The sequence below is a fragment of the Mitsuaria sp. RG genome (assembly GCF_028369275.1).
GTDB lineage: Bacteria > Pseudomonadota > Gammaproteobacteria > Pseudomonadales > Pseudomonadaceae > Aquipseudomonas > Aquipseudomonas peradeniyensis.
Genome location: NZ_JAQMYQ010000012.1, coordinates 56,068 through 113,738, shown reverse-complemented (window position 1 = coordinate 113,738; position 57,671 = coordinate 56,068). Strand labels below are relative to the sequence as shown.

Sequence of the window (57,671 nt, the reverse complement as noted above, 5' to 3'; positions counted from 1 at the left end):
GCTGCGCCAGACCGCTACCCGCGGCTACCTGATCAACGCCATTGCCCGCCACCAGCTCGAACACGGCGTGCTCGCCCTGGTGCTCGACGACACCGTCGGCCTGGTCCAGGAGTACAACCACCAGCGCCTCAACTGGATCGCCCGGCGCCAGCAATGGCGCGAGGACCCGCTGCGCGCCTATCAGCTGCAGACCTCGCAGATCCTGCTGACCCTGCGCGCCATGCAATGGCCCTGGGCCGAGCAGCAGACCCCGTCCTTCGAGCCCCACAGCGGCGATGGCCCGCCGGTGTTCGTCGACCCGCAGGTCGAGCGCCAGCGCGAGGTCGAACGGCGCGCCCGGGACGGCGTCGCCCGGCTCGAGGAGCGCTACCACGAGCCCCTGCGCGCAGGCTTCCAGGCCGAGTACGAACGCCAGGAAGCCGAGTACCAGCGCTACATCGACCTGAACACCCAGGCCTATACCCAGCTCTGCGACAGCAGCCTGTTCCACGCCATCGAGGAACACGACTACGACGGTGACGACCGCGAATCCGGCATCGCCTACAGCAAGACCATGGCCCTGTGCCTGGCCGGTGGCGTCACCGAAGCCCCCGACGCGGACGGCGAAGCCCGCGCCCCTGCCCCGGGCAGCAGCGCGGCGCTGTGGCAGCGCTGGCTGCAGGATCCCAACAGCCCGCCCTACCGCGCCGTGCTCCTGCGCGACCGGGCCTTGCTCGCCGCGCTGCTGCCCAGTTTCTCCACCACCGACCCCACCGACTGGGGCGACAGCGAGAAGCTCTATGGGGCGCTGAGCAAGGTCATCGCCAGTGACGATGCCGGCTTGAACCTGCGCGACACCCTGCGCCAGGCCATCGCCGAGACGCAAGGCGCGATCAATGGCGCCAGCCTGCGCCTGAAGCCCCTGCTGCCGCCCGGCGTGCAGCGCGCCGTGATGCGCCTGAACAGCGCCAGCCAGTGGCTGTACAACGGCGTGCAACTGATCGAGCTGCAGGTGCAGATGAAGCTCAGCGAGTACTACGCCCTGCAGAGCGCCCACCTGCGCGAGCTGCAGCACAAGGCCAGCGCGCAGACCGCCAAGGCCCGCGAGCGCATGCTCCTGGGCCTGCGCGAATTTGATGCCGAGGTGAGCGCGTCCAGGCGCTGGGTGCGGCCGGTCATCCAGCACGGGCTGCTGAGCCTGGCGGTGCTCGACCCGAAGCTGGCGCACAGCGTCATCACCGTCAGCGTCTGGGTCGAGGGCACCGCCGACGTGCTGCACGAGCGCCTGGCCCAGGAAGCCGGTCTGCGCGTCAACCAGCTCAGCGACGCCGCGCAGATCAGCCTGGCCAACCTCTCGGTCGCCGCAGGAACCCTCGACGCCAACGCCCGGCAACTGCTCCACGGCATGCGCATCACCGCGAAACAGGCGGCGCAGCTGGTACGCACCAGCTTCACCGGCATGCGCGGCGTGGCGGGCAGCTGGGAGCTCCTGCTGGCCCTGGGCGGCTTGTACCTGACCCACGACAGCCTGGCGAAGAATCTGGAAAAGGCGGAAATCGAGATCGGCGAGAAGTCCGGGGAAGCGGTGATGGCGTTGCATGGGTCCAAGCTGGCGATCCTAGGCGGCGGGATCGAGGCGCTGGGCTTGATCATCAGGACCGGCGCCACGCAGATCAACACCAGGATCCCCATGACGCCTGCGGGGACGGCACGGATGGCCACAGTCATAGAAATGGGGCGGGCAACGGTCAGGGTAGGTGCCGTCATGGGGGCCGTGGCCGGGATTTACGATACGGCACAGGCAGTGTTTGCCTTGAAGCGAACATGGAAAGGCGGGGATAAAACAGCCGCATCAGCTTACACCTTTGCAGCAGCCACATCAGGTGTAGGAGTAATTTATTCAACAATAGCAGTTTTCAATGCTTCATTAATGGGCCCTTTAGGGATAGCGATTATCCTCGCTGCAGCCTCCTATGGCATGATCAAACTGGCGGAAAGCAAGGAGTCGAGCTCTATAGAGCGTTGGGCAATACGTTGTCATTTCGGCAAAGCCAATGAAAGCCCTGCCATTCACTGGGAATATCCCGAACATGCGGATATCGCCTTTGCAGAGTTTAACGCCGCTACATTAGGTGTTGAAGCTGGCGTAAAATTCGAAACCCAAAGAGCCGACCCCACGCTCACGGCTAAAATCGGATGGATTGCCCAAGCGGCCACCGAGCAAAAGCTGACATTCAAGATCCTCCTCCCCAACATTGATGCCTCCAGCTACAGCTATCACTGGTCCCTGACCGCTCACCGACATGGCGATGGGGTTCCGTCCAACTACACGAGCGGCGAGATCATCGCGACAGGGTCCCATGAGGTTTTACATCCATTGCCAACCTCGCAGAAAAAACCCTCGTCGCGCCCCTCTCGCAAAGTGAAAGACTACAGAACAGATACCCTCAGCCAAAAAACCAGCAAAAAATCTGCCGTGTTGCACTCCGGTGGATCCACTACCACCGAGTTCATAACCGGCCACATAGAACTCACTCCAAGCCTTGGCAGGCACAGCATACAGGCTGCAACTTTAAACGTGACTTACTGGCCAGACCGAAACTCTCCTGAGGCCTATGCACACTTAGAAATCCAGGCGATCAACGAATGACTAAAACCAATGAATACCTACCTCGCCATCCTCTGGGCTGGAAATGCGACCTGCCTCTCCCCAATGAAAAGCCCATACAAAAGACTAACGCAGCCTTACTACCACCCACACCAAACAAAATAAATGACACCTACATAGAAATCCCTAGATCCACTCACAAAATAAGAGGAGTATTTATCATTGGAGGCACACTATGCTTCCTAATTACGCTATTACCAATCGCAGTTCTTGCAGCAACGATAATAGCCGGAAGCATAAAAGCCGCAGCAGACATAATCACAATAGCAATTGTCACACTAGCAGGCATATATTGGGCAACTATATTCTTTGTCCGCATGGATATCGAACTTCCACGCGACGAACCAATCCGCTTCAACCGACTCAGGCAAAAAGTCTATTTTTATGAATTTCGATTTGATCGCATCCACATATTCAGCAGAAAGAAATGGGGGGTGCGACCCGTAGCCTACGACTGGCAAGACCTCATCGCCGAAGCCTGTAGTGTCTACGCCCCCATGGGCAATGGTGGAGTCGTCGAGAAAGTCCTTATCGCAGTCCGCAAGCCAGGTACCGATGAAATCATCGACCGTCTTTTCTTCACCCATAACATCGAGGATGGAAAGCGATACTGGGAGATCATCAGACTGTTCATGCAACAGGGCCCCGACGCCCTTCCCACCTTTGTCCGCCCGCCCCGCGATTGGGACAATGACTTCGAACTCACCCCCATTCGCCGATTGGCCCCCAGGGTGCAATGGCCGGAAGCGATAGACCGTGAGTCCCGTACCGGTCCAACTCCTGAAGAACCAACATGAAGCCGGTCGCAGACCGCACAGTGCAGGATCGACAAGAAACTGAACGCACGCGATACCTGCCTGCTGGGGCATGGATGGCGCGACAACTTCTGCAAGCTAACTGTTAGGCTCTGAGCGGCTTACCATCAAATTCACTGCGATGCGTCCGCAAGTAGGCTCGCGCTTTACGCCCCATCAATACGCTCAGTAAGCCCAGGTTTGCAGATGCAAAAGGGCATCCCGTCGCCGACAGATGGCAAAAGGCCGCGCATTTTCCAACCCCCGCTACACTCCTCATTGACCTGCTCGCGATTTATCCCCACGACCCGTTCAGCCATCGCAAGGAGGCTCGATGAACGATGAATTGCAGCATCTGAAAAACCTTGGCAAGACCTCCGCGCAATGGCTGCACGCCGTCGGTATCCACAGTGCTTCGGACCTGCGCCGGCTTGGCGCGGTGGGTGCCTATCAAGCCGTGAGAACGCGAGGATTCCGGGCTTCGAAGGTGTTGTTGTACGCCATCGAGGGGGCCCTGCTGGACATGCACTGGAACGACCTGCCGGCCGAACGCAAGCAGGCGCTGAACCAACAGCTCGACGCGAAGTGCCCAGCGCAGAAAAACGAAAAATAAATCGCAAAAGGCATTGACGCCGAAATGAGAATCGTTATGATTATCACAACTGGTCGCGAGACCGGTTGGGTAACCTGAATGCTCCCTGGTTCGGACGCTCAGATTATCTCCTCATCAGGCTAATCACGGTTATTGACCCGGCACTTTGCCGGGTCTTTTTTTGCCCGCGATTCAGTGCGCCTTGCGCAGTTGGGCGCAGTAGTCCTGCTCCGGCGTCGCCGGGGTGTACCAGACGAAGTCGGCCATGCCCGGCTCGACCGCCTCCCCCACTTCCGTCAGCAACAGCACCTTGCCCTCGGCCTTGGCGTCGAGGTCGGCCAGATGCAGGGGCACGCCCAGGTCCTTGCGCGCATGGTAGCTGCCGGTGAGCAGCAGTGCCGGTTGCGGCGCGGCCAGCAGCCGCTCGGCGATGCGTCGGTCGCGCTGCTGCTGCACCGCCAGCATCGCCGGCAGTTGGTTTTCCGGCAGCAGGTTGCAGTGGCCGGCGCGCACCTGTGCCAGCAGCGCCTGCACCACGGCCGGCGCATTGGAGCGCTCGCCCGAGGGTGTCGCTGGCTGGCGATAGGCTTGGCGGACCTCCTCCGGCGACAGGTTAGCGGCCAGCAGCGGGTAAGGTTGGCCCAGGGCCTCGCGGACGATCGGCCCGTACAGCGCCCAGTCCCAGCCGGATTGCCAGTCGAGGGCCTTGGGCAGGTCGGCTGGCGGAGACGCCTTGCCCTTCTGCGCATCGACCAGGGCCTGCTGCCGCGGCTCGAGCATTTCCAGCAGCAGGCTGCCCTGCGGCCGGCGGCTTTCCAGGGCGCGCAGCAACCAGAGCTGCAGGCGATGGTGGTCGGGGTTGTCGTGCTTTTCACCCACCAGCACCCGTGGCGCATCGGCCAGGCGCTGGACCAACTGCCCAGGGCTCAAGGCCTGGCCGCTGGACAATTCGATGATCCGGCCCAACTGGACGTTGTCGCGGCCCTCGGTACCTTGCCAGGCCGGCACGGGTGGCAGGCTCGCCTGGCAACCTCCCAGCGCCAGCGCCAGGCAGATGGACAGGCCGGACAGCAGGGGATGGCGCATGGTGAAAGCCTCTTAGCGAGTGATGATCAGCGGATGACCGCGCTCCGGGTGCGGCTGGACCAGGACATCGATACCGAACACTGCCCGCAGCGCCGCTGGCGTCAGCACCTGTTGCGGCGTGTCCAGGGCATGGCAGCGGCCCTGCTCCAGCAGCAGGATATGGTCACAGTAGCGCGCCGCCAGGTTCAGGTCATGCAGGATCACCAGCACCGCCGCGCCACGGTCGGCGAAGCTGCGCACCGCCTGCAGCGTGGTGTGCTGGTGCAGCGGGTCGAGCGCGGAGGTGGGCTCGTCGAGCAACAGCGTGGTACCCGGCTCGCCGGGCCACAGCTGGGCCAGCACCCGCGCCAGGTGCACGCGCTGGCGTTCGCCGCCGGACAGCGCCAGGTAGCTGCGCTCGACCAGGTGCCCCGCATCCGCCGCCGCCAGCGCCGCCTCGACGATCTCCTGGTCACGCTGGCGGCCGCTGGCGTGAGGCAGGCGACCGAGGCCGACCACCTCCTCGACACTGAACGCGAAGCCCAGGCTGGACACCTGCGGCAACACCGCCAGCCGGCGGGCCCGTTCCTGCCCCGACCAGCCCTCCAGACCGCGACCATCGAGGTGGACCTGCCCGGCGCTGGGCGCCAGTTCGCCACACAGGGCACCGAGCAGGCTGCTCTTGCCAGCGCCGTTGGGCCCGAGCACGCCGAGAACCTGCCCGGGCCGCAGCGTCAGGTTGATGTCGTGCAGCACCTGGCTACCACCGCGCTTGAGGGACAGCCCTTGGACGTCGAGCATCAGCTACGTACCTTCACCAGCAGGAACAGGAAGAATGGCGCCCCGATGAAGGCGGTGACGATGCCGATCGGCAATTCCGCCGGGGCCAGGGCCAGACGCGCAATCAGGTCGGCGAACAGCAGCAGGGTACCGCCCGCCAGCAGCGACGCCGGCAACAGCACCCGGTGATCCGGCCCCGCCACCAGGCGCACCAGGTGCGGCACCACCAGGCCGATAAAGCCGATCAGGCCGGCAGCGGCAACCGCCGCCCCCACGCCCAGCGCGGTGCAGAACACCAGTTCGCGCTTGAGCGCTTCGACCTCGATGCCCAGGTGTCGGGCTTCCGACTCGCCCAGCAGCAAGGCGTTGAGCGCCTGCGCCCGGCGCGGCAGCCACAGGGCCACGGCCGCCGCCACCAGCAGCAAGGGCCATAGCCGCTCGTAGCTGGCACCGTTTAGGCTGCCCAGGTTCCAGAACGTCAGGGTGCGCAGGGTGGCGTCGTCGGCCAGGTAGGTGAACAGCCCCACCGCCGAGCCGCCCAGCGCGGTCATGGCGATACCGGCCAGGAGCATGGTGGCCACGTTGGTCTGGCCGTCACGCCGCCCCAGGCGGTAGACCATCGCCGTCACGCCCAGGCCACCGACGAAGGCGCAGAGCGACAGCAGGTAAGGCGCGAACCAGTCGGGAATACCCCCCAGCCAACTACCGCCGACAATCGCCACCGCCGCGCCCAGAGCGGCGCCGCTGGCGACGCCGACCAGCCCCGGGTCGGCCAGCGGGTTGCGGAACAGCCCCTGCATCGCCACGCCGGACAGTGCCAGCACGGCACCGACCGCCAGCCCCAACAGAGTGCGCGGCAAGCGGATCTGGCCGAGGATCATCTCGGCCTGCTCCAGGCCCTCGCCGGATACCGGCAAGCCGATCAGGCGCAAACCGGCGCGCAGGGTGTCGAGCAGCGGCAGGCTGACCGGGCCCAGCGCCAGCGATAGCCAGACCGCGAGCAGGCACAGCAGCGCCAGGGTAATGAACAAGGTACGTGGTCGAATCCGCTGCCTCATGGGTTGAAACTGGCCTTGGCGGCAGGGTAGAAGCTGGCGGCCAGCTCATGCAGGGTGGCGGGCAGGCGCGGGCCCAGGCCGCCGACCAGCAGCGTCGGGTCGAGCGACAGCAGGCGTTTGTCGCGCACCGCGCGCGAAGTCGCCAGGGCCGGGTTTTCCTTGATCAGCGCCTGCAGGGCCTGCTCGCCGCTGAGGGCCCGGTCGGAGAACACCACCACGTCCGGATTCAGCGCGGCGAGGGCCTCCACCGAGAAGTTCTTGTAGCCCTGGTGATCGGCGAGGTTGCGCCCTCCCGCCTGGCGCAGCACCCAGTCCCCGGCGGTGCCCTGCCCGGCGATCATCGGCTTGGCGCCGGCATGGCCGACCAGCAGCAGGACACCGGGCGCCTTGTGCCCGGCCTGGGCCTGCTCGACCTGCTTGTGCAGCGCCTCCAGTTGCCGGCGATAGTCCGCCGCCAGCGCCTCGGCCTTCTGCTCGTCACCCAGCAACGCTCCCAAATGCTTGAGGTTCTCGTCCACCGCGCCGACCTCGGCCTTGCTGGAGAACAGCTCGACCCGCACCCCGGCCTTGCGGATCTGCGCCAGCACCGGCGGTGGTCCCATCTCCTCGGTACCCACCAGCACATCGGGGCGCAGGCTGAGGATGCCCTCGGCCGACAACTGGCGCTGGTAACCGATGCTGGGCAGCGCCTTGAGCGACTCGGGGTGCTGGCTGGTGGTGTCGACACCGACCAGCCGCTGCTCGCCGCCCTGGGCGCTGATCCACTCGCTCAGGGCGCCACCGGCGCTGACCCAGCGCTGCGGCAGCTCGGCGGCCATGGTTTGGGCGGACAGGGCAAGACCGGCGCACAGGGCAATCAAGGCAGCGGGACGGCGCATCATCGGATTCCTTTGCAGAGGGCGGGCAGCACACCTTGTGGCGGGCGGCACAAGTGCGCACCATAGACAGCCTGGCGCGACGAATGCGGGCAATTTGATAATTATTCGCATTGAAGCGTCAAGCCATCCCTTTGTCACACGGCTTAACCGGAAACTCCGCTGCAATGCATTTTCTCTGCGCCTCCAACGACCTCGCCGAGGGCCACAGCCGCGCCTTCAGCGTAGCCGGCGTGCCGCTGTTCGGCGTGCGCCGCCAGGGCAGGGTCCACCTCTACCGCAACCGCTGCCCGCACCGGGGCATCCCGCTGAACTGGGCAGCGGACAACTTTCTCGACGACAGCGCGAGCCTGATCCAGTGCGCCCATCACGGGGCCCAGTTCCTGATAGAAAGCGGCGAATGCATCACTGGCCCCTGCGCGGGCGAATGGCTGGAGGCCCTGGACTGCCGGGAAGACAGCCAGGGCATCTGGCTCACGGAGTGAGCAGCACCGGCAGCGGACGGTCGATGACCAGTTGCTGCGCATCCAGCCGGGTGCCGTAGGCCAGTACCTCGACCCCTTGCGCCACGGCGGCGCGCAGGGCCTGGGCATAGGCGGCGTCGATCTCCTCGGCAGGGCGAACGGCCTCGATACCGGTCAGGTTCACGCAATACAGCTGCACCGCGCGGATACCCTGGCGCGCCAGGGTGGCCAGCTCGCGCAGGTGCTTGGCGCCGCGCTGGGTGACGGCGTCGGGGAAGGCCGCCACCGGCGTGTCGGGGTAACCCAGGGTTACGCTCTTGACCTCGACATAGGCGTGGGTGCCGTCGGCATACTCCAGATAAAAGTCGATCCGGCTGCGCTCCTCGCCATAGGCCACCTCACGCTTGAGCGTGGTGAAGCCAGTCAGTTCGCTGATCACCCCGGCGCGCAGCGCCTCTTCCACCAAGGCGTTGGCACGCCCGGTATTGACGCAGGCCAGGCGGCCCTGGGGCGTTTCGCTGATCTCCCAGGTACCGGGCAACTTGCGCTTGGGGTCGTTGGAGCGGCTGAACCACACTTGTCCGCCCTCGCGCATGCAGTTGAGCATTGAGCCGGTGTTGGGGCAATGAATGGTGATCTGCTCACCACTGGCCAGCTCGATGTCGGCCAGGAAGCGTTTATAGCGGCGCAGCAGGCGCGCCTGTTCCAGGGGCGGAAACTGCATCGGTCAGCCCTGCCAGCTCTGCAGGCCACGGGCGATGCGCTGTACCGCCTCTTCCAGGCGCGGCAGGCTCTGGGTATAGGCGAAACGCACATGGTGACTGGCCTGGTGCCGGCCGAAGTCCAGACCCGGGGTGAATGCCAGGTGCTCGGTTTCCAGGAAGTGCCGGCAGAACGCGAAGGCATCGCCGCCGAACGCGCTGATATCGGCATACAGATAGAAGGCCCCCTGCGGCTCCACGGCGATGCCGAAGCCCAGCCCGCGCAATGCCGGCAGCAGATAGTCGCGGCGACGGGCGAACTCGGCGCGGCGCTCTTCGAGGATGGCCAGGGTTTGCGGCTCGAAGCACGCCAGCGCGGCGTGCTGGGCCATGCTCGGGGCACTGATGTAGAGGTTCTGCGCCAGCTTTTCCAGGTCTGCCACCGCCGACGGCGGGGCCACCAGCCAGCCCAGGCGCCAGCCGGTCATGCCGAAATATTTGGAAAAACTGTTCAGGACGAATGCCTCATCGTCCACTTCCAGCACGCTCGGCGCATCCATGCCGTAGGTGAGGCCGTGGTAGATCTCGTCCACCACCAGATGCCCGTGACGCTCGCGGGTGGCCCTGGAAAGGCTGGCCAGCTCGTCGCGGTCGAGCACGGTGCCGGTCGGGTTGGCCGGTGAGGCGACCAGGGCGCCGACAGTGTCCTTGTCCCAATGACGCTCGACCAGATCAGCGGTCAGCTGATAATTGACGTCCGGGCCCACCGGCACCAGCTGCGCGCCACCTTCGACCAGGCGCAGGAAATGCCGGTTGCACGGATACCCCGGGTCGGCCAGCAGCCAATGCTTGCCCGGATCGACCAGCAGGCTGCTGGCCAGCAGCAGGGCGCCGGAGCCGCCAGGGGTGATGAGCACGCGCTCCGGATCGAGGTCCACACCGTAACGCTGGCCATAGAACCCGGCAATCGCCTCGCGCAGTTGCGGCAGGCCACGGGCCGCCGTGTAGCGGGTGTGCCCGGCGGCCAGGGCGGCCTGGCCTGCGGCGACGATCGGCGCGGCGGTGGTGAAGTCCGGCTCGCCGATCTCGAGGTGGATCACGTCGTGGCCCGCGGCCTGCAGCTCGTTGGCACGGGCCAGCAGGGCCATGACGTGGAAGGGTTCGATGGCGCGACTGCGCGCACTGTGTGGCTGAGCCATGGGCCTTCTCTCAATTGGGTCTAAACTGGTGATTCTACCTGTGCACGCCAACGAACGCGCCGGTCAAGCCGCTGTCAAAAGCAGGCATAGGGCGGGGTAGCGCACCCCGGATCTATCTGGTAAGTTCGGCGGCTCGCAGTCGCAGGGCCGGCGGGCGCCGGAGATGGAAGCAAGCCTGCGCATTGGATCAGATGAGTGAGAGGCGGTCTATTCATGTCCACCGTAGAAAAGCAAAAAGTCCAGACCATGTACGGTGTCGAGCCCTACGTAGAGGCCAAAGGTGAAGAGTACATGGGCGAGCCCATGAAGAAGCACTTCATCAAGCTGCTCAGCGCCTGGAAAGGCGAGCTGATGGTCAGCGTGGATCGCACCGTGGACCACATGAAGGACGAAGCAGCCAACTTCCCCGACCCGGCGGACCGTGCCAGCCAGGAAGAAGAATTCGCCCTGGAGCTGCGCAACCGCGATCGCGAGCGCAAGCTGATCAAGAAGATCGACAAGACCCTCGACAAGATCAAGGCCGACGAGTACGGCTGGTGCGACTCCTGCGGCATCGAGATCGGCCTGCGCCGCCTCGAGGCCCGTCCGACCGCCGACCTGTGCTTCGACTGCAAGGAAATTGCAGAGAAGAAGGAAAAGACTGTCGGTAAAGGCTGATCCCGGACCCTCGCAGACGGGGCGTATCGGTTGTGGAAGCGGGCTTGCCCGCTTTCTACGACGGGTACGCCCCGTCTTCATTTATATAGCTGTGCAATCCATGAACGACTCCCGCTACATCGGCCGCTTCGCCCCCACCCCCAGTGGCTTCCTGCACTTCGGCTCGCTGGTCGCCGCCCTCGCCTCCTGGCTTGACGCCCGCGCCGTGAACGGCCGCTGGCTGCTGCGCATGGAAGATACCGACCCGCCCCGGGAGATGCCCGGCGCCCGTGACGCGATCCTGCAGACGCTGGAGCGCTACGGGCTGGAGTGGGACGGCGAGGTGGTGTTCCAGAGCCAGCGCCACGATGCCTATGCCGCGGTGGTCGACCGCCTGTTCAACATGGGCCTGGCCTATGCCTGCACCTGCTCGCGCAAACAGCTGGAAGGGCACAACGGCATCTACCCAGGCTTTTGCCGCAACGCCGGGCACGCCCGCGAAGGCGCGGCGATCCGCCTGCGGGTGCCGGAACTGATCTACCGCTTCAGCGATCGGGTCCAGGGCACGTTCGAGCAACACCTGGGCCGCGAGGTGGGCGACTTCGTCATCCAGCGTCGCGACGGGCTGTATGCCTACCAGCTGGCGGTGGTGCTGGACGATGCCTGGCAGGGGGTTACTGATATCGTGCGCGGCGCCGACCTGCTGGACAACACGCCGCGCCAGCTGTACCTGCAGGAGTTGCTGGGGTTCTCGCAGCCGCATTACCTGCACATTCCATTGATCGTACAGCCGGACGGGCACAAGCTGGGCAAGTCGTACCGCTCGCCACCGCTGGAGGCGGACCAGGCGACGCCGTTGCTGCTGCGTGCCCTGCGGGCATTGGGGCAGCAGGCCGATCCGGCACTGGCGGGGGCCAGCCCGGCCGAGGTGCTGGCGGTGGCGCGGCAGCAGTGGCGGCCGGAGAATATTGCCCGGCAAATGACAGTGCCCGAAGCTGAATTGCGCTGATGCCCTGGTTCGACCGGCCAACGCGATCCCTGTAGGAGCGGCCTTGTGCCGCGATGGGCTGCAAAGCAGCCCCGGCAATATCTGAGGCAACACTGAAAACCTGGGGCCGCTACGCGCCCCATCGCGGCACAAGGCCGCTCCTACAGGGACCGCGCAAGACAGCAAGCCCTGCGTTTCAGCAAAATCAAAAGCCCAACAAATTCAACCCCTTGGCGAACCGCACCGATTCCCGCTAGCATCGCCCCAGCCATTTGCGCCAATAATAAGTCCAAGCCCGCAGCGCCCAACCCATCGAGGCCAGCATGTACATCTATCGTTTGGTCCTGCTTCTGGTCGTGGGGATCTACCTGTTCTCCCCGGCCATCATGGACTGGTGGATCGAGCCGACCGGAGCCTGGTACCGCCCCTACCTGCTCTGGCTGATCCTGATCGTCGTCACCTTCATCCTGCAGAGCCAACGAGATGCCGATGAGCTTTAGCCTGACCCAGATGATCCTGATCAGCGCCGCCTACCTGCTGGTGCTGTTCGGCGTGGCCTGGATCAGCGAACGCGGGCTGATCCCGCGCGCGGTCATCCGCCACCCCCTGACCTACACCCTGTCGCTGGGCGTCTACGCCAGTGCCTGGGCCTTCTATGGCTCGGTCGGCCTGGCCTACCAATACGGCTACGGCTTCCTCGCCTGTTACCTGGGGGTGTCCGGGGCCTTCCTGCTGGCACCGGTGTTGCTCTACCCGATCCTCAAGATCACCCGCACCTACCAGCTTTCGTCGCTGGCCGACCTGCTGGCGTTTCGCTTTCGCAGCACCTGGGCCGGCGCGCTGACCACCATCTTCATGCTGATTGGCGTGCTGCCGCTGCTGGCCCTGCAGATCCAGGCGGTGGCCGACTCGATCAGCATCCTCACCGGCGAACCGGTCAAGGCGCGGGTGGCGTTCGCCTTCTGCGTGCTGATCGTGCTGTTCACCATCTTCTTCGGCTCGCGCCATATCGCCACCCGCGAGAAGCATGAAGGCCTGGTGTTCGCCATCGCCTTCGAATCGGTGATCAAGCTACTGGCCCTCGGCGGCGTCGGCCTCTACGCGCTGTACGGCGTGTTCGGTGGGCCGCACGGCCTGGAAGTCTGGCTGCTGCAGAACCAGACCGCCCTCGCCGCCCTGCACACCCCACTGCAGGAGGGGCCGTGGCGCACCCTGCTGCTGGTGTTCTTCGCCTCGGCGATCGTCATGCCGCACATGTACCACATGGCCTTCACCGAGAACCTGAGCCCGCGCTCGCTGGTCAGCGCCAGCTGGGGCCTGCCGCTGTTCCTGCTGCTGATGAGCCTGGCCGTGCCGCTGGTGCTGTGGGCCGGCCTGCGCCTGGGCGCCAGCACCAACCCCGAGTACTTCACCCTGGGCCTGGGCATTGCCGCCAACAACGAAGCGCTGGCGCTGCTGGCGTATGTCGGCGGGCTGTCTGCCGCCAGCGGGCTGATCATCGTCACCACCCTGGCGCTGTCGGGCATGGCCCTGAACCACCTGGTACTGCCGCTGTACCAGCCGCCGGCCGAAGGCAACATCTACCGCTGGCTGAAATGGACCCGCCGGGCGCTGATCGTCGCCATCATCACCGCCGGCTTCATCTTCTACCTGACCCAGAACACCCACCAGAGCCTGGCCAACCTGGGCATCGTCGCCTTCGTCGCCACCCTGCAGTTCCTGCCCGGCGTGCTTTCGGTGCTGTACTGGCCGACCGCCAACCGCCGCGGTTTCATCGCCGGGCTGCTGGCCGGCATGCTGGTGTGGATGGTGACCATGCTGCTGCCGCTGCTGGGCAACCTGCAGGGCTTCTATATCCCGCTGCTGGACATGATCTACGTGCTGGACGACACCAGCTGGCACATGGCGGCCATCGCCTCGCTGGCAGCCAACGTCCTGCTGTTCACCCTGATCTCGCTGTTCACCAACGCCAGCAGCGAAGAGGTCAGCGCCGCCGAGGCCTGCGCAGTGGATAACGTGCGTCGCCCGCAGCGCCGCGAGCTGCATGCCGCCTCGCCCCAGGAGTTCGCCACCCAACTGGCCAAGCCGCTGGGCGCCAAGGCCGCACAGAAAGAGGTGGAACAGGCCCTGCGCGACCTCTACCTGCCCTTCGACGAGCGCCGTCCCTACGCCCTGCGCCGCCTGCGCGACCGCATCGAGGCCAACCTCTCCGGCCTGATGGGCCCGAGCGTGGCCCAGGACATGGTCGAGACCTTCCTGCCCTACAAGTCCGGCAACGAGAACTACGTCACCGAGGACATCCACTTCATCGAGAGCCGACTCGAGGATTACCACTCACGCCTGACCGGCCTTGCCGCCGAGCTCGACGCCCTGCGCCGCTACCACCGCCAGACCCTGCAGGAACTGCCCATGGGCGTGTGCTCGCTGGCCAAGGACCAGGAGATCCTGATGTGGAACAAGGCCATGGAGGAGCTCACCGGGATCGCCGCCAAGCACGTGGTCGGTTCGCGCCTGGTGACCATCGGCGAACCCTGGCGCGGCCTGCTGCAAGGTTTCATCAACGTGCCCGACGAGCACCTGCACAAGCAGCGCCTGGCCCTCGATGGCCAGCCACGCTGGCTCAACTTGCACAAGGCGGCCATCGACGAACCGCTGGCCCCGGGCAACAGCGGCCTGGTGCTGCTGGTCGAGGACCTCACCGAGACCCAGGCGCTGGAAGACAAGCTGGTGCACTCCGAACGCCTGGCCAGCATCGGTCGCCTGGCGGCGGGCGTGGCCCACGAGATCGGCAATCCGATCACCGGCATCGCTTGCCTTGCGCAGAACCTGCGCGAGGAGCGCGAGGGCGACGGCGAGATCATCGAGCTGTCCAGCCAGATCCTCGAGCAGACCAAGCGCGTGTCGCGCATCGTCCAGTCGCTGATGAGCTTCGCCCATGCCGGTGGCAGCCAGCAGAACAGCGAGGAGCCGGTGTGCCTGGCCGAAGTCGCGCAGGACGCCATTGGTCTGCTGGCGTTGAACCGGCGCAATTTCGAAGTACAGTTCTTCAACCTCTGCGACCCGCAACACTGGGTCGAGGGCGACCCGCAGCGCCTGGCCCAGGTGCTGATCAACCTGCTTTCCAACGCCCGCGACGCCTCCCCGCCCGGCAGCGCCGTGCGCGTGCGCAGTGAAGTGAACGAACACACCGTCGACCTGATCGTCGAGGACGAAGGCAGCGGCATCCCGAAAAGCATCATGGACCGCCTCTTCGAACCCTTCTTCACCACCAAGGACCCGGGCGAAGGAACCGGACTGGGGCTCGCTCTGGTCTATTCCATCGTGGAAGAGCATTATGGGCAAATCACCATCGACAGCCCGGCCGACATCGAGCGCCAACGTGGTACCCGGATCCGCGTGACCCTGCCCCGGCATGTCGTAGCGACGTCCCCTGAAATTCGAGACCGTCGAGAGAATTGAATCAATGCCGCATATTCTGATCGTCGAAGACGAAACCATCATCCGTTCGGCCCTGCGTCGCCTGCTCGAACGGAACCAGTACCAGGTCAGCGAAGCCGGCTCGGTGCAGGAAGCCCAGGAACGCTTCAGCATTGCCACCTTCGACCTGATCGTCAGCGACCTGCGCCTGCCGGGCGCCCCGGGCACCGAGCTGATCAAGCTCGGCCAGGGCACCCCGGTGCTGATCATGACCAGCTACGCCAGCCTGCGCTCGGCGGTGGACTCGATGAAGATGGGCGCGGTGGACTACATCGCCAAGCCCTTCGACCACGACGAGATGCTCCAGGCCGTGGCCCGCATCCTGCGCGACCGGCAGAACGCTCCAGCCGCCGCGCCTGCCGCCGAACCACGCGCCGGTAACGGCAAGGCCGCCAGCGACAAGGCAGGTAGCGCGGCCGCCAACGGCGAGATCGGCATCATCGGCTCCTGCCCGCCCATGCAGGACATGTACGTCAAGATTCGCAAGGTCGCCCCGACCGACTCCAATGTGCTGATCCAGGGCGAGTCGGGCACCGGCAAGGAGCTGGTCGCCCGAGCCCTGCACAACCTCTCGCGCCGGGCCAAGGCACCGATGATCTCGGTGAACTGCGCGGCGATCCCCGAGACCCTGATCGAGTCGGAACTGTTCGGCCACGAGAAGGGCGCGTTCACCGGCGCCAGTGCCGGGCGCGCGGGCCTGGTCGAGGCCGCCGACGGCGGCACGCTGTTCCTCGACGAGATCGGCGAACTGCCCCTGGAAGCCCAGGCCCGCCTGCTGCGCGTGCTACAGGAAGGCGAGATCCGCCGGGTCGGCTCGGTGCAGTCGCAGAAGGTCGATGTGCGCCTGATCGCCGCGACCCACCGCGACCTGAAGAACCTGGCCAAGGCCGGGCAGTTCCGTGAAGACCTGTACTACCGCCTGCACGTGATCGCCCTGAAACTGCCAGCCCTGCGCGAGCGCGGCAGCGACGTCAACGAGATCGCCAATGCCTTCCTTGCCCGCCAGAGCGCACGCATCGGCCGCGACGACCTGCACTTCTCCCACGAGGCCGAGCAGGCCATCCGTCACTACAGCTGGCCGGGCAACGTGCGCGAACTGGAAAACGCCGTGGAGCGCGCAGTGATTCTCAGCGAGAGCGCGGAAATTTCCGCCGACCTGCTGGGCATCGATATCGAGCTGAGCGACCTGGAAGACGATGACGTGCTGGACAGCCTGCCAAGCCTGGCCAGCGCCAACAACGCCAGCCACGAGCCGACCGAGGACCTGTCGCTGGAGGACTACTTCCAGCATTTCGTCCTCGAGCACCAGGACCACATGACCGAGACCGAGCTGGCGCGCAAGCTGGGCGTCAGCCGCAAATGCCTGTGGGAACGCCGCCAGCGCCTGGGTATCCCGCGACGCAAGAGCAACGCCACCAGCGACAATTGATTCTATGTAATCCGATCGCGGGGCCAGCCCGCTCCCACGCCAGCCTTGCCTGGTCCGTGGGAGCGGGCTAGCTCCGCGATGCGTTTGTGCGGTAACACATCAGTTCCCGCAAAAATCTGTTACCCACCCTGTCAGCCGTAACATCCCCCGAGGCGTAAGGTAACGAAATTTCTACATTTGCCCCGCCCAAAAACCTGTCTGAACCGCTGAACCCCCCGATTTCATTGGGTTTTCAAAAGTTGGCACGGCACCTGCTATATGTCTGGTACAAGAACAATAACAAGCACTGCAACTCAGAATAAGAACAAGACGAAACGGCTCACGCACAATAAGAACAAGACGGCGGAGGCGCAGCTAACTGATTCTTTTGGAGAGGCGTTGTGTTTGGGGCTTGCCCCACGATCAGGCAGAGAACAACAAAAACTGCACTAAAAAGCAGCACCTGAACTGATTGGATCGACAGATCAGCATCAACTCGGCGACCAAAGCAATCCGTTTGCTCTTCACCCCCGGTTTGGGGGTCGTCCACAAGCTTCGAGATTTGTGGACAGGGCATTCAACAAAAACAAGAAGCCCGGCAAAAAAACAATAAGAGCACGCAACGACTTTGATGGGGAGCTTCGGCTCCCCATGTCGTTTCTCCCTTTCGCATCGCCCTTGCCACACCGCCTACACCATTCCCCCAGTAAATGCTAGAATCCCCGCCCATCATGCGGCCATTCTCCTATCCTTGGCCGATCATTCCTTCAAACAGTGCATCCCATGCTGAAGAAGCTGTTCCAGTCGTTCCGCCCGCCCGTCCGTGGCCAGCACCACAGGCGCACCACGCCTGAAGTGATCAACAAGAGCCAGCACTCGCTGCAGCGCAGCCAGTTCAGCCGCCATGCCGTGGGCATCGTCGAGCGTCTGCAGGCAGCCGGTTACCAGGCCTACCTGGTCGGTGGCTGCGTGCGCGACCTGCTGCTGGGCATCACGCCCAAGGACTTCGACGTCGCCACCAGCGCCACCCCCGAGCAGATCCGCGCGGAGTTCCGCAACGCCCGCATCATCGGCCGGCGTTTCAAGCTGGTGCACGTGCATTTCGGCCGTGACATCATCGAGGTCGCGACCTTCCGTGCCCCGCACTCGGATGAAGACCAGTCCGATAGCCACCGCTCGTCGCACAATGCCAGCGGCCGCATCCTGCGCGACAACGTGTACGGCACCCTGGAAGAAGACGCGCAACGCCGCGACTTCACCATTAACGCCCTGTACTACGACCCGGTCAGCGAGCGCATCCTCGACTACGCCAACGGTGTCCACGACATCCGTAACCGCCTGCTGCGCCTGATCGGCGACCCGACGCACCGCTACCAGGAAGACCCGGTACGCATGCTGCGCGCCGTGCGCTTCGCCGCCAAGCTGGACTTCGGCATCGAGAAGCACACTGTGCAACCGATCCGCGAACTGGCGCCCATGCTGCGTGACATTCCGCCGGCACGCCTGTTCGAGGAGTGCCTCAAGCTGTTCCTCAACGGCCAAGGCGCGATCACCTTCGAGATGCTGGTCGACCTGCAACTGTTCGAGCCGCTGTTCCCGGCCAGCAGCCAGGCCCTGGAAGAACGCCCGACCTACACCCACACCCTGATCAGCCAGGCCCTGAGCAACACCGACCTGCGCGTCAAGCAGGGCAAACCGGTGACCCCGGCATTCCTCTTCGCCGCCCTGCTCTGGCCGGCCCTGCCGGGCCGCGTGCTGTACCTGCAGAGCCAAGGCGTGCCGCCGATCCCTGCCATGAACGGCGCGGCCCACGACCTGATCGCCGAACAATGCGCACGCATTGCCATCCCCAAGCGATTCACCCTGCCGATCCGCGAGATCTGGGACATGCAGGAGCGCCTGCCACGACGCAGTGGCAAACGCGCCGACATGCTGCTGGACAACCCGCGCTTCCGCGCCGGCTACGACTTCCTCCTGCTGCGTGAAAGCGCCGGCGAGGAAACCGACGGCCTGGGCGAGTGGTGGACCGACTACCAGGACGCCAACGACAGCCAGCGCCGCGACATGATCCGCGAGCTCGGCAGCCGTGACGACGGCGGCACTGCCGGCCCACGCAAGCGCAAGCGCAGCGGCGGCAAACGCAAGCGTGATGACGAGCAGGCCTGGGACTGAGCATGAACACCCGTGCGTTCATCGGCCTGGGCAGCAACCTGGATGAACCCGCCGAGCAGCTGCGCAGCGCCCTGCAGGCGCTGGACCTGATCACCGACACCCGCCTGGCGGCGGCCTCGGCGCTCTACACCAGCGACTCCCTGCTGCCCGGCCAGCCGCGCTACACCAACGCAGTGGCGGCCATCGACACGGCCTTGGCGCCGCTGGACCTGCTCGACGCGCTGCAAGCCATCGAGAACGACCAGGGCCGCGTGCGCCAGGAGCGCTGGGGCCCACGCACCCTCGACCTCGACGTGCTGTTGTTCGGTGACCGGGTCATTGACGTGCCGCGCCTGCAGGTGCCGCACTACCACATGCACGCACGCCCCTTCGTGCTCTACCCGCTCGCCGAGCTGGTGCCCGCCGAATTCCGCCTCGCCGACGGCCGCGCCCTGGCGCAGTTGCTCGAAGACTGTCCGTTCGTCGGCCTGGAACGCCTGTAATTCGGGCGTTTCCGACGGCGGTAACGCCAGTAACACCGGTACCGTAACAATGCGGTAACACGGCTGGTTGACTTCCCCCACCTCGCTCACGACTATAGGCGTCCCGCGGCGCCACTCTGCCGCAATCACCCATTTAGGCCCGGACGGACCTGTGCCCGAACATCACAGACGATGATGTGCCGCTCCGGAAGATGAATACACGCGTTGTACGCAGTTGTTGTTCACAGCGCCTGAACGAGGATTCCCCTACATGCCTGAAGTAACCCTGACCACCCTGCATGGCCTGAAGGCCAAGGGCGAAAAAATCACCATGCTGACCTGCTATGACGCGACCTTCGCCAAGGCCGCCAGCCAAGCCGGCGTGGAAGTCCTGCTGGTGGGCGACTCCCTGGGGATGGTCCTGCAGGGCCATGACAGCACCCTGCCGGTCACCAACCGCGACATGGCCTACCATACCGCCTGCGTCAAGCGCGGCAACGATGGCGCGCTGATCCTCGCCGACCTGCCGTTCATGGCCCACGCCACCCCCGAACAGGCCTTCGCCAACGCCGCCGAACTGATGCGCGCCGGCGCCCACATGCTCAAGATCGAAGGCGCCGCCTGGCTGGGCGAGACCATCCGCCTGCTGGCCGAGCGCGGTGTGCCGGTGTGTGCGCACATGGGACTGACCCCGCAGACGGTCAACGTGCTGGGTGGCTACAAGGTCCAGGGCCGCCAGGAAGCCCAGGCCCGCCAGATGCGCGCCGACGCCATCGCCCTGGAGCAGGCCGGCGCGGCCATGCTGCTGCTCGAGTGCGTGCCCAGCGAGCTGGCGGCGGAGATTACCCAGGCGGTGGGCATTCCGGTGATCGGCATCGGCGCCGGCAGCGCCACCGATGGCCAGGTGCTGGTCCTGCATGACATGCTCGGACTGTCGCTCAGCGGCCGCGTGCCGAAGTTCGTGAAGAACTTCATGGCCGGCCAGCCGGACATCCAGAGTGCCCTGGCCGCCTATGTCCGTGCGGTCAAGGACGTCAGCTTCCCTGGCAGCGAGCATGGGTTCAGCGCATGAATACCGTCAAGACCGTCCGTGAACTGCGTGCCGCCGTGGCCCGCGCCCGTGGCGAAGGCAAGCGCATCGCCTTCGTGCCGACCATGGGCAACCTGCACAGCGGCCACGCCGCCCTGGTGACCAAGGCCGCCCAGCGCGCCGACTTCGTGGTCGCCAGCATCTTCGTCAACCCGCTGCAGTTCGGCGCGGGCGAGGACCTGGACAAGTATCCCCGCACCCTCGCCGCCGACCAGGAAACACTGCTGCAGGCCGGCTGCCACCTGCTGTTCGCCCCCACCGTCGAGGAGATGTACCCCGACGGCATGGCGGTGCAGACCCGGGTGAGCGTGCCGCAACTGTCCGAAGGCCTGTGCGGCGCCAGCCGCCCCGGACACTTCGAAGGCGTGGCGACGGTGGTCAGCAAGCTGTTCAACATGGTCCAGCCAGACCTTGCCGTGTTCGGCGAAAAGGACTTCCAGCAACTGGCGGTGATCCGCGCCATGGTGCGCGACCTGAACATGCCGATCCAGATCATCGGCGAGCCGACCGTGCGCGCCGAGGACGGCCTGGCGCTGTCGTCGCGCAATGGCTACCTGACGCCGGAGCAGCGAGCCACCGCCCCGGTGCTGTATCGCACCCTGAGCGGCATCGCCGACGCCCTGCGCCGTGGCCAACGCGACTACCCGGCGCTGATCGCCGAGGGCCAGGGGCAACTCGAAAGCGCCGGGTTCCGTAAGGATTACCTGGAAGTGCGCCACGCCGTCACCCTGCGCCCGGCGCAAGTCGATGACCGTGACCTGGTGGTAATCGCCGCGGCTTACCTGGGTAACACCCGGCTGATCGACAATCTCTACCTGCACCTCGAAGAGCAGAGCGCCTGATATGACCCGTGGGAGCGGGCTTGCCCCGCGATAGCGCCTGCCCAGGCAACCGCAATCGCGGGGCAAGCCCGCTCCCACGACGCTCAACCTCACGAAGTCTGCTGTCACAAAGCCAGCTCTCACGATCACCCTCGTGACAATTTTCATCCTCCTCGCTTGCCTCACCCATTCCCGGTTTCCTGCCAATGCCTATAATGTCCAGCTTGCAACCGGCAACGAATGCCGCTGTCCAAGCCTGACCATGCACCAAGGAAACCACCCGCAATGGCGTATTACCGTACCCCCCACGATGTGACGGCGCTGCCCGCCTGGCAGGCGCTTCAGCAACACCGCGACGCCATGCAGGGCTTCAGCATGCGCGAAGCCTTCGCCGCCGACGGCAAGCGCTTCGAGCAGTTCTCCTTGAGCAGCTGCGGCCTGTTCCTCGACTACTCGAAGAACCTGATCACCGAGCAGACCCGTGACCTGCTGGTGAACCTGGCCAAGGACGTCGACCTGGAAGCGGCCATCAAGTCGATGTTCAGCGGCGAGATCATCAACGCCTCCGAAGGCCGTCCGGTGCTGCACACCGCCCTGCGCCGCCCGGTCGGCGACAAGCTCAGCGTGAACGGCGTCAACGTGATGCCGGAAGTGCACAAGGTGCTGAACCAGATCACCGAACTGGTCGGCCGCATCCACGACGGCCTGTGGCGCGGCTACAGCGAAAAACCGATCACCGACGTGGTCAACATCGGCATCGGCGGCTCGTTCCTCGGCCCCGAGCTGGTCTCCGAGGCGCTGCTGCCCTACGCCCAGCGCGGCGTGCGCTGCCACTACCTGGCGAACATCGACGGCAGCGAGTTCCATGAGCTGTCGGCCAACCTGCGCGCCGAGACCACCCTGTTCATCGTCTCGTCGAAGTCGTTCAACACCCTGGAAACCCTGAAGAACGCCCAGGCCGCGCGCACCTGGTACCTGGCCCAGGGCGGTTCGGAAGCCGAGCTGTACCGCCACTTCATCGCCGTATCCAGCAACAAGGCCGCGGCCGTGGCCTTCGGCATCCGCGAAGAGAACATCTTCCCGATGTGGGACTGGGTCGGCGGGCGCTACTCGCTGTGGTCGGCCATCGGCCTGCCGATCGCCCTGGCCATCGGCACCGCCAACTTCAAGGAACTGTTGTCCGGCGCCTACACCATGGACCAGCACTTCCAGACCGCGCCGTTCGAGAAGAACATGCCGGTGCTGCTGGCCCTGCTGGGCGTGTGGTACGGCAACTTCTGGGGCGCCCAGGCCCACGCGATCCTGCCGTACGACCATTACCTGCGCAACATCACCAAGCACCTGCAGCAACTGGACATGGAGTCCAACGGCAAGAGCGTGCTGCAGGACGGCAGCCCGGTGAAGACCGACACTGGCCCGGTGATCTGGGGCGGCGTCGGCTGCAACGGCCAGCACGCCTACCACCAGTTGCTGCACCAGGGCACCCAGCTGATCCCGGCCGACTTCATCGTGCCGGTGGTGAGCTTCAACCCGGTGGCGGACCACCATCAGTGGCTGTACGCCAACTGCCTGTCGCAGAGCCAGGCGCTGATGCTCGGCAAGACCCGCGAGGAAGCCGAGGCAGAACTGCGCGCCAAGGGCCTGAACGAGGCCGATATCGCCAAGCTGGCGCCGCACAAGGTGATCCCGGGCAACCGCCCGAGCAACACCCTGGTGGTCGAGCGCATCAGCCCGCGCCGCCTCGGTGCGCTGGTGGCGATGTACGAGCACAAGGTGTTCGTGCAGAGCGTGGTCTGGGGCATCAACGCCTTCGACCAGTGGGGCGTGGAGCTGGGCAAGGAACTGGGCAAGGGCGTGTACCAGCGCCTGGTGGGCGCCCAGGAGGACAACGCCGAGGACGGCTCCACCCAGGGCCTGATCAACTACTTCCGCGGCCGTCACCGCGGCTGACGCTACACAGCCGCTCTTTGTGTAGGAGCGGCCTTGTGCCGCGAAAGGGCCGCACAGCGGCCCCGGCAATCATCATGGGGCCGCTTCGCGGCCCTTTCGCGGCGCAAGGCCGCTCCTACACGGACACCATGATCCTCAAGGAACATCACCTCTAGCTACACTGTCCATCGAATAGCCGTTGCAGTCCCTCGCCCCTAACAAGAGCAGGACCACCCGCCATGTTCGATATCCGCGACTATCCCCAGGCCCTGGCCGTGAGCCAGTCCGCCACCCTCAGCGACGACGAATACCGCCGCCTCTACCGCCAGTCGGTGGATGATCCCGACGCCTTCTGGGCCGAACAGGCCAAGCGCCTGGACTGGATCAAGCCCTGGTCAAGCGTGCAGCAATGCGACCTGAACACCGGCAGCGCCCGCTGGTTCGACGGCGCCCAGCTCAACGTCAGCCATAACTGCATCGATCGCCACCTGGCCCAGCGCGGCGAGCAAACCGCCCTGCTCTGGGAAGGCGACGATCCCGCGGACAGCAAGGCCATCAGCTACCGCGAACTGCACCGCCAGGTCTGCCGCCTGGCCAACGCCCTGAAAGCCCGTGGTGTGAACAAAGGCGACCGGGTGTGCATCTATATGCCGATGATCCCCGAGGCCGCCTACGCCATGCTCGCCTGCACGCGCATCGGCGCCATCCACTCGGTGGTGTTCGGCGGCTTCTCCCCCGACGCCCTGCGCGACCGCATCCTCGACGCCGACTGCCGCACCGTGATCACCGCTGACGAAGGCGTGCGGGGCGGCAAGCGCATCCCACTCAAGCACAACGTCGACAAGGCGCTGGCAAACTGCCCGAACGTCAGCAGCGTGCTGGTGGTCAGGCGCACCGGCAGCGATGTGATTTGGAGCGAAGACCGCGACCTCTGGTATCACGAGGTGACGGAAAAGGCCGCTGACGACTGCCCGGCCGAGCCGATGAACGCCGAGGATCCGCTGTTCATCCTCTACACCTCGGGCAGCACCGGCAAGCCCAAGGGCGTGCTGCACACCACCGCCGGCTACCTGCTGCAGGCGACCATGACCTTCAAGACCGTGTTCGACTACCGCGACGGCGAGGTGTTCTGGTGCACCGCCGACGTCGGCTGGGTCACCGGCCACAGCTATATCGTCTACGGCCCGCTGGCCAACGGCGCGATCTCGCTGATGTTCGAAGGCGTGCCCAACTACCCCGACACTTCGCGCTTCTGGCAGGTGGTCGACAAGCACCGGGTGAACATCTTCTACACCGCGCCCACCGCCCTGCGCGCGTTGATGCGCGAAGGCGACGGGCCGCTACAGACAACCCGGCGCGATAGCCTGCGCCTGCTCGGCAGCGTCGGCGAGCCGATCAACCCGGAAGCCTGGGAATGGTATTTCGAAGAGGTCGGACAGAAACGCTGCCCCATCGTCGACACCTGGTGGCAGACCGAGACCGGCGGCATCATGCTCACCCCCCTCCCCGGCACGCCACGGCTCAAGCCGGGCTGCGCCACCCAGCCGATGTTCGGCGTGCAACCGGTACTGCTGGACGACAAAGGCAAGCTGATCGAAGGCCCCGGCGCCGGGCTGCTGGCGATCAAGGCCAGCTGGCCCGGGCAGGTCCGCAGCGTCTACGGCGACCACCAGCGCATGGTCGACACCTACTTCAAGCCGATGCCCGGCTACTACTTCACCGGCGACGGCGCCCGCCGCGATGCCGATGGCGACTACTGGATCACCGGGCGCATCGACGATGTGATCAATGTTTCCGGCCACCGTATCGGCACCGCCGAGGTGGAGAGCGCCCTGGTGCTGCATGACAGCGTCGCAGAAGCCGCCGTGGTCGGTTACCCGCACGACCTCAAGGGGCAGGGTGTGTATGCCTTCGTCACCCCCATGAACGGCGTCGCGCCGGACGACGCGCTCAAGGCCGAACTGCTGGCCCTGGTCAGCAAGGAGATCGGCAGCTTCGCCAAGCCCGAACTGATCCAGTGGGCACCCGCCCTGCCCAAGACCCGCTCGGGCAAGATCATGCGGCGCATCCTGCGCAAGATCGCCTGCAATGAACTGGACAACCTGGGCGACACCTCCACCCTGGCCGACCCGAGCGTGGTCCAGGGCCTGATCGACAAACGCCTGAACCAATAGGCCGCTTCGCAGGGCGGCCGCTGCCGGCCGTCCTGCGGCGAATTGACATATCGGAAAATACCGATATTATCGCGTCATGGAACTGCTCGACGTATTCAAGGCACTCTCGAACCGCACACGCCTCGAGATCCTCAAAGGCCTGAAAGACCCGGTGAAACACTTTCCCCCACAGGACGAAGGTGACGTTCACACCGTGGGTGTCTGTGTGAGCAGTATCCAGGAAGGCGTGGGGCTGTCGCAGTCAACGGTGTCCGACTACCTGGCCACCCTGCAGCGTGCAGGCCTGGTCGAGGTCCGCCGCATTGGCCAGTGGACCTACTACAAGCGCAACGAAGCAGCCATCAGCGCGCTCGCCGAGCTGATCGGGAGCGACCTGTAGGGTTTGCTTTTACCTCACAATATCGATATTTCTCGATATCCCGTTTTAACGAAATCAAGGAGCAATCCCCGAGGTGCCTGCCAGGCGCCCAGAAACAGAAAGGCAGCTTGATCTCATTTTATATATCGATATTTCTCGATATCCCTTTTTATCGAAGCGAGGAAACACCATGAAAGCGTTGATACTGGATGCCTTCGGCGGCCCGGATGCATTCGTCTATCGTGACATCGCCAAGCCGGTGCCGAAGGCCGGGCAGGTACTGGTCAGGGTGCATGCCACCTCCGTCAATCCGCTGGATTACCAGGTGCGTCGCGGCGACTATCCCGACCTGGTGCCGCTGCCGGCCATCACCGGGCACGACGTCTCCGGCGTCGTCGAGGCCGTCGGGCCTGGGGTGACGGCAATCAGCCCCGGTGACGAGGTGTGGTACACCCCGCAGATATTCGAGGGCGCGGGCAGCTATGCCGAATACCACGTTGCCGCCGAAGGCATCGTCGGCCGGAAGCCGCCGTCGCTAAGCCATCTCGAGGCGGCAAGCCTGAGCCTGGTCGGCGGCACGGCCTGGGAGGCGCTGGTGGTCCGCGCGGCGCTCAGGGTGGGCGAGAGCATCCTGGTGCATGGCGGTGCCGGCGGCGTCGGCCATGTGGCGATCCAGCTGGCCAAGGCCATGGGCGCCAGGGTCTTCACCACGGTACGCGAAGCGAATGCCGAATTCGCGCGACGCATGGGCGCCGATGTGGTCATCGACTACGAGCGCCAGGACTATGTCGATGTCATCCTCAAGGAAACCGCAGGCCATGGCGTCGAAGTGGTATTCGACACCATTGGCGGCGATACCCTGTCTCGCAGCCCGGACGCCCTGGCCCAGTTGGGGCGCGTGGTGTCGATCGTGGACATCGCGCAACCACAGAACCTCATTCAGGCCTGGGGCAAGAACGCGAGCTATCACTTCGTCTTCACCCGGCAGCAGCGCGGCAAGCTCGATGAGCTGAGCGCGCTGGTCGAGCGCGGACAACTGCGGCCACATGTGGGCGCCATCTATCCCCTGGCCGACGTTGCGCTCGCCCATGCCCGGCTGCAAAGCCCCAACAATGGCCTGCAAGGAAAGATCGCCATTGCGGTCGTGCCTGCGGCCGAACCCAGCAACGCTTGACGCCCCCTCGCCCAACCCAATCATGAGGACCGCCATGATCTACGAAATCGCCATTCTTCCCATCCAGCAGGCGCGCATCGACAGTTTCAGGCACGCCTTCGCCGAAGTCGCCCCTCTGCTCAGCCGGGCCAAAGGGCACATCAGCCACCTGCTCGCGCAAGGGATCGAAAAAACCCATCACTTCAACCTGATCGTACAGTGGCAATCCCTCGAGGATCACACGCCTGGCTTCGAGACCAGCGAAGACCACCAGCTCTTCATGGCCCACCTCACACCGTATTTTTCCGAGGAGCCCACGGTTTATCATATCCACGGAGGCGCGCTCGAGACGCACGCCCCCGTCGGCCCGGGAGACGCCCGGCCAATGGACATACGCCTCAATTCATAGACGGCCGCCATGGCGGCCAGCGCAGGTCGCCATGGAAGTCCTACGTCGTCGCATCGAAACCCAGGTCATGAGCCTCACCGGGCTGGCCCTCGGCCAGCTCGACCTGGAATCGCCCAAGGGTGATCCCGGCCTGTTCGGCCCACAGAGCATCAGCTGGCAGGTACATGGCGACTTCCCCAGCATGCTGGTGGGCGGTATCAGCGCATTGATGCTGCAACTGCTGCACCCGCTGGCACTGGCCGGGGTGTGGGATCATTCGAACTTCCGCCAGGATCTGCTCGGACGCCTGCGCCGTACCAGCCAGTTCATCTCCGGCACCACCTTCGGCTCGACCCGCGACGCCGAGTGGCTGATCGACAAGGTTCGCACCATCCACCTCAAGGTGACCGGCACCGCGCCCGATGGCCGTCCCTATGCGGCGAGCGACCCCGACCTGCTGACCTGGGTGCATGTGGCCGAAGTCAGCAGCTTCCTCGCCGCCCACCTGCGTTATCGCAATCCCCGCCTGCCACGCGCCGAGCAGGACGCCTACTACGACGAGATCGCGCTGATCGCCGAGCGCCTCGGCGCACGTGACGTGCCACGCTCCTGCGCCGAGGTCGACGAGTACCTGCGGCGCATGCGCCCGCAACTGCAGTGCGACGCGCGCAGCCTGGAGGTGGTGGACATCCTGCTCAAGGCCCCGGCGCCCAGCCGGATGGCCGAGCCGGTGGGCAAGCTGATGCTCAAGGCCGGCATCGACCTGCTGCCCGAATGGGCCAGCGAAATGCTCGGCCTGCACCAGGGCGCGGTCGAGCGGCGCATGATCCGCCTGGGCCTTAACAACACCGCCCCGGTGCTGCGCTGGGCCATGCGCGACGGTTCGGCGCACCGCGCACGGCGGCGCATGGGCATCGAATGAGGTATTTTGCTCCGTTCATCGGAACCGATTTAACGTGCCATACTCCAAGCACTCCAGCCTGATACAGACGATGCGACACATGCCCAAAGGATTGACCCGCGCTATCGGCGCACTGCTGGCCCTCGTGGCCCTGTACGGCCTGCTCGGCTTTTTCATTCTCCCCGGTGTCGCCCTGCGCATCGCCAACCAGCAACTGGCGCAATACGCCACGGTGCCGGCGCACCTGCAGCGCATCGAGCTCAACCCGTTCAGCCTTGAACTGACCCTCTGGGGCCTGCAGATCGGCGAGCCCGGCAAGGAGCAGGTCGGCTTCGAGCGCCTGTATGCCAACCTGTCCCTCGACAGCCTGTGGACCAAGGCCCTGCGCCTGGACGCCGTGGAGCTGGACAAGCCGCGCACCGAGCTGCTGTTCGCCAAGGACGGCAGCCTCAACCTGGCCCAGTTGTTCAAGATCCCGCCCAGCGAGCCCAAGCCGGAGGAGCCGCCAAGCGACCCGTTCCCGCTGCGCATCGCCAGCATCAAGCTCAGCGAAGGCTACCTGCATTTCCAGGACCTGCGCCCGAGCGAGCCAATCGAGTTCCTTTACGACTCGATGAACCTGGAGCTGAAGAACCTCAGTACCCTGCCCGACGACAACGCCGACATGACCCTGGTGGCCAACGGCCCGGCCGGCGGGCGCATCGACTGGAGCGGCACCCTGAGCCTGACGCCGATCGCCTCCGAAGGTACCCTCAAGGTCACCGACGGCAAGATGAAGCTGTTCTGGCCTTATGTGCGCGACGCCGTGCCGCTGGTGCTGGAAGACGGCATGGTCAGCCTCGACACCCACTACAAGCTCAACCTCGCCAAGGAAACCGAGCTGCTGCTCGACAACACCTCGGTGCGGGTCGCGCCCTTCGCCATCAAGGCCCCGGACGGGCGCCCGCTGGCCCGCCTGGCCAGCCTGGAGGTGAGCGAGACCTCCATCGACCTGGCCAAACAGCTGGTCACCGTCGGCAAGATCCGCAGTGAGAAGCTGGAGACCTGGGCGGCCCTGGAAAAGGACGGCCAGCTCGATTGGCAGAAGCTGTTCGCCAGCCAGCCGGCCAAGGCCACGCCGAAGGAAAAGGCCGAACCCGCCGCCGCCGAACCGACCCCTGAAGAGCAGGCCGCCAAGGAGCCGAGCAAACCCTGGCAGGTGCTGCTCAAGGACGTGCAGGCGCGCAACTACCTCATTCACCTGGCTGACCGTAGCCAGAAAGAGCCCGTGGCCCTGGATGTCGGCCCACTCAACCTCGACCTGCAGAACTTCGACAGCCTCAACCAGTCGCCCTTCACCCTCAAGCTCGACACCGGCGTGGGCAAGCAAGGCAAGTTGCAGGCCGCAGGTCAGGTCAACCTGGCGCCAGTCAGCGCGAAACTCGACGTCGCCACCCGCGACATCGACCTGCGCGTCGCCCAGGCCTACATCAGCCCGTTCATCCGCCTGGAACTGCGCAGCGGCATGCTCTCCAGCGACCTCAAGGTCGACCTCAAGAGCACCGAGCCACTGGCCTTCAGCATCACCGGCAAGGCCCAGGCCAACCAGCTGCACACCCTGGACACCATCAAGAACCGCGATTTCGTCAAATGGCAGCAGGTCAACGTCGACGGCCTGTCCTATGTGCACGGTGATGCCCTGTCGATCGACAAGGTTACCCTGCTGCAACCCTATGCGCGCTTCATCATCAACGAAGACCGCACCACCAACGTCGACGACCTGCTGATCCCGCAACCCGCGGACAAGCCTGCCGCGGCGCCAAGCAAGCCGGCCGCGTCCAGCGGCGGCAAGGAACTGGGCATCCGTATCGGCCAGATCAGTATCAACGATGGTTCGGCCAACTTCGCGGACCTGACCCTGACCCCCAACTTCGCCACTGCCGTGCAGCAGCTCAACGGCCAGATCGGCACCATCGACAACCGCAAGCCGTTGCCGGCCAAGGTGGATATCAAGGGCAAGGTGGACCGCTACGCACCGGTCACCATCAAAGGTGCGCTCAACCCGTTCAACCCGCTGGCCAGCCTGGACATCGCCACCAGCTTCAAGCGTGTCGAGCTGACCACGCTCACCCCCTACTCCGGCAAGTTCGCGGGCATGCGCATCCGCAAGGGCCGGCTGAACCTCGACCTGCACTACCTGATCACCAACGGCCAGCTCAAGGCCGAGAACAAGGTGGTGATCGAGCAATTGCAACTGGGCGAGAAGGTCGACAGCCCGGACGCCGTGGACCTACCGATCCGCCTGGCGGTCGCCCTGCTCAAGGACACCGAAGGCAGGATCTCCATCGAGTTGCCGGTATCGGGCGACCTCAACAACCCGCAGTTCAGCGTGATGCCGATCGTCTGGCAGACCCTGCGCAACCTGGTGCTGCGCGCGGCCCAGGCGCCGTTCAAGCTGCTCGGCGGGCTGGTCGCCGGCGGCGGTTCGGAAGATTTGGGCAACGTTTCTTTCGCGGCGGGCTCCAGCGACCTTACCCCTGAAGTGCAGGCGTCCCTGGACAAGCTCGCTTCGGCCCTGAAAGAGCGCCCTGAGCTGCGCCTGGAGATCGAGGGCACCGCCGCCCAGAGCAGTGACGGCCCGCTGATCGCCCAGCAGCGCCTGGAGCGCGAGTACCAGGCCACCTGGTACAAGATCCTCCAGCGCCGCGGCGACAAGGTACCGGCCAACGCCTCGTTGCTGGTGGTCGATGACAGCGACAAGCCGGCGATGCTCGAAGGCATCTACCGTACCCGTCTCAAGCAGCAGCCACCGGCCGAGTGGGAGAAGCTGGGCCGTGACGAACGCAGCGCCAAGCTGCGCGAGGCGGTAATCAAGTCCTGGGCGGAAAGCACCGCATTGCTGCGCACCCTCGGCCAGGAACGCGCCAGCAGCATCAAGGACTACCTGGTGGACAAGGGCCAGCTGGAAGATGACCGGGTGTACTTTATCGACACCAATCTCGGCCAGGCAGAGAGCGATGGCCGAGTGGTGACACCGATGCATCTGGATGCCGAGTAACCCTTCACGACCGCGACGCCCTCATCGCCGGCTTGCCGGCGATGAGGGCAGCACAGGCAATCGATACCATCAGACCAGCCGCTGCCCCGATACCGCCGGGTGATACAACGGCTGCACCTTGTTCCCCGCAGGGTCCAGCAAATGGAAGCTGCGGGCACCATCGCCATGATTGAAGGGGCGATCCAGCAGCGTCACGCCGTGGGCCTTGAAGTACTGATACCAGGCTTCGAGTTCCTCCACGCTGTCGACGATGAATCCATAGTGATCCAGGGTCTGCAGCCCGTTGGCCGCTCCGGCGCCACGTCCCAGCGACAGGTTATCGTTACCGCAGGTGAGGTAGACCAGGTCTTCGTTGGCGCGGTTCAGCACCTCCATGCCCAGCACATCCACGTAGAAGCGCTCGCATTCCTCCAGGTTGGGGACCAGCAAGGCAATATGACGCAGGCCATTCAGGCGACCTGGGCGGGCAGGTAGTTCGGACATGAGCAAGGCTCCTTTTTTGTATACAATTCAAAACAGAATCTAAAACAAAAGGAGCTTCCTGTGTACTGCCTGTTTATCAAGACACGTGTGAAACCCGGTACTGACGAAGCTTTCCTGACGGCGATCAAGGCCAATGCCGCCGCTTCGGTGGCCACCGAGCCGGGCTGCCTGGTGTTCGATGTGGCCCAGGATCGGGAGAGTCCGGATGTGATCTACCTGTACGAGATCTACCAGGACGACGCTGCATATGAGGCCCATACCCAGACGGCGCATTTCCGGGACAGCAGGCCTTTGGTGGAGCCTTTGATCGTGGAACAGGTGTGCTTCGAGAGCGATGTGATCGCACGTAATCCGGCGCTATAACGCCTTGTGTAGGAGCGGCCTTGTGCCGCGAAAGGGCTGCACAGCAGCCCCGGCAATTCGATGGTGGCTCAGAACCTGGGGCCGCTGTGCGCCCCTTTCGCGGCACAAGGCCGCTCCTACAGGGAAGCGCAAGCAAAAGCCCCGGCAGATGCCGGGGCTTGTGCTTGAAGGGGTGGCCAAATCCTTTTGGCCGACGGGACATTCCTTACTCGGACTTCAGGCCATCAGCCGAGACGGCTTGGACGCCCTTGATCTTCTTGGCGATGGCGACTGCCATATCCTTCTGCGCGTCGGTAATGGCCACGTCCGAGGACAGGGACACTACGCCTTTGTTGGTTTCGACCTTGATGTCACTGCCTGGCACGCCTTTCTCGGTCATCAGGTCAGCCTTCACCTTGGTGGTGATCCAGGTGTCGGAAGTAGCTTCCTTGGCTTTGGTCACCTCACCGGCCGCCAGCGTCATCGGGGCCTGGGTGGACTGGGCAGCGAACGCCGCGTTAGCCATGGTCAGGGTCAGAGCGGTGGCAGTAGCGGCAGCAATGGCGAACTTCTTCATGTGGGTCACTCCTGTTTTTCGAAAGGTCTGCGCCGTAGTTCCTGGCGTCAGGTAGAAGTGATGTTGCAGGGCGTGTGCCAGCTTTCCTCATAAATATTAATTCTTATAAATCAATAACTTATCAATTCTTATCGACATCGATGATCGTGCAATTTGCAAGCCCGGGCAAAATCCTGCATGCAAGATGCAAGTCCACAAGACAAAGCCACAGGCATAAAAAAAGGACCCCGAAGGGTCCTTCCTGTCAGCCTGGTGAGGCTTAGACGCCCGATGCCTTGGCAGCGGCGACGTCCTTGATCGACAGCTTGATACGGCCGCGGTTGTCCACGTCCAGTACCAGCACTTCGACTTCCTGGCCTTCCTTCAGCACGTCGGTGACCTTCTCGACGCGAGCATCGCTCAGCATGGAGATGTGCACCAGGCCGTCCTTGCCCGGCAGGATGTTGACGAAGGCGCCGAAGTCGACGATGCGCTCGACCTTGCCGACGTAGATCTTGCCGATCTCGGCCTCGGCGGTGATGCCCAGGATGCGCTGCTTGGCAGCGTCCGCGGCTTCCTTGGTCTCGCCGAAGATCTTGATCGAGCCGTCGTCTTCGATATCGATCGAAGCCTTGGTCTCTTCGCAGATGGCGCGGATGGTGGCGCCACCCTTGCCGATGACGTCACGGATCTTGTCGGTGTCGATCTTCATCGCGATCATGGTCGGGGCGTTGGCCGACAGCTCGGTACGCGACTCGCCGATGATCTGGTTCATCTGGCCGAGGATGTTCAGGCGCGCTTCCAGGGCCTGGCCCAGGGCGATCTCCATGATCTCTTCGGTGATGCCGTTGATCTTGATGTCCATCTGCAGCGCGGTGACGCCCTTGGCGGTACCGGCTACCTTGAAGTCCATGTCGCCCAGGTGGTCTTCGTCACCGAGGATGTCGGTCAGGACGGCAAACTTGTCACCTTCCTTGACCAGACCCATGGCAATACCGGCAACCGGAGCTTTCATCGGCACGCCGGCATCCATCAGGGCCAGCGAGGCGCCGCAGACCGAAGCCATGGAGCTGGAACCGTTGGACTCGGTGATTTCCGACACCACGCGGATGGTGTACGGGAACACGTCGGCGGCCGGCAGCATGGCCTGGACCGAACGACGGGCCAGACGGCCGTGGCCGATTTCGCGACGGCCGGCACCGCCCATGCGGCCACACTCGCCCACCGAGAACGGCGGGAAGTTGTAGTGCAGCATGAAGGGGTCTTTCTTCTCGCCTTCGAGGGTGTCCAGCAGCTGGGCGTCACGGGCAGTACCCAGGGTCGCGACGACCAGGGCCTGGGTTTCGCCGCGGGTGAACAGCGCCGAACCGTGGGTCTTCGGCAGAACGCCGACTTCGATGTTCAGCGGACGCACGGTCTTGGTGTCGCGACCGTCGATACGCGGCTTGCCGTTGACGATGTTTTCGCGAACGGTGCGGTATTCGATTTCGCCGAAGATGTCTTTGACTTCACCAGCCGAAGGCTGGCCTTCTTCACCGGAGAACTTGGCGATCGCCTGATCGCGCAGCTCGCCCAGGCGGGCGTAACGGTCAGCCTTGACGGTGATGGTGTAGCCCTGGGAAACGGCTTCGCCGAACTCGGCACGGATGGCGTTGAACAGCTCGGTGTTGGCCGCAGCAGGTTTCCAGTCCCAGGTCGGCTTGGCCGCTTCGGCAGCCAGCTCTTTGACAGCCTGGATGACAGCCTGGAATTCGTCGTGGGCGAACAGTACGGCACCCAGCATCTGGTCTTCGGTCAGCTCTTTGGCTTCCGACTCAACCATCAGTACCGCATCGGAGGTACCGGCAACGACCATGTCCAGGCTCGAGGCAGCCAGTTGCTCGTAGGTCGGGTTCAGCAGGTAGCCGGTGCTTTCATGGAAGGCCACGCGGGCGGCACCGATCGGGCCTTCGAACGGAATGCCGGAGATAGCCAGGGCAGCCGAGGTACCGATCATCGCGGCGATGTCCGGATCGGTCTTCTTGCTGGTGGAAACCACGGTGCAGACGACCTGGACTTCGTTCATGAAGCCTTCAGGGAACAGCGGGCGGATCGGACGGTCGATCAGGCGCGAGGTCAGGGTTTCCTTCTCGGAAGGACGGCCTTCACGCTTGAAGAAACCGCCTGGGATCTTGCCGGCGGCGTAGGTCTTTTCCTGGTAGTGCACGGACAGCGGGAAGAAGCCCTTGCCCGGATCAGCCTGCTTGGCGCCAACCACGGTCACCAGCACGGTGACATCGTTGTCGACGGTGACCAGCACGGCGCCGGTGGCCTGACGGGCGATGCGGCCCGTTTCGAGGGTTACGGTCGATTGACCGAACTGGAATTTCTTGATTACCGGGTTCACGGTTTCCTACCTTCTTCAGTGGCTCTTGGGGGAACTGGTTCTTGCGAATTCTTGGGCAGAACGGGGAATCGGCCCCATTGACCGTCCAGATACAACACGAGGCTGGGAGCCTGGCGCCGGGCGGATAAACCGCACGACGGACCAGGCTGCCAACCTCGCTGATCGCGTGGCGTGTCCAACGCCAGGGTTGCCGGGCAACCCTGCCGATGCATGCGACACGCCATGCAACACCACTGGCCAGACCGCTATTAGCGACGCAGGCCCAGGCGACCGATCAGGGCGCTGTAACGAGTGGTGTCTTTGCCCTTCAGGTAATCCAGCAGCTTACGACGCTGGTTGACCATACGGATCAGACCACGACGGGAGTGGTGGTCTTTATCGTTGGCCTTGAAGTGGCCTTGCAGCTTGTTGATGTTGAAGGTCAGCAGAGCAACCTGCACTTCCGGGCTACCGGTATCGCCGGCGGCTTGCTGGTAATCGGCAACAATTTGAGCTTTTTCTTCGACGCTGAGGGCCATTTGGCTTCTCCTGATAAACGGATCCCGCGAGCGGGGTCCAATAGGCCAGGGACAAGTCCCCGTATTAAAAAGAAGAGGTGTGACCGTGCCTAATAACAGCCAACCTCGTATCCACCGGTTTCAGCATAAGCCTCTACCCGTGGTTCCGGTCATTCCGACCGAATCAGTCGACGCGGCGCAACGCGCCCGTCTTCGCTCACTTCACCGATACCGATGAAGCGACCATTGTGATCCTGTACCCGGACCATGCCGAACTGCGGCGCGTCCGGCGCACGTACTGCCTGACCATGCAGCCAGTAGAACGCGCTGTGCTCGGACAGCAGCACCAGTGGCCAGTCCTGCAGCCCGCTGTCAGAAGGCATCAGGAAGCGATCGAGCGCTTCGTTGCCGCCTTCGGCGTGGGCTTGTTCGAGTTCCTCGAGCGTCACGGTCTGTGCCAGCTCGAAGGGGCCCGCCTGGGTACGACGCAGTTCGGCGACGTAGGCACCACAGCCCAGCGCCTCACCGATATCCTCCACCAGGGTGCGGATATAGGTGCCTTTGCTGCATCCAACCGAAAGGCGCGCACGGGTGCCTTCGCACTCGAGCAACTCCAAGCGGCTAATAGTAACAGAACGCGCCTCGCGCTCCACTACCTCTCCTGCACGAGCGAGCTTGTACAGCGGCTGGCCATCACGCTTGAGGGCCGAGTACATCGGCGGCACCTGGAGGATTCCACCCTTGAAACGCGGGATCACGGCCTCGATGTCGGCGCGACCAACGGTCACTTCGCGGGTCTGCAAGACTTCGCCTTCGGCATCTGCGGTGCTGGTAGTCTGCCCCATCTGCATGACCGTCTCGTAGCCCTTGTCGGAATCGAGCAGGTACTGCGAGAACTTGGTCGCCTCGCCGAAGCACAGCGGCAGCACGCCGGTGGCCAGCGGGTCGAGGCTGCCGGTGTGGCCGGCCTTTTCCGCGTTGAGCAACCAGCGAACCTTCTGCAGCGCGGCGTTGGAGGTGAACCCCAGCGGCTTGTCGAGCAGGATGATGCCGCTGACGTTGCGGCGGATACGTTTGACCTGGGCCACCGCTTACTCCTTGGCGTCCAGCTCGTCGGCATCCTTGTGCAGGCGGTCTTCGGCCACCGCACGTTCGATCAGTGCCGACAGGTGGACACCACGGCTGACGCTCTCATCGAAGTGGAAGTGCAACTGCGGCACGCTGCGCAGCTGCATCGAGCGACCCAAGTGCAGGCGCAGGAAGCTGGCGGCACTGTTCAGCGCCTTGAGCGACTGCTTCACGGCGTCGGGCGTTTCTTCGCCCATGACGGTGATGAAAACCTTGGCATGGCCCAGGTCGCGGCTGACGTCCACGGCGGTGATGGTCACCAGGCCGACACGCGGGTCTTTGACTTCACGGCGGATCAGCTCTGCCAGCTCACGCTGCATCTGATCGCCGATACGTTGGGTACGGCTGTATTCTTTTGCCATTCTTGCTACCTGTAACGTAAAGCGGCAAACGCCCGGTCAGGCTGAAGCCTGACCGGGCGCTACCTTGTGAGGCGCCGCCAGCCGCCTTACGACGGGGCCTGCGCCACGCTCGCCCCTTACAGGGTACGAGCCACCTGGACTTTCTCGAAGACTTCGATCTTGTCGCCGACCTTGACGTCGTTGTAGCTCTTGACGCCAATACCACACTCCATGCCGTTACGCACTTCGGAGGCATCGTCCTTGAAGCGACGCAGCGATTCCAGCTCGCCTTCGAAGATCACCACGTCATCGCGCAGTACGCGGATCGGACGGTTGCGGTACACGGTACCCTCGATGACCATACAGCCAGCGATGGCGCCGAACTTCGGCGAACGGAACACGTCGCGCACTTCGGCCACACCCAGGATGTTCTCGCGAACATCGCTGCCGAGCATGCCGGTCAGGGCCTTCTTGACGTCTTCGATGATGTCGTAGATCACGTTGTAGTAACGCATATCCAGACCTTCCTGCTCGACGATCTTGCGCGCGCCGGCATCGGCACGCACGTTGAAGCCGAACAGCACCGCGTTCGAGGCCAGTGCCAGGTTGGCGTCGCTCTCGGTGATACCACCGACGCCGCCACCAATGACGCGTACCTGAACTTCGTCGTTGCCCAGGCTGCCGAGCGAACCCTGCAGCGCTTCGAGGGAACCACGCACATCGGTCTTGAGGACGATGTTGAGGGTCTTCTTCTCTTCCTGACCCATGGTCTCGAAGATGTTTTCCAGCTTGCCGGCGTGCGCACGGGCCAGCTTGACCTCGCGGAACTTGCCTTGACGGAACAGCGCAACTTCACGCGCTTTCTTCTCGTCGGCAACCACCGACATCTCTTCGCCGGCGTCGGGCGTGCCGTCCAGGCCAAGGATCTCGACCGGGATCGACGGGCCGGCTTCCTTCACAGGCTTGCCGTTCTCGTCGAGCATGGCACGTACGCGGCCATAGTTCGAGCCGACCAGGACCATGTCGCCCTGACGCAGGGTACCGTCCTGAACCAGGATGGTGGCCACCGGGCCGCGACCCTTGTCCAAACGCGACTCGACCACGACACCGCGACCAGGAGCGGTCGGAGTGGCCTTGAGTTCGAGGATCTCGGCCTGCAGCAGGACAGCTTCGAGCAGTTCGTCGACGCCGGTACCCATCTTCGCCGAAACCTTGACGAACGGCGTGTCACCACCCCAGTCCTCGGAGGTCACGCCTTCGACCGACAGCTCGTTACGGATGCGATCGAGGTCGGCACCCGGCTTGTCGATCTTGTTCACGGCAACTACCAGCGGAACGCCAGCAGCTTTCGCGTGCTGAACGGCTTCGCGGGTCTGTGGCATCACACCGTCGTCCGCCGCCACCACCAGGATGACGATGTCGGTCGCCTTGGCACCACGGGCACGCATCTGGGTAAACGCAGCGTGGCCGGGGGTGTCGAGGAAGGTGACCATGCCGCGGTCGGTTTCGACGTGGTAGGCACCGATGTGCTGGGTGATACCACCGGCTTCGCCAGCGGCCACCTTGGCACGACGGATGTAGTCGAGCAGCGAGGTCTTGCCGTGGTCGACGTGGCCCATGACGGTCACGACCGGAGCACGCGAGGTGGTCTCACCTTCGAACTTCAGCGATTCGGCCAGGGAGTCTTCCAGGGCAGTGTCGCTGACCAGGGTGACCTTGTGGCCCAGCTCTTCGGCGACCAGCTGAGCGGTTTCCTGGTCGAGCACCTGGTTGATGGTGACCGGGGTGCCCAGCTTGAACATGAACTTGACGACTTCAGCGGCCTTGACCGACATCTGTTGCGCCAGTTCCGAGACGGTGATGGTCTCGCCGATGGTCACGTCACGAATGACCGGACCGGTCGGGCTCTGGAAGCCGTGCGCATTGCGCTTCTTGCCCTTGCCCTTGCCACCGCGGCCACGACGGAAGCCATCGCTTTCTTCGTCGGTGGTGCGAGGTGCGGCGCGCGGAGTCGGAGCCTTTTCCTTCTCCTTGACCTTGACCTTGACCGACATGCGCGGCGCTTCGCCACGACCGGCCGCAGCCGGGCCACCACCGCGACGATCATCATCACGGGTACGGCTTTCGTTGCGACGGGTCTCGTCTTTCTTGCGCTCGGCGGCACGGGCGGCGGCGTCTTCGGACACCGGCGCGTTGGCCACTACCGGGGCAGCAGCCGGGGCAGGCTCGGCCTTGGGCGCTGGCGCCGCGGCCGGGGCCTCGGCAGCCTGACGGCGTGCCTGCTCCTCGTTGCGCTGGCGAACTTCGGCGTCAACCTTCTCGCGCGCTGCATTTTCGGCGGCGCGGCGCTCTTCCTGCTCGCGTTTCTGCTCAGCCTGGATCTCTTCCGGGCTGCGCTGCACGAATACTTTCTTCTTGCGTACTTCTACGCTGATGCTCTTGCTACCGGCGACACGCAGAGTGCTGGTGGTCTTGCGCTGCAAGGTGATCTTGCGCGGCTCTTCCGCCTTGCTCTTGTGGCTGCTCTTCAAATGAGTCAGCAGGGTCTGCTTCTCATTGTCGGTCACTACCTGACCGGCGTCGGTGTGCGGCAGACCTGCCTCACGCATCTGCTGCAGCAGGCGCTCTACCGGTGCCTCGACCTCTTGGGCCAGTTCTTTCACCGTGACTTGCGTCATGCACTTCTCTCCTCAGGCCGCGCCTAATTACTCGAACCAGTGGGCTCGGGCGGCCATGATCAACTTGCCGGCACGCTCTTCGTCGATGCCGTCGATGTCGAGCAGGTCGTCAATCGACTGCTCGGCCAGGTCTTCGCGGTTAACCACGCCGCGCACCGCCAGTTCCGCCGCCAGGTCCTTGTCCATGCCCTCGAGAGAGAGCAGGTCTTCAGCCGGATGGGCGTCTGCCAGTTTTTCTTCGGTAGCGATGGCCTTGGTCAACAAACGGTCCTTGGCTCGAGCGCGGAGCTCATTGACGATGTCCTCGTCAAAGCCATCGATGTTGAGCATTTCTTCCAACGGTACGTAGGCAATTTCTTCAAGGCTGGTGAAGCCTTCGTCGACCAGCACTTGTGCCAGCTCCTCGTCGACTTCCAGTTCCTCGATGAAGTTGCGCAGGATGTCGCCTGTCTCAGCCTGTTGCTTGGCCTGGATGTCCTTCTCGGTCATCACGTTCAGGGTCCAGGCAGTCAGCTGGCTGGCCAGGCGGACGTTCTGGCCGCCACGTCCGATGGCCTGTGCCAGGTTGTCCTCGGCCACGGCGATGTCCATCGCATGGGCATCTTCATCAACGATGATCGCGGCAACCTCTGCCGGCGACATGGCGTTGATAACGAACTGCGCCGGGTTCTCGTCCCACAGGACGATATCCACACGCTCGCCACCCAACTCGCCGGATACGGCCTGGACGCGCGAACCACGCATGCCGATACAGGCGCCTTGCGGGTCGATGCGCTTGTCCTTGGAGCGGACGGCGATCTTGGCGCGCGACCCCGGATCACGGGAGGCGGCCATGACTTCGATGAGGCCTTCGGCGATTTCCGGCACTTCGATGCGGAACAGCTCGATCAGCATCTGCGGCGCGGTGCGCGACAGGATCAGCTGAGGACCGCGGTTCTCGGTGCGGATTTCCTTGAGCAGCGCACGCAGGCGCACGCCGACACGGAAGGTCTCACGGGGAATGATGTCTTCGCGGGCCAGCAGCGCCTCGGCGTTGTTGCCCAGGTCGACGATGACGTTGTCGCGGGTGACCTTCTTCACGGTACCGGAGATGATCTCGCCCACGCGCTCGCGGTAAGCATCGACCACCTGGGCGCGCTCAGCTTCGCGAACCTTCTGCACGATGACTTGCTTGGCGGTTTGCGCAGCGATGCGACCGAACTCGATAGACTCGATCTTCTCTTCGATCACGTCGCCAACTTTGGCTTCAGGATGACTTTCCTGAATCTTTGCAGGCCAGACCTCGATTGCCGGATCATCCAGATCCGCTTCTTCGACGACCGTCCAGCGACGGAAGGTCTCGTAGCTACCGGTGTGGCGGTTGATTTCCACACGCAGGTCGACTTCGTCTTCAAAACGCTTTTTGGTTGCAGTGGCCAGGGCCACTTCCAGCGCTTCGAAAATGACGCCGGGCGGTACACCCTTTTCGTTGGATACCGATTCAACAACCAGCAGTACTTCTTTGCTCATCGTACGCCTCGCCTTGCGCAAGCCATTGGCCCCGGATCTTTCACCGGGCCCGGCACGTCTCAGTCAAAACTGGGAATAATATTGGCCTTGTCGATCGAGTCGATCGGCAACAGGAACTCGTGCTGGTCCACCTGCACCACCACATCCTGCTCCTCCACACCGCGGAGAAGGCCCTGGAAGTTACGACGGCCCTCGAAGGGCGTACGCAGCTTGATCTTCACCTGCTCGCCGGCATGCGCAGCAAACTGTTCTAAGGTGAACAGCGGGCGGTCCATGCCTGGAGAGGACACCTCGAGGGTATATTCAGAGCTGATCGGATCTTCCACATCGAGAATGGCGCTGGCCTGACGGCTGACGGCTTCGCAGTCGTCCACCAGGATCCCGTCTTCCTTGTCGATGTAGATACGCAGTACCGAATGCTTGCCTTGGGAGACGTATTCGATCCCCCAGCATTGGTAGCCCAGGCCCTCGACCACCGGGGCCAACAAGGCCTGCAACTGTTCTAGCTTGCTCGACACCTGAACCCCCTCGTGCATGCTGTGCAAATAAAAAATGGGCGAAGCGCCCATCCCTGAAAGCGCCGTTGGACAACGACGCCGAAAACTGTTCGGCTAGCAAAAAGCCCCTGAAAAGGGGCTCTGCTGAAGCTGGTTGCGGGGGCTGGATTTGAACCAACGACCTTCGGGTTATGAGCCCGACGAGCTACCAAGCTGCTCCACCCCGCGACAAAGCTGGGGCGAAAGTATAAGACTGAACCCTTTGCCGGGTCAATCCGACCTCCACCTGCAAGAAAGCCCGCTAAAGCGGGCTCTCATGCTTCAATTGGTACCGAGAAGGGGACTCGAACCCCTACACCCTATGGGCACAACCACCTCAAGGTTGCGTGTCTACCAATTCCACCACCTCGGCAATACTACTTGAAACCCGTTACTGCTGCTCTTTGGCTGGAGGAGGTACGTCACCAGTATTGGTGGTTTCACTCTTCTGCTGCTGGAGCACCGGTACATCATCATTGACTGCCGGCTTTGGCTCTTTGACTTCCAGCACTGCTGGATCTGGCAGACCAACTTGAGTCAGCTGGTGAGCCTGCTGCTTGGCGAAGTATCCTAACCCAAGTGCAGTCAAAAAGAAAGTGGCAGCAAGTATAGCAGTAACTTTACTCAAAAAGGTAGCGGAACCTTGGCTTCCGAACACAGTATTTGAAGCACCTGCGCCGAAAGATGCACCGGCTTCCGCACCTTTACCCTGTTGCAGCAGCACCATTACAACCAGTGCCAACGCTGCCAACAGATGAAAAACAACTACGACTGTTTCCAGCATTTGTTCAGTTTCCTGCGGCGCGACAAATTGCACCGAATTCGTCTGCGTTCAGGGACGCTCCACCAATGAGCCCCCCATCGATATCCGGCATGCCGAACAGTTCAGCCGCATTGGCCGCCTTCACGCTGCCGCCGTAGAGAAGTTGCACTTTTTCGGCAACTTCGGCGTCCTTCGCCGCCAACTGCTTGCGGATGGCTGCATGCACATCCTGGGCTTGCTGTGGCGAGGCCGTCAAACCAGTACCAATGGCCCAAACAGGCTCATAGGCAATAACCGCATTGGCGAAAGCCTTGATACCGAACGCGTCGATAACACTGCTTAGTTGACGCCCTACAACTTCGAGCGTCTCGCCTGCCTCACGCTCTGCAAGAGTTTCCCCTATACACAGCACTGGCGTCAAACCACTTTTCTGTGCGGCTGCAAACTTTTGATTCAGCACTTCGTCTTTTTCACCAATAATCTGGCGACGTTCGGAATGCCCAATCAAGACATATTTGCAACCGACTTCAGCCAACTGACTCGGAGCAACTTCGCCGGTCAGAGCGCCTTGTTCAGGCTGTACTGCAGAATTCTGTGCGCCTACGTTGATTCCCTTACCTTCCAAGCCATCAATCACTTGATTGATGAACAGGGATGGTGGAAACACCGCGACTTCCACTCCGCTCGGCAGGGACAATTTGCCCAAGCCCTGGGTCAGCTCTACGACGCTGGCGCGGGTACCGTGCATCTTCCAGTTACCAGCTACCATGGGGCGACGCATGCTTTACCTCGTCGGTCAAAGTGGGCGCAGATCTTACCCAACCAGATCTGCGCTGGCAAGCCTCTTTCAGGCACAAACTTCTTCGACCAGCTTGGCCAGAGCTTCGGCATGGCCACGCACCTGGTTTTCATCATCGCCTTCGACCATCACCCGCACCAGCGGCTCGGTACCGGACTTGCGCAACAGCACCCGCCCACGACCGGCCATCGCCTCGGTGGCCTTGGCGCTGGCTTCCTTGACCAGGGGGTTCTCCAGCGGGTCGTTCTTGCCGGCCGCGAAGCGCACGTTGATCAGCACCTGCGGGCATTTGCGCACGGCCTGGCGGGCCTGGGCGAGGTTTTCGCCACGGCGTTTGAGCGCCATCAGCACCTGCAGCGCGGCGATGATCGCATCACCAGTGGTGGTGTGACTGCCACAAACGACATGACCGGAATTTTCACCACCCAGCAGCCATTCGCGCTCAAGCAGTTCGGCCATGACATAGCGATCGCCCACCTTGGCCCGCACGAACGGGATATCCAGTTCCTTGAACGCCAGCTCCAGGCCCAGGTTGCTCATCAAGGTACCGACCACGCCGCCCTGCAGCTTGCCACGCTCCTGCATGTCGCGACCGATGATGAACAGCAGCTCGTCCCCGTCGACGATGGCACCGGTGTGATCGACCATCAGCACGCGGTCGCCGTCGCCGTCGAAGGCGATGCCGAGATCCGCATGGCCGACCAGGACCGCCGCCTGCAGCGATTCGATATGGGTCGAACCGCAGCCCTCGTTGATGTTCAGACCATCCGGGGCGGCGTGCAGCACGGTGACATCGGCACCCAACTCACGGAACACGCTCGGCGCGACCTTGTAGGTGGCGCCATGGGCGCAGTCCACGACGATCTTCAGGCCTTCGAAGCTGGTGCTGCTGGGCACGCTGCTCTTGCAGAACTCGATGTAGCGCCCCGCCGCGTCATTGATGCGCGAGACCTTGCCCAGCTTGCTGGACTCGACGACATTCATCGGCTGGTCGAGCAGTTCCTCGATCATCAGCTCGACTTCGTCCGGCAGCTTGGTGCCGGCACCGGAGAAGAACTTGATGCCATTGTCGTCATGGGGGTTGTGCGAGGCGCTGATGACGATACCGGCCTCGGCATGGAAGGTGCGGGTCAGGTAGGCGATGGCCGGCGTCGGCATCGGGCCGAGCAGCATCACGTCGGCACCGGCCGCGGACAGGCCTGCCTCGAGCGCGGATTCGAACATGTAGCCGGAGATCCGCGTGTCCTTGCCCACCAGTACGCGGCAGGTGCCCTGCTTGCGGAAGGCCATGCCGGCGGCCCAGCCGAGTTTCAGCATGAAGTCCGGGGTGATCGGGAATTGGCCTACGCGACCACGGATACCATCGGTACCAAAGTATTTTCTGCTCATAGTGACTCCAATGTTCTTATTCGGCGTTCTGGACCGCGGCGATCATGCGCACGACATCGACGGTTTCGGCGACATCGTGTACCCGCAGAATACTCGCGCCCTTGGTCATGGCCAGGGCGGCCAGGGCCAGACTGCCGTAGAGCCGCTCGCCGACCGGACGGTCCAGCGCGAGGCCGATCATGCTCTTGCGCGAGACACCCACCAAGAGTGGCCGCCCCAGGCGATAGAGCGCTTCCATGTGTTTGAAAAGGCTGAGGTTATGCTCAAGGGTCTTGGCAAAGCCGAACCCTGGGTCGAGGATGATGCGCTCAGCCCCGATGCCGGCCGCCGCGCAGGCGGCCATACGCTGTTCAAGATAGCGCGTTACATCGGCTGTCACATCCTCGTACTGCGGATTGTCCTGCATGGTGCCCGGCTCGCCACGCATGTGCATCAGGCACACCGGCAGGCCGGTATCGGCCGCCGCATCGAGGGCGCCATCGCGCTCCAGGGCGCGCACATCGTTGATCAGCCCCGCACCAAGGCGGGCCGTCTCGCGCATGACCGAAGGCGTGGAGGTGTCGACCGAGATGATCACATCGAGCCGACTGCTGATCGCTTCGACGATCGGCGCTACACGCTCCAGCTCCTCGATGGGCGATACCGCACGCGCCCCCGGACGGGTGGACTCGCCACCTACGTCGATCAGGGTCGCACCGGCCGCTACCATCTCCTCGGCATGGCGCAAGGCCACATCGCGCTGGCTGAAGCGCCCACCATCGGAGAACGAGTCTGGGGTGACGTTGAGGATACCCATGACATGGGTACGGGACAAATCAAGAACCCGGTTGCCGCAAGGCAACCGGGTCGGGTACTGCGTCAAGCTCATAGATACCCTTAGTGTTGAGCCGCTGGACCGCCGATCGGCGACTCCGGACGATCATCCTGGGAAGCCTGGTTGCCGGAGGTACCGGAATCATTGTCCCAGTCACGCGGCTCGCGCGGGGTACGGCCAGCCATGATGTCGTCGATCTGGTCGGCATCGATGGTTTCGTACTTCATCAAGGCCTCGGCCATTGCGTCGAGCTTGTCACGGTTGTCGGTGAGGATCTGCTTGGCCGTGGCGTAGCACTGATCGATGATGCTGCGCACCTCGGAGTCGATCATCTTGGCAGTCTCGCCCGAGACGCTGGCATGCTGGCTCCCCGCGCTGCGACCGAGGAACACCTCGCCCTCTTCTTCGGCGTACATCAGCGGGCCGAGTTTCTCGGACAGGCCCCACTTGGTGACCATGTTCCGGGCGATCTGGCTGGCGCGCATGATGTCGTTGGAGGCCCCGGTGGTGACACCGTCGAAGCCCAGGGTCATCTCTTCGGCGATACGGCCACCGTACAGCGAGCAGATCTGGCTGATCAGCGCGCGCTTGGACAGGCTGTAGCGATCCTCTTCCGGCAGGAACATGGTCACGCCCAGGGCACGGCCACGGGGAATGATCGACACCTTGTAGACCGGGTCGTGCTCGGGAACGACGCGACCGACGATGGCGTGGCCCGCCTCGTGGTACGCGGTGTTCTGCTTCTCTTTCTCGGACATGACCATGGTCTTGCGCTCGGCGCCCATCATGATCTTGTCTTTGGCCAGTTCGAATTCCTTCATTTCGACCACGCGCTTGCTGGACCGCGCGGCGAACAACGACGCCTCGTTGACCAGGTTGGCCAGGTCGGCACCGGAGAAGCCTGGCGTACCACGGGCGATGACCGCCGCGTTGACGTTCTCGCCGATCGGCACCTTGCGCATGTGCACCTTGAGGATCTGTTCGCGACCGCGGATGTCCGGCAGGCCGACCACCACCTGGCGGTCGAAGCGACCGGGACGCAGCAGCGCCGGGTCGAGCACGTCGGGACGGTTGGTCGCGGCGATGACGATGATGCCATCGTTCATTTCGAAGCCGTCCATCTCGACCAGCAACTGGTTCAGGGTCTGTTCGCGCTCGTCGTGACCGCCGCCCATGCCGGCGCCACGGTGGCGACCGACGGCGTCGATTTCGTCAATGAAGATGATGCACGGCGCGTGCTTCTTGGCCTGCTCGAACATGTCGCGAACACGGCTGGCACCCACGCCGACGAACATCTCGACGAAGTCGGAACCGGAAATGGTGAAGAACGGTACCTTGGCCTCACCGGCAATGGCCTTGGCCAGCAGGGTCTTACCAGTACCGGGCGGACCGACCATCAGCACGCCGCGAGGGATGCGGCCGCCCAGGCGCTGGAACTTGCCCGGGTCGCGCAGGAACTCGACCAGCTCGCCAACCTCTTCCTTGGCCTCGTCGCAACCCGCGACGTCAGCCAGGGTGGTTTTCACCTGGTCTTCGGACAACAGGCGCGCCTTGCTCTTGCCGAAGCTCATCGGCCCGCCCTTGCCACCAGCGCCGCCCTGCATCTGGCGCATGAAGAACATGAACACGGCGATGATCACCAGGATCGGGAAGCTCGCCACCAGCAACTGGGTCCAGATGCTCTGCTGCTCAGGCTGCTTGCCTTCGACGGTGACGTGGTTGTCCACCAGGTCGCCGATCAGGCCGTTATCCGTGATGGCTGGGCGGACGGTCTTGAAGTTGTCGCCGTCAGTGCGCTTGCCGGTAATGATGTAGCCGTCGACGGTCACGCGCTCGACCTTGCCATCCTTGACCTGCTGGATGAAGTCGGAATAGTTGAGGGTCTGCGGCTCGTTAGGGCTCGAGAAGTTGTTCATCACCGTCACCAGGACGGCGGCGATGATCAACCAGAGGATCAGATTCTTTGCCATGTCGTTCAATTCGCTACCCTCTGAGGCCGGCGCACGACGCAGCCGTGCCTCGCATGATATTCATCGCCCTAACTTACTACATTACCCACGCATCCGCAGGCACCGTCTGTAACCCTTTGTGAAAGCTAGACTACACGAAGTTCGGACGATCCAGACGGGGCCGCCGATTGGAAATAACTATCGGCAACCCCGCAACACGCCTTTCATGCGCCCTTGAAACCCTTGCCCAGTAGGTACTGTTCGCGGGAGCGATCCCGCGAGGACGACGGCTTGCGCATCTGCACCTTGTCGAACTTGCTGCGCACGTCCTTCAGGTACATGTCGAAACCCTCGCCCTGGAAGATCTTGATCAGGAAATCCCCGCCGGGCTTGAGCACGCGGGTCGCCAGATCCAGGGCCAGTTCGCAGAGGAACATGGCGCGCGGCATGTCCACCGCGGGCGTACCACTCATATTGGGGGCCATATCGGAAATCACAAGGTCTACATGCGAATCACCGACCGCCTGCAGGATCTGCTGCAGCACTTCGTCCTGGGTAAAGTCGCCCTGGATGAAGGTAACGTCCGGGATCGAGTCCATTTCCAGGATGTCCGAGGCGATCAACCGCCCTTGGCCACCAATCAGACGACTGGTCACCTGCGACCAGCCACCGGGTGCTGCGCCGAGGTCGATCACGCTCATGCCGGGGCGGATCAGGCGGTCTTTTTCCTGGATCTCCAGCAGTTTGTAGCTCGCACGCGAGCGGTAGCCATCCTTCTGCGCCTGTTTCACAAAAGGATCGTTGAAATGCTCTCGCAGCCAGTTTGCGCTGCTTTTGGAACGTTGTACCACGGGGCACCTCGATGATATGCGTCGTGTTTGACTGGGCGGAGCCAGGGGCCCTCGGGTAAAATGCCCGTCAATTTTACAGAATCAGACGAAAAGGGTCAGATTATGCCGCTCAATAACGAGCAGAAGAAGCAATACAAGTCCATTGGTCATGACCTGAAGCCGGTCCTGATCGTTGCTGGCAACGGTTTGAATGAAGGGGTGATCGCCGAACTGGAACGCGCCCTGGTCGATCACGAGCTGATCAAGGTCGAGATTCGCTCGGAAGATCGCGAGGAACGCGCCGAGACCATCGCCGCACTGTGCAAGGCCGGCCGCGCCGAACTGGTGCAGACCATCGGCAAGAAAGCGCTGATCTACCGCAAGAACCCACAGCCGAACAAGCAGCTGTCCAACATTCACCGTTACAAGTAACGCCCAGGACAGCGCAATACCCATGTAGGAGCGGCCTTGTGCCGCGAAAGGGCTGCGAAGCGGCCCCAGGTATCAGCTTCGTTGCAGATAATACTGGGGCCGCTTTGCGGCCCTTTCGCGGCACAAGGCCGCTCCTACAAAGGCCGCGTCACACTTCGGCTACCGCCGTGCCCTGACCGGGACCGGCTGGGCCACCAGCACGATGCCGGAGAAGCCCAGCACCAGGAAGCAGAACATCTGCCAACGCTCGCCCACGGAAATCCCGTAGCGCAGCGTGTAGTAGCTGACGCAGGCGCCGAAGCCGAGCAGCAGCATCTGACCGCGGAATTGCCGCCACCAGGCCGCCAGGCCATCCACCCTCGCCAGCACCGCCAACTGGGTCAACAACCCGAGCATGGCCACACCAATCAACCAGCGGTCGATCTGCGCAGCCACGTCGTGCACCAGCAACGGCGCCAGGCCGCTGACCTTGAGCGCAGGCACCAGCCCCACGTGGAACACCCACAGGCCGCCGACCCAGAACACCTGGGCCAGCTGCCAGAGGATCCCCTCGAGGGATGGCGCCCGCAAGCGCCGGTCAGATGTGCTTGACTTCGACAATCTCGTACTCGACCGTGCCGCTTGGCGTCTTGACGACGACAGTATCACCTTCTTCCTTGCCGATGATGGCACGGGCGATCGGCGCACCGCTGGAGAGCTTGCCCTGCTTCACGTCGGCTTCGTCCTCGCCGACGATCTGGTAGGTCACCTCTTCATCGGTCTCGGTGTTCGCCAGCACCACGGTGGTACCGAAGATCACCTTGCCGGTGTGGGCGATGGTGGTGACGTCGATCACCACCGAGTTCTGCAGACGGCCTTCGATATCGCGGATACGCGCCTCGACCATGCCCTGCTCCTCGCGGGCGGCGTGATACTCGGCGTTTTCCTTGAGGTCGCCCAGCTCGCGGGCCTCGCCGATCGCCTGGCTCAGGCGCGGACGCTCGGTCTTGCTCAGGAACAGATGCTCTTCCTCCAGGGCGCGAGCGCCCTGGACGGTCATCGGGTACTTGGTAATGCTCATGCTTTAAGTCCTGCATGCAGATCCTGCAGGCGACGAACGGTCTTTTCCGGACCGAATTTCAGCGCCTCGCAGATGGCTTCACCGGCCGCAATGGTGGTGGTGCAGTAGATCTTGTGCTGCAACGCATTGCGACGAATCGAGTAGGAGTCGGCGATCGACTGACGGCCTTCGGTGGTGTTGATGATCAGCGACACTTCGTCGTTCTTGATCATGTCGACCACGTGCGGACGACCCTCGGTCACCTTGTTCACGCGACGCACTTTCAGGCCAGCCGCCTCGATCACCTTGGCGGTGCCGACAGTGGCGACCACTTCGAAGCCCAGGGCGATCAGGTCGCGGGCGACGCCTGCCACCTGCGGCTTGTCGTCGTCACGCACGCTGATGAACGCGGTACCGCCGGTCGGCAGCACTTCGCTGGCACCCATCTGGGCCTTGGCGAAGGCTTCGCCGAAGCTGTCGCCGACACCCATGACTTCACCAGTCGATTTCATCTCAGGGCCGAGGATCGGGTCAACCCCCGGGAACTTGGCGAACGGGAAGACGGCTTCCTTGACGCTGTAGAAGTTCGGGATGATTTCCTCGGTGAAGCCCAGCTCCTTCAGGGTTTTACCGGCCATGACACGGGCCGCGATCATCGCCAGGGAAGTGCCGATGCACTTGGAGACGAACGGCACGGTACGCGAGGCGCGCGGGTTGACCTCGATCACGTAGATCTTGTCGCCCTGCAGGGCCAGCTGCACGTTCATCAGGCCGACCACGCCCAGCTCCAGGGCCATTTTCTTGACCTGGACGCGGACTTCGTCCTGCACTTCCTTGCTCAGCGAGTAAGGTGGCAGCGAGCACGCCGAGTCACCGGAGTGAACACCGGCCTGCTCGATGTGCTGCATGATCGCGCCAATCACCACGTCGGTGCCGTCGCAGACCGCATCCACGTCCATTTCGATGGCGCAGTTGAGGAAGTGGTCGAGCAGCACCGGGCTGTCGTTGGACACCTGGACCGCTTCGCGCAGGTAGCGCTTGAGCTCGTCCAGCTCGTAGACGATCTCCATGGCGCGGCCGCCCAGCACGTAGGACGGACGAACCACCAGCGGGTAGCCGATCTTGCCAGCGGCAGCGATGGCTTCGTCTTCGCTGCGAACGGTAGCGTTTGGCGGCTGCAGCAGGTTCAGGCGCTGGACCATCTGCTGGAAGCGCTCACGGTCTTCGGCGCGGTCGATGGCGTCCGGGCTGGTACCGATGATCGGTACGCCGGCTTCTTCCAGGGCACGGGCCAGTTTCAGCGGGGTCTGGCCGCCGTAGTGGACGATGACGCCCTTCGGCTTCTCGACGCGGCAGACTTCCAGCACGTCTTCCAGGGTCAGCGGCTCGAAGTACAGACGGTCGGAGGTGTCGTAGTCGGTGGAGACGGTTTCCGGGTTGCAGTTGACCATGATGGTCTCGTAACCGTCTTCACGCAGCGCCAGTGCGGCGTGCACGCAGCAATAGTCGAACTCGATGCCTTGGCCGATACGGTTCGGGCCGCCACCCAGGATCATGATCTTGTCGCGGGTCGACGGGTTGGCCTCGCACTCTTCCTCATAGGTCGAGTACAGGTAGGCGGTGTCGGTGGCGAACTCGGCGGCGCAGGTGTCGACGCGCTTGTACACCGGGAACACTTCCAGCTTGTGGCGGTGACGGCGCAGGTTCTTGTCGGTGATGCCGAGCAGCTTGGCCAGGCGCTGGTCCGAGAAGCCCTTGCGCTTGAGGCGCAGCATGTAGTCCTTGTCGATCGACGACAGGGCCAGGGTCTTGACCTTCTCTTCTTCCTTGATCAGGTCTTCCATCTGCACCAGGAACCACAGGTCGATGCCGGTCAGGGCAAAGATTTCCTCGATGGTCATGCCCGAACGCATGGCGTCGGCAACGTACCAGATGCGCTCGGCGCCTGGCACGGTCAGCTCGCGCTTGAGGATGCCGGCAGCCTCAGGGCTGGCCAGGTCGACTTTCGGGTCGAGGCCGCAGGCGCCGACTTCCAGGCCGCGCAGGGCTTTCTGCAGGGACTCCTGGAAGGTGCGGCCGATGGCCATGACTTCACCCACGGATTTCATCTGGGTGGTCAGGCGGGCGTCGGCTTTCGGGAATTTCTCGAAGGCGAAGCGCGGCAGCTTGGTGACGACGTAGTCGATCGACGGCTCGAAGGACGCTGGGGTACGGCCGCCGGTGATGTCGTTCTGCAGCTCGTCGAGGGTGTAACCGATGGCCAGCTTGGCAGCGATCTTGGCGATCGGGAAACCGGTAGCTTTCGATGCCAGGGCCGAGGAACGCGAAACGCGCGGGTTCATCTCGATCACGACCATGCGGCCGGTATTCGGGCAGATACCGAACTGCACGTTGGAACCGCCGGTCTCGACACCGATTTCACGCAGCACCGCCAGCGAGGCGTTGCGCATGATCTGGTATTCCTTGTCGGTCAGGGTCTGTGCCGGGGCAACGGTGATCGAGTCACCGGTGTGCACGCCCATCGGGTCGAAGTTCTCGATCGAGCAGACGATGATGCAGTTGTCCTTCTTGTCGCGGACCACCTCCATCTCGTATTCCTTCCAGCCGATCAGCGATTCGTCGATCAGCAGTTCCTTGGTTGGCGACAGGTCCAGACCACGGGTGCAGATTTCTTCGAACTCTTCACGGTTGTAGGCGATACCACCGCCAGTGCCGCCCATGGTGAACGACGGACGGATGATGCATGGGAAGCCGAGCTTCTCGAGAACCGCATTGGCCTCTTCCATGCTGTGGGCGATACCGGAGCGCGGGCACTCCAGGCCGATGTCCTTCATCGCCTTGTCGAAGCGCGAACGGTCTTCGGCCTTGTCGATGGTGTCGGCGTTGGCACCGATCATCTCGACGCCGAACTTTTCCAGGACGCCGTGACGCTCCAGGTCCAGGGCGCAGTTCAGTGCGGTCTGGCCACCCATGGTCGGCAGCACTGCGTCCGGGCGCTCTTTCTCGATGATCTTGGCCACCGACTGCCATTTGATCGGCTCGATGTAGGTGGCGTCGGCCATGGCCGGATCGGTCATGATGGTGGCCGGGTTGGAGTTCACCAGGATGACGCGAAAACCTTCCTCGCGCAGGGCTTTGCAGGCCTGGGCGCCGGAGTAGTCGAATTCGCAGGCCTGGCCGATCACGATCGGGCCAGCGCCGAGAATCAGGATGCTTTTGATGTCTGTACGTTTTGGCATGGTTGTCACTCAAATCCGGGGTCAGTCGGCAAGCCGCTTTGAACAATCTGGGTCAGGCGCTTCCGGGCGCGGCGCGAGCCGGCCCGGGGCCTTGAAGCAGGATGCTCAGCGGCGCTTGGCCATGGCATCGGTGAAACGATCGAACAGTGGCGCGACGTCGGTCGGGCCTGGGCTCGCTTCAGGGTGACCCTGGAAGCTGAACGCGCTCTTGTCGGTACGCTCGATACCCTGCAGGGTACCGTCGAACAGCGACTTGTGGATGGCGCGCACGTTGCCCGGCAGGGTGGCTTCGTCGACGGCGAAACCGTGGTTCTGGCTGGTGATCATGACCACGCCGGTGTCCAGGTCCTGGACCGGGTGGTTGGCACCGTGGTGGCCGTGGCCCATCTTCACGGTCTTGGCGCCGGAGGCCAGGGCCAGCAGCTGGTGGCCCAGGCAGATACCGAACACCGGGATCTCGGTCTCGAGGATTTCCTTGATCGCCTGGATCGCGTAGTCGCACGGCTCGGGATCGCCAGGGCCGTTGGACAGGAACACGCCATCAGGATTGAGCGCCAGGACTTCGCTGGCCGGGGTCTGGGCGGGCACCACGGTGACGCGGCAGCCACGGGCGACCAGCATGCGCAGGATGTTCAGCTTGACGCCGTAGTCGAAGGCGACGACGTGGTACGGCAGGTCGGCGGCGTCAATGGTCGGGTGGCTGTCGGTCTTCAGCTCCCAGACGCTGGAGCGCCACTCGTAGCGCTCCTTGGTCGAGACCACCTTGGCCAGGTCCATGCCCTTCAGGCCCGGGAAGGCGCGGGCAGCGGCGATGGCGGCTTCTTCGCTGATGTTGTCGCCAGCCAGGATGCAGCCGTTCTGGGCGCCTTTCTCACGCAGGATGCGGGTCAGGCGACGGGTGTCGATACCGGCAATGGCGACGACGTTGTTGGCTTTCAGGTATTCAGGCAGGGACTGGGTGTTGCGCCAGTTGCTGGCCAGCAGCGGCAGATCGCGAATCACCAGGCCCGCGGACCAGACGCGATTCGATTCGGCGTCTTCGGCGGTGGTGCCGGTGTTGCCGATGTGCGGGTAAGTCAGGGTAACGATTTGCTGGGCGTAGGAAGGGTCTGTGAGGATTTCCTGGTAGCCGGTCATTGCAGTATTGAACACGACCTCACCAACGGTCTGACCGTCGGCTCCAATGGCTTCACCGCGAAAAATGCTGCCATCGGCAAGGGCGAGTATGGCTGGCTTAGTCAAGAAGACCTCCCGTAAATCAAGCCTGAAAGGGCGATCGCAGGTTGCAAAAAAGCGGAATGACGTATGGACACGTCACCCCGCTTTTATGCTGAATTAGTCTGCGCGCTTTTAGTGGACACACTAAAGCTGTAGCTTACAGAAAAATGCGTTTTGGGTCTACCGGGAATGTGTCTCTAAAACGCAGGATTGCGACAGAGGGGACATTGCAGCAGCCCCGAGCGTGTAGGAGCGGCCTTGTGCCGCGAAAGGGCTGCGCAGCGGCCCCGGCAATTCTGAGTGGTTCAGAGATCCTGGGGCCGCTGCGCGCCCCTTTCGCGGCACAAGGCCGCTCCTACAGGGGACGGTGTCAATGCAGCTCGAGCACATCCTGCATGTCATACAGCGCAGGCTCACGCCCATCCAGCCACAGCGCCGCGCGCACCGCACCCTTGGCGAAGGTCATGCGGCTCGAGGCCTTGTGGGTGATTTCCAGGCGCTCGCCTTCAGCGGCGAACAGCACGGTGTGATCACCGACCACATCACCGGCACGCACAGTGGCGAAGCCGATGGTCTTGCGGTCACGGGCGCCTGTCTGGCCTTCACGGCCATATACCGCCACTTCCCGCAGGTCACGCCCCAGCGCATTGGCAACCACTTCACCCATGCGCAGCGCGGTCCCCGACGGCGCATCGACCTTGTGCCGATGGTGGGCCTCGATGATCTCGATATCCACGTCATCACCCAGCACCCGTGCCGCCATGTCCAGCAACTTGAGACTGAGATTGACACCCACGCTGAAGTTGGCGGCGAAGACGATCGGGATCTCCTTGCCTGCCTCGACCAGCAACGCCTTCTCCTCGGCGCTGAAGCCGGTGGTACCGATGACCATGGCCTTGCCCGCCTTGCGGCAGAACGCCAGGTTCTTCAGGGTCACCGACGGATGGGTGAAGTCGATCAGCACATCGAACTCATCGACGACCTTGGCCAGGTCGTCAGAGATGGTCACGCCGATGCGCCCCAGGCCCGCCAGCTCGCCCGCGTCGGCACCGACCAGGGAGCTGTCCGGACGATGGATGGCCGCGGTCAGGCCGGCCTTCGGCGCCTGCTGCTGCACGGCCTCGACCAGCACCTTGCCCATGCGCCCGGCGGCGCCCATCACTGCAATACGTCGCATAGCCTGTTCCTTCTCAGAGATCGCCGAAGAAGCGCTTCATGCCCTCGAACCAGCCACTGGCCTTGGGCGAATGGGAGCTGTCACCTTCAAGGGAATCACGCAACTCCTCGAGCAGCTCGCGCTGACGACGACTGAGGTTGACCGGTGTCTCCACCGCCACGCGGCACAGCAGGTCGCCCGCCGCGCCACCGCGCACCGGCGCCACACCCTTGCCGCGCAGACGGAACTGCTTGCCGGTCTGGGTGCCTTCGGGAATCTTCAGCTTCACGCGACCGTCGAGGGTCGGCACTTCCAGCTCGCCACCCAGGGCGGCGTCGGTGTAGCTGATCGGCACTTCGCAGTAGAGGTGCTTGCCGTCGCGCTGGAAGATCGGGTGCTCGCGCACATTGACGACCACATAGAGGTCACCGGCAGGGCCGCCATGGGCGCCCGCCTCGCCTTCGCCAGACAGACGAATGCGATCACCGGTGTCGACACCGGCCGGCACCTTGACCGACAGCGTCTTGTATTCCTCGACACGGCCTTCGCCATGGCACGAGCCGCAAGGGTCGGTGATGATCTTGCCCTGGCCGTGGCAACGCGGACAGGTCTGCTGCACGGCGAAGAAGCCCTGCTGCATGCGCACCTGGCCGATGCCGCCACAGGTCGGACAGGTCGACGGCGTCGAGCCCTTCTTGGCGCCAGAGCCGTCGCACGGCTTGCAGTTGACCAGCGTGGGCACACGGATGTTGACCGTGGTACCGCGCACCGCCTCTTCGAGGTTGAGCTCGAGGGTGTAGCGCAGGTCGCTGCCGCGCTGGACACCGCCACGACCGCCACCGCGGCCGCCGCCGAAGAAATCGCTGAAGACATCACCGAAGATGTCGGAGAAGTTGGCGCCACCGAAACCGGCACCGCCGCCACCCATGCTCGGGTCGACGCCGGCGTGGCCATACTGGTCGTATGCCGCGCGCTTGCTGGCATCGGACAGCACTTCGTAGGCCTCGTTGGCCTCCTTGAACAGGTCTTCCGACTCCTTGTCGCCCGGGTTGCGGTCCGGGTGGTACTTCATCGCCAGACGGCGGTAGGCCTTCTTGAGATCACCTTCGCTGGCGCCACGCTCGACACCCAGGACCTCATAAAAATCACGCTTTGCCATAGGTCATATGCACTCTTGGGGGCGTTCGGCATACCTCGGCGCATCGTGCGCCATGCCACCAGCACCTGTCGTCATAGGCGAATACGCCGTGACAGATGCCGTAAATAATTCTCGTGTTCCAGACACGCCAACGCGGGAGCAAGCTCCCGCGCGGCGACATCCTACCAGTTCACCATCAAACGACGGCGAACCGGCCGACAACATGCAGGAATTACTGCTTGTTGTTGTCTTTCACTTCTTCGAACTCGGCGTCAACCACGTCATCGTGCTTGGCTTCCGGCTCGGCCTGCTGGGCGCCGCCCTGCGGTTGCTCGGCCTGCTGCTCGGCGTACATCTTCTGAGCGACTGGCGCCGAGACCTTGGACAGCTCCTCGACCTTGGCGTCGATGACGGCCTTGTCGTCGCCTTTGACGGCGGCTTCCAGGGCGACCACGGCGGCCTCGATGGCGGTCTTCTCTTCAGCGGTGACCTTGTCACCGGCTTCAGTGACCATCTTGCGGGTCGAGTGGACCAGCGCGTCACCCTGGTTACGGGCGGCGGCCAGCTCTTCGAACTTGCGGTCTTCCTCGGCGTTGGCCTCGGCATCACGCACCATTTTCTCGATTTCTTCGTCGGACAGGCCGGAGTTGGCCTTGATCACGATCGACTGCGCCTTGCCAGTAGCCTTGTCCTTGGCACCTACGTGCAGGATGCCGTTGGCGTCGATGTCGAAGGTCACTTCGATCTGCGGTACGCCGCGCGGTGCTGGCGGAATATCAGCCAGGTCGAACTTGCCCAGCGACTTGTTCTGCGAAGCTTGCTTGCGCTCACCCTGCAGCACGTGGATGGTCACGGCGCCCTGATTGTCGTCGGCGGTCGAGAACACCTGCGACTTCTTGGTCGGGATGGTGGTGTTCTTCTCGATCAGCGCGGTCATCACGCCACCCATGGTTTCGATACCCAGGGTCAGCGGGCTGACGTCCAGCAGCAGTACGTCCTTGACGTCACCGGCCAGAACGGCGCCCTGGATGGCAGCACCCATGGCGACGGCTTCGTCCGGGTTGACGTCTTTACGAGCTTCTTTACCGAAGAAGTCGGCAACGGCTTTCTGCACCATCGGCATACGGGTCTGGCCGCCGACCAGGATCACGTCGTCGATCTTGCTGGCGTCGATGCCGGCGTCTTTCAGGGCGATGCGGCATGGCTCGATGGTACGGTTGACCAGGTCTTCGACCAGCGACTCCAGCTTGGCGCGGGAGATCTTCACGTTCAGGTGCTTGG

Annotated in this window: 50 protein-coding genes and 2 tRNA genes (2 of these 52 only partly in view); 22 read left to right on the top strand and 30 right to left on the bottom strand. The window is 63.6% G+C overall.

Features of this window, described 5'->3' with window-relative positions:
- The 3 genes from POF53_RS09765 to POF53_RS09755 all read left to right on the top strand — a co-directional run.
- On the top strand, positions 1–2,629 hold the 3' portion of the coding sequence (locus POF53_RS09765; protein ID WP_498967466.1) for a T6SS effector BTH_I2691 family protein. The gene continues 629 nt to the left of window position 1, outside the view; the window shows 2,629 of its 3,258 coding nt (coding positions 630–3,258); the start codon falls outside the window, past its left edge; the stop codon is at positions 2,627–2,629.
- Entirely contained in the window at positions 2,626–3,444 is an 819-nt protein-coding gene (locus tag POF53_RS09760; protein WP_326491843.1) for a DUF6708 domain-containing protein, read from the top strand. The genes POF53_RS09765 and POF53_RS09760 overlap by 4 nt, the downstream gene beginning before the upstream one ends.
- A 331-nt stretch (positions 3,445–3,775) precedes the next feature.
- Positions 3,776–4,054: a TfoX/Sxy family protein gene (locus tag POF53_RS09755; protein WP_028691223.1), complete on the top strand. Its 279-nt coding sequence runs from the start codon at positions 3,776–3,778 to the stop codon at positions 4,052–4,054.
- 171 nt (positions 4,055–4,225) lie between these two features.
- Here the strand turns inward: POF53_RS09755 and POF53_RS09750 are convergent, their stop codons facing one another.
- The 4 genes from POF53_RS09750 to POF53_RS09735 are packed head-to-tail and all read right to left on the bottom strand — an operon-like array spanning position 4,226 to position 7,814.
- The gene (locus POF53_RS09750) at positions 4,226–5,119 is read right to left on the bottom strand and encodes a ChaN family lipoprotein (RefSeq protein WP_498967463.1); all 894 of its coding nucleotides are present in this window, start codon (positions 5,117–5,119) and stop codon (positions 4,226–4,228) included.
- A gap of 12 nt (positions 5,120–5,131) precedes the next feature.
- On the bottom strand, positions 5,132–5,899 hold the full coding sequence (locus POF53_RS09745; protein ID WP_232856616.1) for a heme ABC transporter ATP-binding protein: 768 nt from the start codon (positions 5,897–5,899) through the stop codon (positions 5,132–5,134).
- Entirely contained in the window at positions 5,899–6,936 is a 1,038-nt protein-coding gene (locus POF53_RS09740; RefSeq protein WP_498967461.1) for a FecCD family ABC transporter permease, read from the bottom strand. Before POF53_RS09740 ends, POF53_RS09745 begins: the two co-directional genes overlap by 1 nt.
- Positions 6,933–7,814: a heme/hemin ABC transporter substrate-binding protein gene (locus POF53_RS09735; protein WP_498967459.1), complete on the bottom strand. Its 882-nt coding sequence runs from the start codon at positions 7,812–7,814 to the stop codon at positions 6,933–6,935. The genes POF53_RS09740 and POF53_RS09735 overlap by 4 nt, the downstream gene beginning before the upstream one ends.
- Positions 7,815–7,978: 164 nt before the next feature.
- On the opposite strand from POF53_RS09735, the gene POF53_RS09730 reads away from it, so the two are divergent.
- Complete coding sequence (locus tag POF53_RS09730) at positions 7,979–8,296, top strand: Rieske (2Fe-2S) protein (RefSeq protein ID WP_498967457.1); 318 nt, start codon at positions 7,979–7,981, stop codon at positions 8,294–8,296.
- Here POF53_RS09730 and sfsA read toward each other — a convergent pair.
- Both sfsA and POF53_RS09720 read right to left on the bottom strand, forming a co-directional pair.
- A complete protein-coding gene (sfsA, locus tag POF53_RS09725) occupies positions 8,286–8,999 on the bottom strand; it encodes a DNA/RNA nuclease SfsA (RefSeq protein WP_203648069.1) in 714 nt (237 codons plus the stop codon). The genes POF53_RS09730 and sfsA overlap by 11 nt on opposite strands.
- A 3-nt stretch (positions 9,000–9,002) precedes the next feature.
- Positions 9,003–10,175: a pyridoxal phosphate-dependent aminotransferase gene (locus POF53_RS09720; protein ID WP_203648070.1), complete on the bottom strand. Its 1,173-nt coding sequence runs from the start codon at positions 10,173–10,175 to the stop codon at positions 9,003–9,005.
- Between the two features lie 213 nt (positions 10,176–10,388).
- On the opposite strand from POF53_RS09720, the gene dksA reads away from it, so the two are divergent.
- From dksA to POF53_RS09640, 16 genes are all read left to right on the top strand, one after another.
- Entirely contained in the window at positions 10,389–10,832 is a 444-nt protein-coding gene (gene dksA, locus POF53_RS09715) for an RNA polymerase-binding protein DksA (RefSeq protein WP_203648071.1), read from the top strand.
- A 100-nt stretch (positions 10,833–10,932) separates the two neighbouring features.
- The gene (gluQRS, locus tag POF53_RS09710; RefSeq protein ID WP_234560860.1) at positions 10,933–11,820 is read left to right on the top strand and encodes a tRNA glutamyl-Q(34) synthetase GluQRS; all 888 of its coding nucleotides are present in this window, start codon (positions 10,933–10,935) and stop codon (positions 11,818–11,820) included.
- 302 nt (positions 11,821–12,122) lie between these two features.
- Positions 12,123–12,299: a hypothetical protein gene (locus POF53_RS09705; RefSeq protein WP_003250005.1), complete on the top strand. Its 177-nt coding sequence runs from the start codon at positions 12,123–12,125 to the stop codon at positions 12,297–12,299.
- Positions 12,289–15,258 carry a sensor histidine kinase gene (locus tag POF53_RS09700; RefSeq protein ID WP_498967454.1) on the top strand — a complete coding sequence of 990 codons (2,970 nt, stop codon included), beginning with the start codon at positions 12,289–12,291 and terminating at the stop codon, positions 15,256–15,258. Before POF53_RS09705 ends, POF53_RS09700 begins: the two co-directional genes overlap by 11 nt.
- A 4-nt stretch (positions 15,259–15,262) precedes the next feature.
- The gene (locus tag POF53_RS09695) at positions 15,263–16,705 is read left to right on the top strand and encodes a sigma-54-dependent transcriptional regulator (protein ID WP_203648074.1); all 1,443 of its coding nucleotides are present in this window, start codon (positions 15,263–15,265) and stop codon (positions 16,703–16,705) included.
- A 762-nt stretch (positions 16,706–17,467) separates the two neighbouring features.
- Complete coding sequence (locus tag POF53_RS09690) at positions 17,468–18,856, top strand: polynucleotide adenylyltransferase PcnB (RefSeq protein WP_203648075.1); 1,389 nt, start codon at positions 17,468–17,470, stop codon at positions 18,854–18,856.
- Between the two features lie 2 nt (positions 18,857–18,858).
- A complete protein-coding gene (gene folK / locus POF53_RS09685) occupies positions 18,859–19,338 on the top strand; it encodes a 2-amino-4-hydroxy-6-hydroxymethyldihydropteridine diphosphokinase (protein WP_203648076.1) in 480 nt (159 codons plus the stop codon).
- Between the two features lie 250 nt (positions 19,339–19,588).
- Positions 19,589–20,389 (top strand): 3-methyl-2-oxobutanoate hydroxymethyltransferase, encoded by an 801-nt coding sequence (gene panB / locus POF53_RS09680; RefSeq protein ID WP_110735118.1) that lies wholly within the window; start codon positions 19,589–19,591, stop codon positions 20,387–20,389.
- Entirely contained in the window at positions 20,386–21,249 is an 864-nt protein-coding gene (gene panC / locus POF53_RS09675; protein ID WP_254464331.1) for a pantoate--beta-alanine ligase, read from the top strand. The genes panB and panC overlap by 4 nt, the downstream gene beginning before the upstream one ends.
- A 264-nt stretch (positions 21,250–21,513) precedes the next feature.
- Positions 21,514–23,178: a glucose-6-phosphate isomerase gene (gene pgi / locus POF53_RS09670; protein WP_234560864.1), complete on the top strand. Its 1,665-nt coding sequence runs from the start codon at positions 21,514–21,516 to the stop codon at positions 23,176–23,178.
- A 218-nt stretch (positions 23,179–23,396) separates the two neighbouring features.
- Entirely contained in the window at positions 23,397–25,331 is a 1,935-nt protein-coding gene (gene acs, locus POF53_RS09665) for an acetate--CoA ligase (RefSeq protein WP_498967449.1), read from the top strand.
- A 76-nt stretch (positions 25,332–25,407) separates the two neighbouring features.
- Positions 25,408–25,710: an ArsR/SmtB family transcription factor gene (locus POF53_RS09660; RefSeq protein ID WP_254464333.1), complete on the top strand. Its 303-nt coding sequence runs from the start codon at positions 25,408–25,410 to the stop codon at positions 25,708–25,710.
- Between the two features lie 169 nt (positions 25,711–25,879).
- Positions 25,880–26,863 (top strand): zinc-dependent alcohol dehydrogenase family protein, encoded by a 984-nt coding sequence (locus tag POF53_RS09655; RefSeq protein WP_498967446.1) that lies wholly within the window; start codon positions 25,880–25,882, stop codon positions 26,861–26,863.
- Positions 26,864–26,897: 34 nt separating this feature from the next.
- Positions 26,898–27,251: an antibiotic biosynthesis monooxygenase family protein gene (locus tag POF53_RS09650; RefSeq protein ID WP_498967444.1), complete on the top strand. Its 354-nt coding sequence runs from the start codon at positions 26,898–26,900 to the stop codon at positions 27,249–27,251.
- A gap of 31 nt (positions 27,252–27,282) precedes the next feature.
- On the top strand, positions 27,283–28,152 hold the full coding sequence (locus POF53_RS09645) for an oxygenase MpaB family protein (protein WP_498967442.1): 870 nt from the start codon (positions 27,283–27,285) through the stop codon (positions 28,150–28,152).
- A 79-nt stretch (positions 28,153–28,231) separates the two neighbouring features.
- Positions 28,232–31,168: a DUF748 domain-containing protein gene (locus POF53_RS09640; RefSeq protein ID WP_498967440.1), complete on the top strand. Its 2,937-nt coding sequence runs from the start codon at positions 28,232–28,234 to the stop codon at positions 31,166–31,168.
- A gap of 69 nt (positions 31,169–31,237) precedes the next feature.
- Here POF53_RS09640 and POF53_RS09635 read toward each other — a convergent pair whose 3' ends face one another.
- Positions 31,238–31,651 (bottom strand): VOC family protein, encoded by a 414-nt coding sequence (locus tag POF53_RS09635; RefSeq protein ID WP_010955354.1) that lies wholly within the window; start codon positions 31,649–31,651, stop codon positions 31,238–31,240.
- 60 nt (positions 31,652–31,711) lie between these two features.
- Here POF53_RS09635 and POF53_RS09630 point away from each other — a divergent pair, with 60 nt between their 5' ends.
- A complete protein-coding gene (locus POF53_RS09630) occupies positions 31,712–32,014 on the top strand; it encodes a heme-binding protein (RefSeq protein WP_232856607.1) in 303 nt (100 codons plus the stop codon).
- Between the two features lie 205 nt (positions 32,015–32,219).
- Here POF53_RS09630 and POF53_RS09625 read toward each other — a convergent pair whose 3' ends face one another.
- From POF53_RS09625 to rlmE, 16 genes are all read right to left on the bottom strand, one after another.
- A complete protein-coding gene (locus POF53_RS09625) occupies positions 32,220–32,570 on the bottom strand; it encodes a BON domain-containing protein (RefSeq protein WP_050706982.1) in 351 nt (116 codons plus the stop codon).
- A gap of 259 nt (positions 32,571–32,829) precedes the next feature.
- On the bottom strand, positions 32,830–34,935 hold the full coding sequence (pnp, locus tag POF53_RS09620) for a polyribonucleotide nucleotidyltransferase (RefSeq protein WP_203648086.1): 2,106 nt from the start codon (positions 34,933–34,935) through the stop codon (positions 32,830–32,832).
- Between the two features lie 248 nt (positions 34,936–35,183).
- Positions 35,184–35,453: a 30S ribosomal protein S15 gene (rpsO, locus tag POF53_RS09615; RefSeq protein WP_203648087.1), complete on the bottom strand. Its 270-nt coding sequence runs from the start codon at positions 35,451–35,453 to the stop codon at positions 35,184–35,186.
- A 149-nt stretch (positions 35,454–35,602) separates the two neighbouring features.
- Complete coding sequence (gene truB, locus POF53_RS09610) at positions 35,603–36,520, bottom strand: tRNA pseudouridine(55) synthase TruB (RefSeq protein WP_203648088.1); 918 nt, start codon at positions 36,518–36,520, stop codon at positions 35,603–35,605.
- Between the two features lie 3 nt (positions 36,521–36,523).
- On the bottom strand, positions 36,524–36,922 hold the full coding sequence (gene rbfA / locus POF53_RS09605; protein ID WP_028691251.1) for a 30S ribosome-binding factor RbfA: 399 nt from the start codon (positions 36,920–36,922) through the stop codon (positions 36,524–36,526).
- 116 nt (positions 36,923–37,038) lie between these two features.
- The gene (gene infB / locus POF53_RS09600) at positions 37,039–39,579 is read right to left on the bottom strand and encodes a translation initiation factor IF-2 (protein WP_110735084.1); all 2,541 of its coding nucleotides are present in this window, start codon (positions 39,577–39,579) and stop codon (positions 37,039–37,041) included.
- 27 nt (positions 39,580–39,606) lie between these two features.
- Positions 39,607–41,088 (bottom strand): transcription termination factor NusA, encoded by a 1,482-nt coding sequence (nusA, locus tag POF53_RS09595; RefSeq protein ID WP_050706987.1) that lies wholly within the window; start codon positions 41,086–41,088, stop codon positions 39,607–39,609.
- Between the two features lie 59 nt (positions 41,089–41,147).
- Entirely contained in the window at positions 41,148–41,606 is a 459-nt protein-coding gene (rimP, locus tag POF53_RS09590) for a ribosome maturation factor RimP (RefSeq protein WP_036986186.1), read from the bottom strand.
- A gap of 130 nt (positions 41,607–41,736) precedes the next feature.
- Positions 41,737–41,813 (bottom strand) — tRNA-Met (locus tag POF53_RS09585).
- Positions 41,814–41,911: 98 nt separating this feature from the next.
- Positions 41,912–41,997 (bottom strand) — tRNA-Leu (locus POF53_RS09580).
- A gap of 18 nt (positions 41,998–42,015) precedes the next feature.
- A complete protein-coding gene (gene secG, locus POF53_RS09575; RefSeq protein WP_203648089.1) occupies positions 42,016–42,408 on the bottom strand; it encodes a preprotein translocase subunit SecG in 393 nt (130 codons plus the stop codon).
- Positions 42,409–42,412: 4 nt separating this feature from the next.
- Entirely contained in the window at positions 42,413–43,168 is a 756-nt protein-coding gene (tpiA, locus tag POF53_RS09570) for a triose-phosphate isomerase (protein WP_203648090.1), read from the bottom strand.
- Positions 43,169–43,234: 66 nt separating this feature from the next.
- On the bottom strand, positions 43,235–44,575 hold the full coding sequence (gene glmM / locus POF53_RS09565; protein ID WP_203648091.1) for a phosphoglucosamine mutase: 1,341 nt from the start codon (positions 44,573–44,575) through the stop codon (positions 43,235–43,237).
- A gap of 16 nt (positions 44,576–44,591) precedes the next feature.
- Positions 44,592–45,389 (bottom strand): dihydropteroate synthase, encoded by a 798-nt coding sequence (gene folP / locus POF53_RS09560; RefSeq protein WP_498967432.1) that lies wholly within the window; start codon positions 45,387–45,389, stop codon positions 44,592–44,594.
- 62 nt (positions 45,390–45,451) lie between these two features.
- Positions 45,452–47,359 carry an ATP-dependent zinc metalloprotease FtsH gene (ftsH, locus tag POF53_RS09555; RefSeq protein ID WP_203648093.1) on the bottom strand — a complete coding sequence of 636 codons (1,908 nt, stop codon included), beginning with the start codon at positions 47,357–47,359 and terminating at the stop codon, positions 45,452–45,454.
- Positions 47,360–47,562: 203 nt separating this feature from the next.
- Entirely contained in the window at positions 47,563–48,189 is a 627-nt protein-coding gene (rlmE, locus tag POF53_RS09550) for a 23S rRNA (uridine(2552)-2'-O)-methyltransferase RlmE (RefSeq protein WP_011532133.1), read from the bottom strand.
- A 102-nt stretch (positions 48,190–48,291) separates the two neighbouring features.
- On the opposite strand from rlmE, the gene yhbY reads away from it, so the two are divergent.
- Positions 48,292–48,600 (top strand): ribosome assembly RNA-binding protein YhbY, encoded by a 309-nt coding sequence (yhbY, locus tag POF53_RS09545; RefSeq protein WP_050706991.1) that lies wholly within the window; start codon positions 48,292–48,294, stop codon positions 48,598–48,600.
- Between the two features lie 159 nt (positions 48,601–48,759).
- Here yhbY and POF53_RS09540 read toward each other — a convergent pair whose 3' ends face one another.
- The 7 genes from POF53_RS09540 to dnaK form a co-directional block, all read right to left on the bottom strand.
- Entirely contained in the window at positions 48,760–49,170 is a 411-nt protein-coding gene (locus tag POF53_RS09540) for a hypothetical protein (RefSeq protein ID WP_498967428.1), read from the bottom strand.
- 7 nt (positions 49,171–49,177) lie between these two features.
- Positions 49,178–49,660, bottom strand: coding sequence for a transcription elongation factor GreA (gene greA, locus POF53_RS09535; RefSeq protein WP_011532131.1), 483 nt, complete (start codon positions 49,658–49,660; stop codon positions 49,178–49,180).
- Positions 49,657–52,878, bottom strand: coding sequence for a carbamoyl-phosphate synthase large subunit (gene carB, locus POF53_RS09530; RefSeq protein WP_232856603.1), 3,222 nt, complete (start codon positions 52,876–52,878; stop codon positions 49,657–49,659). The genes greA and carB overlap by 4 nt, the downstream gene beginning before the upstream one ends.
- Before the next feature lie 105 nt (positions 52,879–52,983).
- Complete coding sequence (carA, locus tag POF53_RS09525; RefSeq protein WP_232856602.1) at positions 52,984–54,120, bottom strand: glutamine-hydrolyzing carbamoyl-phosphate synthase small subunit; 1,137 nt, start codon at positions 54,118–54,120, stop codon at positions 52,984–52,986.
- Between the two features lie 346 nt (positions 54,121–54,466).
- Positions 54,467–55,273, bottom strand: coding sequence for a 4-hydroxy-tetrahydrodipicolinate reductase (gene dapB, locus POF53_RS09520; protein WP_203648096.1), 807 nt, complete (start codon positions 55,271–55,273; stop codon positions 54,467–54,469).
- A 13-nt stretch (positions 55,274–55,286) separates the two neighbouring features.
- Complete coding sequence (gene dnaJ / locus POF53_RS09515; RefSeq protein WP_203648097.1) at positions 55,287–56,411, bottom strand: molecular chaperone DnaJ; 1,125 nt, start codon at positions 56,409–56,411, stop codon at positions 55,287–55,289.
- Positions 56,412–56,622: 211 nt separating this feature from the next.
- Positions 56,623–57,671: the 3' portion of a molecular chaperone DnaK gene (gene dnaK, locus POF53_RS09510; RefSeq protein ID WP_254464336.1), read on the bottom strand. 877 nt of this gene lie beyond the right edge of the window; 1,049 of the gene's 1,926 nt are visible here — the last part of the coding sequence; its start codon lies beyond the right edge, outside the window; its stop codon occupies positions 56,623–56,625.

Excerpts from the sequence above, each read along its gene's own strand:
- gluQRS (WP_234560860.1), top strand. The coding sequence starts at position 10,933 with ATGAACGACTCCCGCTACATCGGCCGCTTCGCCCCCACCCCCAGTGGC.
- dapB (WP_203648096.1), bottom strand. The coding sequence starts at position 55,273 with ATGCGACGTATTGCAGTGATGGGCGCCGCCGGGCGCATGGGCAAGGTG.
- POF53_RS09760 (WP_326491843.1), top strand. The coding sequence starts at position 2,626 with ATGACTAAAACCAATGAATACCTACCTCGCCATCCTCTGGGCTGGAAA.
- POF53_RS09640 (WP_498967440.1), top strand. The coding sequence starts at position 28,232 with ATGCCCAAAGGATTGACCCGCGCTATCGGCGCACTGCTGGCCCTCGTG.
- secG (WP_203648089.1), bottom strand. The coding sequence starts at position 42,408 with ATGCTGGAAACAGTCGTAGTTGTTTTTCATCTGTTGGCAGCGTTGGCA.
- yhbY (WP_050706991.1), top strand. The coding sequence starts at position 48,292 with ATGCCGCTCAATAACGAGCAGAAGAAGCAATACAAGTCCATTGGTCAT.
- acs (WP_498967449.1), top strand. The coding sequence starts at position 23,397 with ATGTTCGATATCCGCGACTATCCCCAGGCCCTGGCCGTGAGCCAGTCC.
- tpiA (WP_203648090.1), bottom strand. The coding sequence starts at position 43,168 with ATGCGTCGCCCCATGGTAGCTGGTAACTGGAAGATGCACGGTACCCGC.
- rbfA (WP_028691251.1), bottom strand. The coding sequence starts at position 36,922 with ATGGCAAAAGAATACAGCCGTACCCAACGTATCGGCGATCAGATGCAG.
- panC (WP_254464331.1), top strand. The coding sequence starts at position 20,386 with ATGAATACCGTCAAGACCGTCCGTGAACTGCGTGCCGCCGTGGCCCGC.
- ftsH (WP_203648093.1), bottom strand. The coding sequence starts at position 47,359 with ATGGCAAAGAATCTGATCCTCTGGTTGATCATCGCCGCCGTCCTGGTG.
- POF53_RS09750 (WP_498967463.1), bottom strand. The coding sequence starts at position 5,119 with ATGCGCCATCCCCTGCTGTCCGGCCTGTCCATCTGCCTGGCGCTGGCG.
- rpsO (WP_203648087.1), bottom strand. The coding sequence starts at position 35,453 with ATGGCCCTCAGCGTCGAAGAAAAAGCTCAAATTGTTGCCGATTACCAG.
- POF53_RS09645 (WP_498967442.1), top strand. The coding sequence starts at position 27,283 with ATGGAAGTCCTACGTCGTCGCATCGAAACCCAGGTCATGAGCCTCACC.
- infB (WP_110735084.1), bottom strand. The coding sequence starts at position 39,579 with ATGACGCAAGTCACGGTGAAAGAACTGGCCCAAGAGGTCGAGGCACCG.
- POF53_RS09755 (WP_028691223.1), top strand. The coding sequence starts at position 3,776 with ATGAACGATGAATTGCAGCATCTGAAAAACCTTGGCAAGACCTCCGCG.
- POF53_RS09730 (WP_498967457.1), top strand. The coding sequence starts at position 7,979 with ATGCATTTTCTCTGCGCCTCCAACGACCTCGCCGAGGGCCACAGCCGC.
- POF53_RS09705 (WP_003250005.1), top strand. The coding sequence starts at position 12,123 with ATGTACATCTATCGTTTGGTCCTGCTTCTGGTCGTGGGGATCTACCTG.
- folK (WP_203648076.1), top strand. The coding sequence starts at position 18,859 with ATGAACACCCGTGCGTTCATCGGCCTGGGCAGCAACCTGGATGAACCC.
- POF53_RS09720 (WP_203648070.1), bottom strand. The coding sequence starts at position 10,175 with ATGGCTCAGCCACACAGTGCGCGCAGTCGCGCCATCGAACCCTTCCAC.
- POF53_RS09690 (WP_203648075.1), top strand. The coding sequence starts at position 17,468 with ATGCTGAAGAAGCTGTTCCAGTCGTTCCGCCCGCCCGTCCGTGGCCAG.
- POF53_RS09635 (WP_010955354.1), bottom strand. The coding sequence starts at position 31,651 with ATGTCCGAACTACCTGCCCGCCCAGGTCGCCTGAATGGCCTGCGTCAT.
- dnaJ (WP_203648097.1), bottom strand. The coding sequence starts at position 56,411 with ATGGCAAAGCGTGATTTTTATGAGGTCCTGGGTGTCGAGCGTGGCGCC.
- POF53_RS09695 (WP_203648074.1), top strand. The coding sequence starts at position 15,263 with ATGCCGCATATTCTGATCGTCGAAGACGAAACCATCATCCGTTCGGCC.
- glmM (WP_203648091.1), bottom strand. The coding sequence starts at position 44,575 with ATGAGCAGAAAATACTTTGGTACCGATGGTATCCGTGGTCGCGTAGGC.
- POF53_RS09660 (WP_254464333.1), top strand. The coding sequence starts at position 25,408 with ATGGAACTGCTCGACGTATTCAAGGCACTCTCGAACCGCACACGCCTC.
- panB (WP_110735118.1), top strand. The coding sequence starts at position 19,589 with ATGCCTGAAGTAACCCTGACCACCCTGCATGGCCTGAAGGCCAAGGGC.
- sfsA (WP_203648069.1), bottom strand. The coding sequence starts at position 8,999 with ATGCAGTTTCCGCCCCTGGAACAGGCGCGCCTGCTGCGCCGCTATAAA.
- greA (WP_011532131.1), bottom strand. The coding sequence starts at position 49,660 with ATGAGCATTACCAAGTACCCGATGACCGTCCAGGGCGCTCGCGCCCTG.
- POF53_RS09650 (WP_498967444.1), top strand. The coding sequence starts at position 26,898 with ATGATCTACGAAATCGCCATTCTTCCCATCCAGCAGGCGCGCATCGAC.
- carB (WP_232856603.1), bottom strand. The coding sequence starts at position 52,878 with ATGCCAAAACGTACAGACATCAAAAGCATCCTGATTCTCGGCGCTGGC.
- POF53_RS09625 (WP_050706982.1), bottom strand. The coding sequence starts at position 32,570 with ATGAAGAAGTTCGCCATTGCTGCCGCTACTGCCACCGCTCTGACCCTG.
- POF53_RS09700 (WP_498967454.1), top strand. The coding sequence starts at position 12,289 with ATGAGCTTTAGCCTGACCCAGATGATCCTGATCAGCGCCGCCTACCTG.
- POF53_RS09745 (WP_232856616.1), bottom strand. The coding sequence starts at position 5,899 with ATGCTCGACGTCCAAGGGCTGTCCCTCAAGCGCGGTGGTAGCCAGGTG.
- dksA (WP_203648071.1), top strand. The coding sequence starts at position 10,389 with ATGTCCACCGTAGAAAAGCAAAAAGTCCAGACCATGTACGGTGTCGAG.
- nusA (WP_050706987.1), bottom strand. The coding sequence starts at position 41,088 with ATGAGCAAAGAAGTACTGCTGGTTGTTGAATCGGTATCCAACGAAAAG.
- POF53_RS09655 (WP_498967446.1), top strand. The coding sequence starts at position 25,880 with ATGAAAGCGTTGATACTGGATGCCTTCGGCGGCCCGGATGCATTCGTC.
- pgi (WP_234560864.1), top strand. The coding sequence starts at position 21,514 with ATGGCGTATTACCGTACCCCCCACGATGTGACGGCGCTGCCCGCCTGG.
- POF53_RS09735 (WP_498967459.1), bottom strand. The coding sequence starts at position 7,814 with ATGCGCCGTCCCGCTGCCTTGATTGCCCTGTGCGCCGGTCTTGCCCTG.
- POF53_RS09740 (WP_498967461.1), bottom strand. The coding sequence starts at position 6,936 with ATGAGGCAGCGGATTCGACCACGTACCTTGTTCATTACCCTGGCGCTG.